The 55,999-nt window shown below is 62.6% G+C and carries 55 protein-coding genes and 2 pseudogenes (1 of these 57 cut by a window edge); 24 read left to right on the top strand and 33 right to left on the bottom strand.

Translation table 11 applies throughout. From position 1 onward, the window contains the following. From AC50X7_RS12630 to AC50X7_RS12615, 4 genes are all read right to left on the bottom strand, one after another. Positions 1-657: the 5' portion of a glycosyltransferase gene (locus AC50X7_RS12630; RefSeq protein ID WP_494979313.1), read on the bottom strand. 48 nt of this gene lie to the left of the window's left edge; the window shows 657 of its 705 coding nt (coding positions 1-657); the start codon lies at positions 655-657; its stop codon lies beyond the left edge, outside the window. Positions 658-1,049: 392 nt separating this feature from the next. Further along, complete coding sequence (locus tag AC50X7_RS12625; protein WP_494979390.1) at positions 1,050-2,177, bottom strand: glycosyltransferase family 4 protein; 1,128 nt, start codon at positions 2,175-2,177, stop codon at positions 1,050-1,052. 17 nt (positions 2,178-2,194) lie between these two features. Continuing rightward, positions 2,195-3,076, bottom strand: coding sequence for a glycosyltransferase family 4 protein (locus AC50X7_RS12620; RefSeq protein ID WP_494979312.1), 882 nt, complete (start codon positions 3,074-3,076; stop codon positions 2,195-2,197). Positions 3,077-3,227: 151 nt separating this feature from the next. Continuing rightward, positions 3,228-4,655, bottom strand: coding sequence for an oligosaccharide flippase family protein (locus tag AC50X7_RS12615; protein WP_494979311.1), 1,428 nt, complete (start codon positions 4,653-4,655; stop codon positions 3,228-3,230). A gap of 491 nt (positions 4,656-5,146) precedes the next feature. Here AC50X7_RS12615 and AC50X7_RS12610 point away from each other — a divergent pair, with 491 nt between their 5' ends. The 6 genes from AC50X7_RS12610 (at position 5,147) to AC50X7_RS12585 (ending at position 12,579) form a co-directional block, all read left to right on the top strand. Further along, complete coding sequence (locus AC50X7_RS12610) at positions 5,147-6,259, top strand: glycosyltransferase (protein ID WP_494979310.1); 1,113 nt, start codon at positions 5,147-5,149, stop codon at positions 6,257-6,259. Positions 6,260-6,372: 113 nt separating this feature from the next. Next, the gene (locus tag AC50X7_RS12605) at positions 6,373-7,839 is read left to right on the top strand and encodes a sugar transferase (RefSeq protein WP_494979309.1); all 1,467 of its coding nucleotides are present in this window, start codon (positions 6,373-6,375) and stop codon (positions 7,837-7,839) included. A 66-nt stretch (positions 7,840-7,905) separates the two neighbouring features. Next, on the top strand, positions 7,906-9,219 hold the full coding sequence (locus AC50X7_RS12600; protein WP_494979308.1) for a UDP-glucose dehydrogenase family protein: 1,314 nt from the start codon (positions 7,906-7,908) through the stop codon (positions 9,217-9,219). A gap of 167 nt (positions 9,220-9,386) precedes the next feature. Beyond that, positions 9,387-11,084, top strand: a complete 1,698-nt coding sequence (locus AC50X7_RS12595) for a DUF4012 domain-containing protein (RefSeq protein ID WP_494979307.1) — start codon at positions 9,387-9,389, stop codon at positions 11,082-11,084. Positions 11,085-11,265: 181 nt separating this feature from the next. Further along, a complete protein-coding gene (locus AC50X7_RS12590; protein ID WP_494979306.1) occupies positions 11,266-11,862 on the top strand; it encodes an LPXTG cell wall anchor domain-containing protein in 597 nt (198 codons plus the stop codon). Positions 11,863-12,327: 465 nt separating this feature from the next. Beyond that, a complete protein-coding gene (locus AC50X7_RS12585; RefSeq protein ID WP_494979305.1) occupies positions 12,328-12,579 on the top strand; it encodes a VanZ family protein in 252 nt (83 codons plus the stop codon). A 19-nt stretch (positions 12,580-12,598) separates the two neighbouring features. On the opposite strand, the gene galU is transcribed toward AC50X7_RS12585, so the two are convergent. The 5 genes and pseudogenes from galU to rfbB form a co-directional block, all read right to left on the bottom strand. Then, positions 12,599-13,489, bottom strand: a complete 891-nt coding sequence (galU, locus tag AC50X7_RS12580; protein ID WP_494979304.1) for a UTP--glucose-1-phosphate uridylyltransferase GalU — start codon at positions 13,487-13,489, stop codon at positions 12,599-12,601. Between the two features lie 9 nt (positions 13,490-13,498). Continuing rightward, a pseudogene (locus AC50X7_RS12575) lies at positions 13,499-14,306 on the bottom strand (enoyl-CoA hydratase/isomerase family protein). 91 nt (positions 14,307-14,397) lie between these two features. After that, positions 14,398-14,982: pseudogene (locus AC50X7_RS12570) on the bottom strand (1,2-phenylacetyl-CoA epoxidase subunit PaaE); the annotation flags it as partial. A gap of 118 nt (positions 14,983-15,100) precedes the next feature. Further along, on the bottom strand, positions 15,101-16,528 hold the full coding sequence (locus AC50X7_RS12565) for a sugar nucleotide-binding protein (protein ID WP_494979303.1): 1,428 nt from the start codon (positions 16,526-16,528) through the stop codon (positions 15,101-15,103). Between the two features lie 3 nt (positions 16,529-16,531). Beyond that, positions 16,532-17,530 carry a dTDP-glucose 4,6-dehydratase gene (gene rfbB / locus AC50X7_RS12560; protein ID WP_494979302.1) on the bottom strand — a complete coding sequence of 333 codons (999 nt, stop codon included), beginning with the start codon at positions 17,528-17,530 and terminating at the stop codon, positions 16,532-16,534. 63 nt (positions 17,531-17,593) lie between these two features. Between rfbB and rfbA the strand changes: the two genes are divergently transcribed. Next, positions 17,594-18,499, top strand: a complete 906-nt coding sequence (gene rfbA, locus AC50X7_RS12555; protein ID WP_494979301.1) for a glucose-1-phosphate thymidylyltransferase RfbA — start codon at positions 17,594-17,596, stop codon at positions 18,497-18,499. Between the two features lie 405 nt (positions 18,500-18,904). Here the strand turns inward: rfbA and AC50X7_RS12550 are convergent, their stop codons facing one another. Genes AC50X7_RS12550 through paaA form a run of 6 tightly spaced genes read right to left on the bottom strand, consistent with a single transcriptional unit; the run spans position 18,905 to position 23,928 of the window. Next, positions 18,905-19,684, bottom strand: coding sequence for an enoyl-CoA hydratase/isomerase family protein (locus AC50X7_RS12550; protein ID WP_494979300.1), 780 nt, complete (start codon positions 19,682-19,684; stop codon positions 18,905-18,907). Positions 19,685-19,710: 26 nt separating this feature from the next. Further along, positions 19,711-20,952 carry a 1,2-phenylacetyl-CoA epoxidase subunit PaaE gene (paaE, locus tag AC50X7_RS12545; protein ID WP_494979299.1) on the bottom strand — a complete coding sequence of 414 codons (1,242 nt, stop codon included), beginning with the start codon at positions 20,950-20,952 and terminating at the stop codon, positions 19,711-19,713. Between the two features lie 9 nt (positions 20,953-20,961). Next, complete coding sequence (paaD, locus tag AC50X7_RS12540; RefSeq protein WP_494979389.1) at positions 20,962-21,492, bottom strand: 1,2-phenylacetyl-CoA epoxidase subunit PaaD; 531 nt, start codon at positions 21,490-21,492, stop codon at positions 20,962-20,964. A 5-nt stretch (positions 21,493-21,497) separates the two neighbouring features. Beyond that, positions 21,498-22,424, bottom strand: a complete 927-nt coding sequence (gene paaC, locus AC50X7_RS12535; RefSeq protein ID WP_494979298.1) for a 1,2-phenylacetyl-CoA epoxidase subunit PaaC — start codon at positions 22,422-22,424, stop codon at positions 21,498-21,500. Next, positions 22,421-22,882, bottom strand: coding sequence for a 1,2-phenylacetyl-CoA epoxidase subunit PaaB (gene paaB / locus AC50X7_RS12530; protein ID WP_494979297.1), 462 nt, complete (start codon positions 22,880-22,882; stop codon positions 22,421-22,423). Before paaB ends, paaC begins: the two co-directional genes overlap by 4 nt. Further along, positions 22,879-23,928 (bottom strand): 1,2-phenylacetyl-CoA epoxidase subunit PaaA, encoded by a 1,050-nt coding sequence (gene paaA / locus AC50X7_RS12525; protein ID WP_494979296.1) that lies wholly within the window; start codon positions 23,926-23,928, stop codon positions 22,879-22,881. Before paaA ends, paaB begins: the two co-directional genes overlap by 4 nt. Positions 23,929-24,285: 357 nt before the next feature. On the opposite strand from paaA, the gene AC50X7_RS12520 reads away from it, so the two are divergent. After that, positions 24,286-25,260, top strand: a complete 975-nt coding sequence (locus AC50X7_RS12520; protein ID WP_494979295.1) for a hypothetical protein — start codon at positions 24,286-24,288, stop codon at positions 25,258-25,260. Between the two features lie 158 nt (positions 25,261-25,418). Here AC50X7_RS12520 and AC50X7_RS12515 read toward each other — a convergent pair whose 3' ends face one another. Both AC50X7_RS12515 and AC50X7_RS12510 read right to left on the bottom strand, forming a co-directional pair. Further along, positions 25,419-26,435 carry a serine hydrolase gene (locus AC50X7_RS12515; protein WP_494979294.1) on the bottom strand — a complete coding sequence of 339 codons (1,017 nt, stop codon included), beginning with the start codon at positions 26,433-26,435 and terminating at the stop codon, positions 25,419-25,421. Positions 26,436-26,450: 15 nt separating this feature from the next. Next, on the bottom strand, positions 26,451-27,770 hold the full coding sequence (locus AC50X7_RS12510) for a BTAD domain-containing putative transcriptional regulator (RefSeq protein ID WP_494979293.1): 1,320 nt from the start codon (positions 27,768-27,770) through the stop codon (positions 26,451-26,453). A gap of 376 nt (positions 27,771-28,146) precedes the next feature. Between AC50X7_RS12510 and AC50X7_RS12505 the strand changes: the two genes are divergently transcribed. The 7 genes from AC50X7_RS12505 to AC50X7_RS12475 all read left to right on the top strand — a co-directional run bounded on the left by AC50X7_RS12505 (position 28,147) and on the right by AC50X7_RS12475 (position 32,463). Then, entirely contained in the window at positions 28,147-28,527 is a 381-nt protein-coding gene (locus AC50X7_RS12505) for a DUF7793 family protein (protein ID WP_494979292.1), read from the top strand. A gap of 152 nt (positions 28,528-28,679) precedes the next feature. Beyond that, on the top strand, positions 28,680-28,880 hold the full coding sequence (locus tag AC50X7_RS12500; protein ID WP_494979291.1) for a DUF2795 domain-containing protein: 201 nt from the start codon (positions 28,680-28,682) through the stop codon (positions 28,878-28,880). A 28-nt stretch (positions 28,881-28,908) separates the two neighbouring features. After that, positions 28,909-29,049, top strand: coding sequence for a hypothetical protein (locus AC50X7_RS12495; RefSeq protein WP_494979290.1), 141 nt, complete (start codon positions 28,909-28,911; stop codon positions 29,047-29,049). A 60-nt stretch (positions 29,050-29,109) separates the two neighbouring features. Beyond that, positions 29,110-30,393, top strand: a complete 1,284-nt coding sequence (locus tag AC50X7_RS12490; RefSeq protein WP_494979289.1) for a serine/threonine-protein kinase — start codon at positions 29,110-29,112, stop codon at positions 30,391-30,393. After that, positions 30,390-30,896: a hypothetical protein gene (locus AC50X7_RS12485; protein ID WP_494979288.1), complete on the top strand. Its 507-nt coding sequence runs from the start codon at positions 30,390-30,392 to the stop codon at positions 30,894-30,896. Before AC50X7_RS12490 ends, AC50X7_RS12485 begins: the two co-directional genes overlap by 4 nt. A 19-nt stretch (positions 30,897-30,915) precedes the next feature. Then, positions 30,916-31,290: a DUF7793 family protein gene (locus tag AC50X7_RS12480; RefSeq protein WP_494979287.1), complete on the top strand. Its 375-nt coding sequence runs from the start codon at positions 30,916-30,918 to the stop codon at positions 31,288-31,290. Positions 31,291-31,452: 162 nt separating this feature from the next. Continuing rightward, the gene (locus tag AC50X7_RS12475; protein WP_494979286.1) at positions 31,453-32,463 is read left to right on the top strand and encodes a DUF808 domain-containing protein; all 1,011 of its coding nucleotides are present in this window, start codon (positions 31,453-31,455) and stop codon (positions 32,461-32,463) included. 10 nt (positions 32,464-32,473) lie between these two features. On the opposite strand, the gene AC50X7_RS12470 is transcribed toward AC50X7_RS12475, so the two are convergent. From AC50X7_RS12470 to AC50X7_RS12450, 5 genes are all read right to left on the bottom strand, one after another. Then, positions 32,474-32,641 carry a hypothetical protein gene (locus tag AC50X7_RS12470; protein WP_494979285.1) on the bottom strand — a complete coding sequence of 56 codons (168 nt, stop codon included), beginning with the start codon at positions 32,639-32,641 and terminating at the stop codon, positions 32,474-32,476. Beyond that, entirely contained in the window at positions 32,638-32,874 is a 237-nt protein-coding gene (locus tag AC50X7_RS12465) for a helix-turn-helix domain-containing protein (protein ID WP_307094109.1), read from the bottom strand. The genes AC50X7_RS12470 and AC50X7_RS12465 overlap by 4 nt, the downstream gene beginning before the upstream one ends. Continuing rightward, on the bottom strand, positions 32,874-33,371 hold the full coding sequence (locus AC50X7_RS12460; protein ID WP_494979284.1) for a DUF2975 domain-containing protein: 498 nt from the start codon (positions 33,369-33,371) through the stop codon (positions 32,874-32,876). The genes AC50X7_RS12465 and AC50X7_RS12460 overlap by 1 nt, the downstream gene beginning before the upstream one ends. Before the next feature lie 127 nt (positions 33,372-33,498). Then, a complete protein-coding gene (locus AC50X7_RS12455) occupies positions 33,499-33,987 on the bottom strand; it encodes an HAD domain-containing protein (protein WP_494979283.1) in 489 nt (162 codons plus the stop codon). Between the two features lie 350 nt (positions 33,988-34,337). After that, on the bottom strand, positions 34,338-34,511 hold the full coding sequence (locus tag AC50X7_RS12450) for a hypothetical protein (RefSeq protein WP_494979282.1): 174 nt from the start codon (positions 34,509-34,511) through the stop codon (positions 34,338-34,340). Positions 34,512-34,566: 55 nt separating this feature from the next. Between AC50X7_RS12450 and AC50X7_RS12445 the strand changes: the two genes are divergently transcribed. From AC50X7_RS12445 to AC50X7_RS12420, 6 genes are all read left to right on the top strand, one after another. Further along, positions 34,567-35,697, top strand: a complete 1,131-nt coding sequence (locus AC50X7_RS12445; RefSeq protein WP_494979281.1) for a vanadium-dependent haloperoxidase — start codon at positions 34,567-34,569, stop codon at positions 35,695-35,697. A gap of 305 nt (positions 35,698-36,002) precedes the next feature. Continuing rightward, the gene (locus tag AC50X7_RS12440; RefSeq protein ID WP_494979280.1) at positions 36,003-38,570 is read left to right on the top strand and encodes a DUF4118 domain-containing protein; all 2,568 of its coding nucleotides are present in this window, start codon (positions 36,003-36,005) and stop codon (positions 38,568-38,570) included. After that, positions 38,548-39,219: a response regulator gene (locus AC50X7_RS12435; protein WP_494979279.1), complete on the top strand. Its 672-nt coding sequence runs from the start codon at positions 38,548-38,550 to the stop codon at positions 39,217-39,219. The genes AC50X7_RS12440 and AC50X7_RS12435 overlap by 23 nt, the downstream gene beginning before the upstream one ends. Before the next feature lie 186 nt (positions 39,220-39,405). Beyond that, the gene (locus tag AC50X7_RS12430; protein WP_494979278.1) at positions 39,406-41,388 is read left to right on the top strand and encodes an APC family permease; all 1,983 of its coding nucleotides are present in this window, start codon (positions 39,406-39,408) and stop codon (positions 41,386-41,388) included. Between the two features lie 77 nt (positions 41,389-41,465). Continuing rightward, positions 41,466-42,851 (top strand): TrkH family potassium uptake protein, encoded by a 1,386-nt coding sequence (locus AC50X7_RS12425; RefSeq protein WP_494979388.1) that lies wholly within the window; start codon positions 41,466-41,468, stop codon positions 42,849-42,851. A gap of 1,151 nt (positions 42,852-44,002) precedes the next feature. Next, a complete protein-coding gene (locus AC50X7_RS12420) occupies positions 44,003-44,866 on the top strand; it encodes a M20/M25/M40 family metallo-hydrolase (protein WP_494979277.1) in 864 nt (287 codons plus the stop codon). Between the two features lie 128 nt (positions 44,867-44,994). Here AC50X7_RS12420 and AC50X7_RS12415 read toward each other — a convergent pair whose 3' ends face one another. Both AC50X7_RS12415 and AC50X7_RS12410 read right to left on the bottom strand, forming a co-directional pair. Beyond that, positions 44,995-45,786, bottom strand: coding sequence for a DUF2382 domain-containing protein (locus AC50X7_RS12415; protein ID WP_494979276.1), 792 nt, complete (start codon positions 45,784-45,786; stop codon positions 44,995-44,997). 214 nt (positions 45,787-46,000) lie between these two features. Beyond that, positions 46,001-46,801, bottom strand: a complete 801-nt coding sequence (locus tag AC50X7_RS12410; RefSeq protein ID WP_494979275.1) for a hypothetical protein — start codon at positions 46,799-46,801, stop codon at positions 46,001-46,003. Between the two features lie 262 nt (positions 46,802-47,063). On the opposite strand from AC50X7_RS12410, the gene AC50X7_RS12405 reads away from it, so the two are divergent. Both AC50X7_RS12405 and AC50X7_RS12400 read left to right on the top strand, forming a co-directional pair. Continuing rightward, positions 47,064-47,345, top strand: a complete 282-nt coding sequence (locus AC50X7_RS12405) for a hypothetical protein (protein ID WP_494979274.1) — start codon at positions 47,064-47,066, stop codon at positions 47,343-47,345. A 76-nt stretch (positions 47,346-47,421) separates the two neighbouring features. Further along, complete coding sequence (locus AC50X7_RS12400; protein ID WP_494979273.1) at positions 47,422-48,168, top strand: ABC transporter permease; 747 nt, start codon at positions 47,422-47,424, stop codon at positions 48,166-48,168. Between the two features lie 18 nt (positions 48,169-48,186). Here the strand turns inward: AC50X7_RS12400 and AC50X7_RS12395 are convergent, their stop codons facing one another. The 9 genes from AC50X7_RS12395 to AC50X7_RS12355 form a co-directional block, all read right to left on the bottom strand. Beyond that, entirely contained in the window at positions 48,187-49,203 is a 1,017-nt protein-coding gene (locus AC50X7_RS12395; protein WP_494979272.1) for an alpha/beta fold hydrolase, read from the bottom strand. Positions 49,204-49,256: 53 nt separating this feature from the next. After that, positions 49,257-49,622: a cupin domain-containing protein gene (locus AC50X7_RS12390; protein WP_494979271.1), complete on the bottom strand. Its 366-nt coding sequence runs from the start codon at positions 49,620-49,622 to the stop codon at positions 49,257-49,259. A 186-nt stretch (positions 49,623-49,808) separates the two neighbouring features. Beyond that, complete coding sequence (locus AC50X7_RS12385) at positions 49,809-50,090, bottom strand: alpha/beta fold hydrolase (protein WP_494979270.1); 282 nt, start codon at positions 50,088-50,090, stop codon at positions 49,809-49,811. A 23-nt stretch (positions 50,091-50,113) separates the two neighbouring features. Continuing rightward, a complete protein-coding gene (locus AC50X7_RS12380) occupies positions 50,114-50,389 on the bottom strand; it encodes an alpha/beta fold hydrolase (protein WP_494979269.1) in 276 nt (91 codons plus the stop codon). 356 nt (positions 50,390-50,745) lie between these two features. After that, positions 50,746-51,189 carry an arsenate-mycothiol transferase ArsC gene (locus AC50X7_RS12375; RefSeq protein ID WP_494979268.1) on the bottom strand — a complete coding sequence of 148 codons (444 nt, stop codon included), beginning with the start codon at positions 51,187-51,189 and terminating at the stop codon, positions 50,746-50,748. A 68-nt stretch (positions 51,190-51,257) separates the two neighbouring features. Beyond that, positions 51,258-52,643, bottom strand: a complete 1,386-nt coding sequence (locus AC50X7_RS12370) for an FAD-dependent oxidoreductase (protein WP_494979267.1) — start codon at positions 52,641-52,643, stop codon at positions 51,258-51,260. Between the two features lie 217 nt (positions 52,644-52,860). Then, positions 52,861-53,865 carry a thioredoxin-disulfide reductase gene (gene trxB, locus AC50X7_RS12365; RefSeq protein WP_494979266.1) on the bottom strand — a complete coding sequence of 335 codons (1,005 nt, stop codon included), beginning with the start codon at positions 53,863-53,865 and terminating at the stop codon, positions 52,861-52,863. 28 nt (positions 53,866-53,893) lie between these two features. Beyond that, complete coding sequence (locus tag AC50X7_RS12360; protein WP_494979265.1) at positions 53,894-54,316, bottom strand: arsenate reductase ArsC; 423 nt, start codon at positions 54,314-54,316, stop codon at positions 53,894-53,896. A 141-nt stretch (positions 54,317-54,457) separates the two neighbouring features. Beyond that, positions 54,458-55,129 carry an arsenate reductase/protein-tyrosine-phosphatase family protein gene (locus AC50X7_RS12355; protein WP_494979264.1) on the bottom strand — a complete coding sequence of 224 codons (672 nt, stop codon included), beginning with the start codon at positions 55,127-55,129 and terminating at the stop codon, positions 54,458-54,460. 46 nt (positions 55,130-55,175) lie between these two features. Here AC50X7_RS12355 and AC50X7_RS12350 point away from each other — a divergent pair, with 46 nt between their 5' ends. Next, the gene (locus AC50X7_RS12350; protein WP_494979263.1) at positions 55,176-55,916 is read left to right on the top strand and encodes an aquaporin; all 741 of its coding nucleotides are present in this window, start codon (positions 55,176-55,178) and stop codon (positions 55,914-55,916) included. The last annotated feature ends 83 nt before the right edge of the window (positions 55,917-55,999 follow it).

Raw genomic sequence — 55,999 nt, 5'->3', positions numbered from 1 at the left:
GCCCGCGGGTGGTTCAACTACTTCCTCATATAACGCTGACACCTCATCGGCGATGCCGTCCCAGCCAAAGTGGTCCAAGTTGACCGACCTATGTTCCATACCGACAGCAGCGTACAGCGACTTTGTAATGGCTGCACTACTGAGCTCTTCAAACGTCGCCACCCACTCGGCGCCCAACTTCTCCGCAAGTTCTGTTATAGAACCTTTATTAGCAGCGAGAACGGGGCGATTGAGAGATAGTGCCAAGAGCGCACTGCCACTGTTAGTAATCCGCTTATAAGGTAGGACGACTAGATCTGCAGCACCAACTATAGTTGCCATCTCCTCATCGCTCAGCAGCTTAAAATCGAGCCGGATACGAGGATCATCTGAGGACGCAGCACGGACCAGACTCTCCTCAGCAGGGTCGGCAACACCAGCCACAATTAAATTAACATTTAGAGAAGGTATCTCTCTAAATGCGTTTATGAGATCGATGACGCCCTTATAGGCCCTGATTTTTCCGCAAAAAACTACCGTAGGTGCGGACGACTCAATGCCAAGTGCTGATCGGGCCTCGGACTTTGACAGGGGGCTTTTGAAAATTTCCCTATAATGTCCGTGCGGTGTAACAACGTAGGGCTTACCTACAAGGCAAGGGTAGCTTTGCAGAGCCAATTCACGTGACGACTCGCTGAGGAAATGAATGCCACTCAAACACCGATAGAAAATAGGCCAAAACAAGCTTTCTACATATCGGTGCCTCGCTTCATGTGCCCGGAGGTTATGCGCAGTCCAAACAACTTTTGTCCTGGTCAGACGAGCCTTGAGCAGAAGCAGGAGCAACACCAAGAGTCGAAGCCAGACCGCGACACGGCTCTTGTGGCTGAATTGACCGTCGGGCCAGTGCCAGTGCCAGATGTCGGAACCCTTAAAAAAGGCCTTGGCTACCGAGAACTCACGTACCTTCCAGCCCTGCTTTTCGAGTGCCGCACTAAGTAGGAATTGAAATGGATTATGAGCAGCATTGGAACGTGCAGGCCACGCATCTACGCAGGCCCTTTGCCGCATCACCGCTGTACGACTTTCTTCGAGAGTATCTCAGTGTATATGGCGTCATATTGAGACCAAATACTGTCCCAACTAAATCGAGTCGCTAGCCTGCGAGCATTCGCTCCCAACTTCAAAAGCAGACTTCGATCGGCTGCCAGGTCCATTAGGCACTTCGTGACCCCTTCAGGATTGTCACTGTTAGTGACAAGAAGCCCATCAATACCATCGGTAAAGACCTCGGCTGCCATTGCCACGTCAGATGTTACTACAGCTAGACCAGCAGCTGCGGCCTCGAGAATAGCGAGGCTTGCCGCCTCATACTTTGTGGGGAAGACAAATACATCTGATGCTCGCAACAAATCCGAAACATCTGTGCGATGCCCCAAAAAGCTGACGCTACTTTCAATGCCAAGATCAGAAGCCAGCATGCGGTATTTCGTTGCATCTGCACCTCCTGCCACCAGGAGGTGAAACTGGTCAGCACCGGCTGCAGAAAGCGCCCTTAGTACGACCCCCAGACGCTTTCGCTCAAACTCATAGCCGACGAAAATCAAAAGTATTTTTTGACCCAAGTTAAGTTTAAGTTCTTTTTCTACGCCACGCCTGGCTTCGTTCTTCCCGTGAGGGCTGAATTTCTCGAGGTCTACGCCGTTGTACACGACGCGCACCTTTTCGTCGGCCAGCCCGTGTTCAACTATGATCTCGCTGCGTATCGATTGGGACACGGCCACGATCATTGGCGCGTGCGTGTACGCCAAGCGAGACATTCCTAGACCCACAACGTGTGGCGGATAAATGTGACTAGCCAACCTATGCGGTAGGTTCGCCGCTCGCCGTTGGCTCCCTATGTAGCTCGTGAAGCAACTATGCGCCGTGTAAACATCGGCGCCGATAAACTGAGGGTCGTGCGCGTGAATTAGCTGCACCGACGACCTTACAACGCGAGGTCGTGCGGCCACCGCAAAAGTGGGTACTTGGGCCCAGCGAGGACGAACCGCCATGGGCACCTTAATCTTGTTTAGCTTTGGGTCCCAGTCGAGAAATTCGTTCGAAGCGACCGAGACCTCGTAACGCGACGTAGCGCGAGAAGCCAGCTGAGCCATGACATTCGAAACCCCGCCCTGTTGGTTGTAATAGCGCCCCACGACAGCTATTTTTGGTTTCAATCTTTTGCTTCCTCTGTTTTAACGCCCACCCTCAAGGGGTACCCTGCTGGCAAAGCACTTTTTATATACGATGCCCAACTGTTCCCGAAAGCATGCAAGCTATTGTTGGTGTGAACATAATTAGCGGCTCGTTCCACGCTCTGGGGCGTCAGCGCCAAGTTTGTGAGAGAGCGTGAAAATCCTGCTGAATCGCCTACCTGGGTGACCAAAGGTGAGTACTCCGGAACATCTCTGACCAAGTCCGGAACCCAACCCGCGTTGCTCGTGATAACCGGAGTTCCAACTGCAATAGCCTCCAGTAAGGCGAGGGAACACGCCTCATACTGAGTCGGCATCAGGACAACGTCAGCAGCAGCAATAGCGCCGGCAAGTTCTGCCGGGCTGAGTTTTCCTAACCACTTCATGCCCTCATAGGGTCGCCCTGCGGCCAGGTATAGCGTATATCCGTTTTCAGTAGCCGCCCTCAAAGCAATATCCGGGCGCTTTCTCCACTCCGGTCTTCCGATGAAAAGAGCTACTCGCTGGTTGGCAGGAATACCAAGACCTTTTCTTGAAGCGAGCTGATCAGAACGATTGAAAACAGCTGTGTCTACGCCGTTCGTGATCACATCGCTTTTCATTCGATACCACCGCAAGATTTCTCTAGCACAGCTCCGCGACACTGAGACGCGCCGCGCCCCGACTCCGGCCATTATCTCGCGAAACGCAGCCTCAACAATAAATTTAGCACGCCATCGGATGGACGCCTCAGCATGACTCCTCATGATCTGAGGGACATGGCAGCCGTGATAGACATGAATTCTAGGGATCGTTGCACGAACAGAAATTAGAGCATTTGTTACAACAAGGTCAAAGTCAGCACTGCGGAAATCGGCCACCGATATGACCTTCGCATCGATGCCATGTATTGCAACACTGTCCCTTAGGCTATGACAGAAGCGCTCTACGCCCTGAGAATTGTCAGACGGATCAGGACTTACTATGGCGACCCTCAACCTGTCAGTCATACAGCAGACTCCAAATTCGAATTCATTCTTGCACCTCTGATCGATGGAAAAGCGTCTTTACATCGTCGCGGCCAACCACGCCAAAAGCCAGGGTTACGCCGCCGGCAGTGACGCCGCCGACGATGAGCGACCACCAAAGCCCACAGGGCAGCAAAAACACTATTACTGCGCCCGTTATTGCTGCGGCAGCACCAATTCGTAGGAGCAAAGACCCTGGAATCGAGAGCCTGGTCGCTCTGTAAACCAACGAGCTCAGGGCGGTAACCATCAGCAGCTCCGTGCCCACAGTGACCCATGCCGCTCCTATAGCACCGAATATCGGGATTATGAAGAGTGAAGCCCCTAGACTTATCACCGCGACCGAGCAGGCGATCAAGGAATACTTACCGACTTCCCCTCTAGCGGTCACTACTCCGGTTAGTAGCCAGCCCATGCAGACGGCTGGAAATGCTAGCATTAGAATTGAAAGTAATGTAGAAGACGCTTCGTATCGGTCGCCATACAGAAACTCTATTATCGGTTTCGCCAGCAGCCCCACCATGAGCGCGGTAAGCACGGCCGCAGCCAATAGCAACTTGAGTGCCAAACGCCATATGACTTCCACTCGATGCTGATTGTTCAGGGTAAAGCTCCGAGTCATCAATGGTAATAGTGTCGCACTTAGTGTGGCCGGTATCGCTTGTAATACATCAAGGAAGCGGAAAGCAGCTGAAAAGTTTCCGGCCGGCTCAGACCCGGCACTCATGAACAAAATTATGCCGGTCAAGCGGTAGTAGGCAGTGACTGCCAAGGATCCTATTCCTAAAGGAAGCGCTCGTCTGAGTAGGGGGAAAATCTCCGTGACGCCAGCTCTCCAACTGAAACGGAGGCCGCGACCGCACAATAACCAAGTTGTGCCGCCTTGGACTAAAGCGCAAAAAAGGAAGCCAACGGCAAATAACAGAACTGAGGCCTGGACAGCAGCTAGTGCTGCGACGACAGCTAGCCAAAGAAAATTTTGAAGAACGAGCAGCGAGTTAACGGCGAGAAACTGAAGCTTCGCCTGGCTGAGCGCTTGCATGGCCGTTAACGAACCCAAAGGTAGGGCTGCAAGCACTAACACAGCCGCCCAGACAGCAGCGGACGACTCCATGATGAGTGCAGACGCAGCGATACCGCCCAAGGCCAGCAGCAATCCCATAATAAATCTTGACGCGAGAAGCCCACTGACTATGTTGGCTCTATCTTCGGGAGCGGCAGCAAGTCTCCTGATGGACGTGTTCATTATGCCCATGTCGCTCAAAATTATTGCCATAGCGTTGACAGAGAAAATCACCGAGAGAATACCGAAATCCGAGACTGAAAGCGTCCGAGCCTGAAGGGCAGCAACAAGCGCTCCGCTGGCCATCCCTGCAACCCGGATGACGAGTTGCAGTAGTGACCCTATAGTGACGGCACGCCGTTTCGGCAAAATATCTTCCTTTCGCTGACCTCCCCTTCAAAAAGAGGACGCGGAGAGTGGCGGCTGATTGCGGGTGGGCGCAAAGGAACACCTTCGCAGCGCAGACTTGGTGCTGGTGGCCGAAGGACTAAGACAATGCATTCCGACTTTCGACTAACGGCACCAGACGTGTCCTACGAAAAGTCGGTACCTTGTAGCCCTATCACTAAGCCTTAGTCCGAGCACGACACTCCCTCCCCCTGAGGCTCCACCCGTCGCTTCACCGAGTTCGTACGACGAGTCCGGCACTCGGCTATCTTATCGTCAAGCATTTCTAGATGGGCCCGACGAGTGCCTCTAACAGGTGTGGGGGCCGTCACCCTTGTAACTTGCAAGAGAAGTGGCGAGTAGCGACTAGGCTTTGGCCTGTCGTCGGCTCGACGGCGATAACTCTTTTCCACCGATTGGCAACGCTGTGGTGGACCTCGCTGCCTACCGATGGGAGATACCGCGTGCGCGGAGTGCTTATCCACGAGTGGATTGATACGACCGGCGGTTCCGAAAAGGTCCTCGACGCCATGGCTGAAGCCTTTCCCGAGGCTGACATCCATTGCCTGTGGAACGACGCTCCAAACCGTTATCCAAGACATAGGGTCCGGGAAACCTGGTTGAGCAAGACTCCCCTTCGCAGAAACAAGATCGCTGCGTTACCCATGATGCCTTGGACCTGGCGAAGCTTGAGTGCAAAAACATCCTATGACTGGATGCTCGTTAGTTCTCATCTCTTTGCACATCACGCCTCCTTTCGAAGAAACCGCTCCAAGCCGCGTAAGTACGTCTACGTGCATACACCTGCCCGTTATATTTGGGTTCCTGAACTGGACCTGCGCGGCATGCACCCTCTTGCTCAACTTGTATCGCCCTTGTTCCGGCTCCTGGACCGGCACCGTGCACAAGAGCCCGGAACAAATCTTGCTGCTAATAGCGATTATGTAAGGTTACGGATGCTCTCGGCATGGGGTCGTGAGTCCAGAGTAATTTATCCTCCTGTTGATGTTTCTCGTATTCAGTCGGTGGAGCATTGGCAGGGCCAACTGAACGCGGAAGAAACGGCTGTGCTTGAGTCAGTTCCACGGCCATTTGTATTGGGTGCCTCCCGCTTCGTGCCTTACAAGCGACTTGACTTAGTCATTCAAGCGGCGGTTGAAGCCGGGGTTCCGGCAGTGATCGCGGGGGCCGGCCCAGAGGAACATGCCCTGCGGGCTTTAGCAGACCGCCTTGGTGGGGACATAAAATTTGTGGTGTCCCCCAGCACCGACCTCCTCTACGCTCTCTATCAGGCGTCTTCTGTTTATATATTTCCGCCTATTGAGGACTTTGGCATCATGCCCGTGGAGGCTATGGCTGCTGGCACCCCTGTCATCGCCTATTGCGTAGGAGGGGCAGCGGAAACAGTAAGAGATGGCGTCACAGGGTACCTCGTGAGCGAACTCACACCCGAGGCGATTGCATCAGCCATTCGGAAAATTCATCTTATCGATCGGCAAGAAGTGCGGGTTCACGCTCGAGGGTTTTCCAAGGAACGATTCGTGCGTGAAATTCGGACATGGGTTAATTCCGACGACACCCAGTAGGAGGTCGGCAGCAATCAAACCTCGAGTCGCCTGTTGCACCCCCTCTCCGAGGTCTCGGCCACTCGCCAAGGGAGCTGAGCAACCGGGGAACCGGGTCGCCCGGTATCCTGTACTTGCACATTCGCGTTGGGGGCACAGATCAGTTGAAAAGAACATCTACATGGCGAACAAAGTATGCAAGGCGTCTTAGGGTAGTAGACGGTTTTGTCGTCATATGGGCCATAGCGGGTGCTTTCGGGATCCGCTTTGGTTTCTCAGACATAGCCGCCACACAAAGCCGCGATGTCGACTATCTCCTTCTAGCCACAGCCTTAGTGCTGGCGTGGTGGCTGATGCTTGAGTTCTGGGGATCTCGGGAGCCGAAAATATTGGGCTCGGGCTCTGAGGAGTATAAGCGGGTCATGGCCACGTCCGCTTGGCTGTTCGGCTTCGTTGCAATCATCTCGTTTTCGACAAGAACAGACATTGCGAGAGGCTTTGTTGGCTTAGCATTTCCAGCAGGAGTCGCAGGGCTACTTGCGGGCCGTTGGTTGCTGAGGCAGCACATAACGCTCGAACGGAAGCATGGCAAGAGCAGTTCACGCGTCCTCATAATCGGAGGACCGTACTCGGTCGATCATTTGATTAGGTCCTTGAAAAGTGAGCCTGGTGCGGGTTACCTTCCGGTCGCCGCGTATCTCCCTGGTGCGGCATCCGGAGCGTCTATGCCTGAGCTGGGAGTACCAATCACGGGTCGGGATCCAGATGTCAACACAGTCCTGGCTGTGATAGATGAGACGCAGGTAGACGCTGTCGCTGTGTCAGCAGGCGTCAACCTACATCCACGGGATTTACGGCGGCTCGGGTGGGAACTAGCTGCCCGAGATATCGGTATGATCTTGGCGCCGGCACTCACTGACGTGGCCGGACCGCGGATTCACACCCAACCTGTTGCGGGGTTGCCCTTGATCCATGTATCAACGCCCAAGTTAACAGGCGGAAAGAAGGTCGCAAAGCGAGCCTTCGACATCGGAATCGCAGGAAGCTTGCTCTTGCTCCTATCGCCAGTGTTTGTAGTTCTTGCACTTTTAGTCCGATGCACTGATCCTGGGCCGATTTTTTACAAGCAAGAGAGGGTCGGGCTCCGCGGTTCGACCTTCCACATGCTCAAATTTCGGTCTATGAAAGTCAACGCGGATGCCGACCTTCACAAGCTGCTTCGCGCCCAGGGTGCTGGCGAAACTCCCCTGTTTAAGGTGGAGAACGACCCTCGCATCACTCCACTCGGGAGGATGTTACGTAAATACTCCCTGGACGAGTTGCCGCAACTCCTCAACGTCCTTGGTGGCAGCATGAGTTTGGTTGGCCCCCGTCCCCAGCGTGAAGGAGAAGTCGCGCTTTACGATGACTCGGCGCATCGCCGACTGTATGTCAGTCCCGGCATGAGCGGACTGTGGCAAGTAAGTGGGCGTTCAAACTTGAGTTGGGAAGAGAGTATCCGACTAGATCTTTACTATGTTGAAAATTGGTCTCTCATGGGAGACGTGGTGATTCTCTTCAAAACATTTAGGGCAGTATTTGCAAGTACCGGCGCGGTGTGACCAGGAACCTGTTCATTTTTACGATCTAACCGTTCATCACATCCTGGCATTGGGAAGGCGACATAAATGCGCATAACAGTAATTGGCTGCGGGTATCTCGGGGCAGTCCATGCAGCATGCATGGCTAAGCTCGGACACGAGGTAGTCGGCATAGATGTAGACGAACGAAAGGTCGCAGCTCTAAGCGCTGCCAAGGCGCCTTTCTTCGAGCCAGGATTAGAAGACTTGCTCAAAGAAGTCCAAGAAACAGGCAGGCTTTCCTTCACGACAGATACGTCGGCGGCCGCCGGGAGTGAGATTCACTTCATTTGCGTTGGGACACCGCAAACGAAGGGCGAAAACAGTGCAGATCTGACCTTTGTGAATGCAGCACTAGACGATCTTCTACCACATCTGTCACCGAGCGACATCGTAGTTGGGAAGTCTACAGTTCCAGTGGGAACGGCGTCTCGCCTTGCAGGCCTCGTTGAAAAGCAGCAGCCCCTAGCGCACTTGGTATGGAACCCTGAATTCCTCCGCGAAGGCCACGCTATTTCAGACACATTGCATCCTGATCGGCTTGTGTACGGAGTTGCCGACGGTTCAGAGGATAACCCCTCGGTGCGCGTTCTGGATGAGGTTTATGCCGAATCACTCTCCGCCGGAATCCCACGCCTCGTGACGGATCACCCAACAGCCGAGCTCGTTAAGACCGCTGCCAATTCATTCCTGGCCACCAAAATCTCGTTCATTAATGCGATGGCCGAGCTCTGCGAAGCGTCAGGTGCCGACGTTACACAGTTGGCGGATGCTATCGGAATGGATGACCGGATCGGAAGGAAGTTCCTCAATGCTGGCATCGGATTCGGCGGCGGATGCCTTCCTAAAGACATCCGTGCCTTTATGGCTCGCGCCGGGGAACTCGGCGCAGACCAAGCACTGACGTTCCTCCGCGAAGTCGACTCCATCAATATGAGGCGCCGCTCACGCGTGGTGGAACTTACGCGCGAGCTATGCGGGGGGTCACTTCTCGGGAAACGAGTATCTGTTCTAGGTGCTTCCTTCAAACCGGAAAGCGATGATGTGCGAGACTCCCCCGCTCTAAGCATCGCTGCTCAGCTGCAGCTTCAAGGCGCAATCGTGACAGTGACAGATCCAAAAGCGCTGCCAAACGCGGCCTTACGGTTTCCCGAGCTTCAGTATGAGGCAGACCAAGAAGCAGCGGTCAGTGGGGCAGATGTTCTGCTGCTTTTGACTGAATGGCAGCAGTACCGTGACATTGACCCCTTCGTCTACGCGAGTCTCGTGGCAACTCCCCGCGTACTGGACGGGAGGAACGTCCTAGATGCAATGAAATGGCGAGCCGCAGGTTGGAGCTACAAAGGGATGGGCCGGCCTTGACAAACAGATTCGATCGGCCGAAGCAAGCACAGTCCGACGACGAATCAACAAATCGCCTCCCCATCAGGAGTCAACCTCTGCGTAATGGCAAGCTCTTAGTCGGAATCACCGCTGTGCTGGTCCTAACAGCCTTGTCTTTTCTGTGGCTTACAGTAAAGGCGACAACCATGAAAACTGAATTGTCCTCTGCCGCAGCCATCATTCCTGTCCTACAGAAAAGCATCAGCCAGAGCGATCTGGACGCTGCTGCGGCTTCAGTGGAGGAGCTCAAAACCCACACGAATGCAGCAAGACAAGCTGCTGGAGACCCGCTGTGGATCTTAGCATCAGCTGTCCCAGGTCTCGGTGTTAACTTGAGCGCGGTATCAGAAGTGGCACGTACGGCCGATGACGTAGCCAATTTGGGGCTTGCACCTCTTGTTCAGGTTTACAGCTCGTTGAATTGGGACAACCTCCTCCCTGCCCAATCGGGCAGCAACCTGGAGCCACTAAAAAAAGCAGCACCGACTGTGTCCTCTGCAGCTCATGCCGTCAACGAATCTGCAGCGAGACTTGACGGAGTTGATACGAGCCTCCTGCTTCCGGAAGTGGCCGAACCCATAGAGCAGGCACGTGTGCAACTTCTTGAAGTCACCGACGCGCTGGATACAGCTGCCCATGCCGCGCAGCTTTTGCCACCAATGATGGGAGCCGACGGTCCCCGCAGCTACTTACTCATGATTCAGAACAACGCGGAGTCGCGGGCGTCGGGTGGCATTCCAGGAGCTTTGGCCGTCCTTGAATTGAACCAAGGACGGCTCTCCCTCAATGCTCAAGGAAGCGCTGGCGATGTGGGCACGATGTCTCCCGCTCTACCTCTCGATCCGACGCAGCAGCAGATCTACTCGCAGCGCTTGGGCAAGTACATGCAGGATGTAAACCTGACCCCCGACTTCCCGACGGCGGCAATGACGGCTCAGGCAATGTGGGAGCGGAAAACGGGACAGCGTGTTGACGGTGTGATTTCCATTGACCCAGTTGCTTTGGGCTATATCCTGGATGCTACCGGCCCTGTGGAAATCACGGATTTTGAGCTCGTTGGTCTAGCTTCCCAGGGACTGCCGACTGAACTGACCGGTCAGAACATCGTTCAAACTTTGTTATCGACCGTATATTCGCAAATCGAGCAGCCTGCCCTCCAAGATGCATACTTTGCCGGTGTCGCGCAGGAGGTCTTTTCAGCACTATCGGACGGCAAAGGAGACGGGAAAGGCCTGCTTAGGGGGCTTACGCGCGGAACGGCGGAAGGCCGCGTCCTGGTCTGGTCTGGACTCCCGGCGGAGCAGTCCGTCTTAGGCAGATACGCGTTGAGCGGATCCATTGCTGGGCCGAGCGTCCCGGCAGCTCAATTCGGTGTTTATTTCAACGACGGCACCGGCGCGAAGATGGACTACTACGTCAAGCGCACAGTTCAACTCATCAAAGAATGTCCCAGGGACGGCTACGAGCAGACGACCGTGCGGATCATAAGCACGAATACAGCTCCGGCTGATGCAGCCGATTCGTTGCCACCCTACGTCACCGGTGATGGAAACTTCGGCGTTCCCCCTGGAACCGTACAAACGAATGTCGTTGCCTATGGTCCCGTTCAGGCTAACGTCGAGACCGCAAAGCTGGACGGGCAGAGGACGCAATTCGCTCCCTATCTCCACAGCAATAGACCGGTGGGCGTGATCGCCATCCGGTTAGCTCCTGGTGAAAGCCGAAGCGTGGACTTTACCTTCGGGAAAATTGTTCAGCACGCAGAACCTAACGTGGTTGTCACACCAACGGTCCAGCCTGTCAAAGAAGTGATCTTGCCCACAGAAAATGCGTCATGCGGCTAGTTCTTGGAGATGTCGGGTTAACACTATGTAAACCGACTGGATTGACGTTGCTCACGGTAAGGTGCAGATGGTAGCTTGTTTTTGGGATACATATCCGTAGTTCTGCACATAGGTCTCGTGCGGAGGGGAATAGTCCCCAAAATCGGGTACAACAAACTTAATCGTCTCCGGGGGGACAAGCATGAAGAAAACACTCGCAGCACTCGCACTTGCAGGATCAATCGCACTCGTCGGTTCTGCGCCGGCAATGGCTCAGGGCCTCTACCCAGCTCTTCCGCCGGCAGCTGGCGTGGATGACGGAACCGTCGCACCGGGTGAAACCTTTGTATTCACGGGCCAAGGCTTCCTGGCCGGTGAACCTGTGACCATCACCATCACGATTGCGCCTGCAGGTGGGGCCAACGCTGGCGGTACTGCAGTATCCGCTAAGATTCCTGTCTTCCAGGCGCCCCAAACCCTCAGTGCAACCGCTGATGCCCAGGGCAAGATCTCTGTTCCGCTGACAATCAACGAAGCAGGCACCTACTCGATCACGGCTACCGGCAATACCTCCGGTGTGACCGTTGGCCCCGTTACGGTCACCGTCGCTGCTTCCCTGGCGAACACCGGCGGCAACGCTGTTGGCGCTCCGCTGGCTAACACCGGTGCCGGCCTGGCAAACACCGGCGCTGATTCTGGCCTGGTTCTCTGGACCCTGGTTGGAGCAGGCGCCCTGGCTGCCGGTGCCACTTCAGTGGTTGTTGTTCGCCGCCGCGCCAAGGCTGAGGTCGCTGCTTAGCGGCAACGCTCCATAAGCACCAAAGAAGGTGGGTGTTCTCCGGGAACGGAGGACACCCACCTTCGTCTTTAAAGATTTCGACAGGCTCAACCACCGCACTGTGGTATCAATATGAACTATGGAGAGACATTGGTTCAGAAGACCAAGAGAATTAGATTCTTCCATGCCGCGGCCCAACCCACAGGTTCTCTCCTACGTTCTTCTCGGGCTCCTGACGGTCGCACCCAGGTCACAACAGCAATAGCTCCTTTTCGGACTGGCTGAGCGCAGCTTGAGGCACCTGCGCAACCACAAGCTCTGGCAGCTCATCCTCGCGGCCATGGTGGTCCCGCTTGCTTTCATTGCATTCTGGCCGAGCCCTGTGGACCAGCCCCTACAGGGACAGCTAGCACGGATCCTACAATTCCTACAAAACACGGAATTCCAGCTTGGTTCAATTACGAATTCGCGGAGGCTTCGGCCAATGTGGCACTTTTCATTCCGCTCGGATTCGTAGGCGCCCTTGCTTTTCCCAATAAACGGTGGCGGCAAATCGGCGCATTTGGACTGCTGATTTCCTGCGGCATCGAACTGGGTCAGCTCCTGTTTCTTCACAATCGCTTTGCAAGTCCTCTCGACCTTCTGACAAACGCGGCAGGTGCTATCGTAGGCAGTCTGCTGTCAGCTCTTCTGGTTAGAAGACTAGAGGCCCGCCGCCTTTCGGCAGCGGACCTCTAGAAAGTCGCTAAAGCGTCCCTCAGTTGACGAAGGCCTTCATCCAGATCTTCAGATCCTCGCCGAACTCCACTCGCTCGGACGCCAGAGTGATGACCGCTTTGAGGTAGCTCAGCTTGTCGCCGGTGTCGAAACGGCGGCCCTTGAAAACCACGCCGTACACTCCTGAGCCTTCACCCTCCCCGGCGGCCAGAGTCTGCAGCGCATCCGTCAGCTGGATCTCGTTGCCGCGGCCCGGCTCGGTGTTCTCCAGCACACCGAAGACGGACGGGTGCAGTACGTACCGGCCGATTACGGCCAGGTTGGACGGGGCGTCAGCCACGGTAGGCTTCTCCACGAGGCTGTTAACCCGGACGTAGTCCTCGCCGTCCACCGCGGTGATATCCGCGCAACCGTACGCGCTGATCTGGGACGGGTCTACCTCGATCAAAGCGATGACGGAACCACCGGTCTTCTGCTGCACCTCGATCATGGTGGTCAGCAGCGACTCGGCCTCATCAATAAGGTCGTCACCCAGGAGCACCGCGAAGGGCTCCTCCCCCACATGCTGCTTTGCGCAGAGCACCGCGTGGCCCAAACCCTTGGCTTCGCCCTGCCGGACATAGTGGATGGGGCCCAACTCGGACGCGTACTGGATCGACTCCAGCCGGTCCTTATCGCCCTTCAGTTCCAGCACGCGCTCCAAACCCGGAGCACGGTCAAAGTGGTCCTCCAGGGCACGCTTGCTGCGGCCCGTAATCATCAGGACGTCGTCGAGGCCCGACTTGATGGCCTCTTCCACGACGTACTGGATGGCCGGGCGGTCAACCACCGGCAACATTTCCTTCGGCATTGCCTTGGTGGCGGGCAGGAAGCGAGTTCCCAGTCCGGCAGCAGGAATGACGGCTTTGGTTACAGCTTTCCCCATAGTCATAGCTGAACCTTACAAATCACCGGCAGGCAAAGGCAATTTCCTGCCGGTGAAGCGGGGCTCCCGCTTCTCCTGGAACGCCCGGAGACCCTCGGCGCAACCGTCCGTTGTGCAAAGCCGTGCCCGCTTAGCGTTCTCTTCCGTCATGGCCTCCCACAGCCCCAGGCGCTGTCCCGGATGTGAGCCACCAACTCTTTGCTGGCAGTAAAGGCGCCGTGGCGCCCTTAGCCACTTTGGCCACGATCCCCCGGGTGTTCTCCAGCAGCTCGTCCGGCGGCATGGCCCGGCTGAACAACCCCTGCGCCACGGCCTCGGTACCGCTGGTCAGCTCCGCAGTGTAAATCAGGTCCAGCGTCCGGTGCATCCCCAGCCGCTCCGTGAAGTACCAGTGCCCGCCCGAATCCAGCGTGGCACCCAGCTTGGCGAACGGCGACCCGAACTTCGCGTTCTCCGCCACGTACACCACGTCCGTGGCCAGCAGCAGCCCCAGCCCCACCCCCAGGCAGGCACCGTGGGCCGCCGCGAACGTCGGCGCCGGGAACACGCTCATCTTCTTCAGCAGCGGCTCCACCAGCCCGCCCAGGTACGCCGCGGCATCATCGTTCTCCGGCGTAACGTTCTGGATGTCCCGTCCCGCGCAGAAGGCGCGGCCCTCTCCCCTCAGCAGCAGCGCCCGCACCTCACCGCGGGAGGCGGCGGCAGCAGCGTCGTCGTACGCCTGGCACAAGTCCGCCAGCGCCTGCTCATCCAGCGAGTTCAGCTTGTACGGCCAATCCAGCACCACCTCGGCGACGCCGTTGCTAATGGAGAGGGAAATCATTCGGGCTCCTTTCGTTAGACGTCGAAGTCGACGATGACTTCCTCGCTGGTGGAGTGGCTCTGGCAGGTCAGCACGTACCCCTTGTCCGGCACTCGTCCACATCGTCCGCGTGGATGGCCGTGCCCAGCAGCTGCTGGAGCTTCTCGGCGTCGATCCTGCCACTGAGCAGCGGCGCGATCCGCTGCTCACGCGACAGCACGTGATGGATGGCCAGCCGCTGCGGGTACTTATCCTTCAAGTCCGCCAGCTCCTCCAGGAACATCACGTCCATGGCGGCCTTGTTGGCGTAGATCAGGTCGAACCGCGACTCCGGGTTGGCAGCCAGCAGCGTGCGGGCGATCGCGATAACCGGGGTAATGCCGCTGCCGGCGGCGATGGCCACAAAGCTCGCCTCCCCGTGGGCGGCGACGTCCCCCGCCAGCTCCTCCGGGTTGTTCATGGAGTTCATCCGGTTCTGCTCCACCGCGGTGCCGTCCCGGCCGTGCCGAGACACAAACGCGCCCATGGGGCTCATCACGTCCAGGGTGTCCCCCGCCTTCAGCTCGGCATTGGCCCACGTGGAGAACAACCCGCCCAGGTCCTTCTTCACCGCCACCCGGATCTCGCTGCTGCCGTCCGCGAAGCTGCGCGGCTCGGCGCAGATGGAATAGCTGCGCCGCATCTCGTGCAGTCCGCCTTGGCCGCCAAAGCAGTGGAAAAGGAGGACTACCTACGTGACCTGATAAGCCGAATTAGGGGGAGAGCCACAAGGACGGAGGTCTGCACCACCGAATGACCGCATTGGGGATCGGCCGTCAGGGGTTGGGCGTTTGGCTATTCGAAAGGTAGGACTTGAGTGCTTCGTACGCGCCTCGAGGCCTGAAGCCTGAAGCTTTGACTTTATTTAGCTCGAGCAAGCTGTTCGTTGGCCGGGGGGCAGCCGCCTTGCCCTTGAAGTATTCCTCCGAGCTGACACCGGTAACGGCGGACCGGGACTTGCCTACGAGCTCGTAGACGTCCGTTGCGACGTCCGCCCACGACTTCGGCTCGCCGTCATTGCTCAGGTTGTAAACGCCAAACTCTGCGCCGGTTTCCAGCAGGTGCCGGATGCCGGCAGCGATGTCCTCCGTGAAGGTGAGCCGACCGATCTGGTCGTCCACGACGGATGGTTCAATGCCGCGCTCCGCAAGCGAAGCCATGGTCCGGACAAAGTTGTTGCCCTCACCGATGACCCAGCTGGTGCGCACGATGTAATGTCGGCGCACAACGCTGACGACGGCGTCACCCGCCGCCTTGGTCTGCCCGTAGACGCCCAGGGGTGCAACCGGTTCGGACTCGCCGTACGTCATGCGGGTTCCGTCGAAAACGTAATCCGAAGAAACGTGGACAAGCGTCAGGTCATGCTCAACAGCAGCCCGAGCCAGCCGGGCCACGGCGGTGACGTTGACCGCCCAGGCGGCGGCCCGGCCCCCGGGTCCCTCCGCCGCGTCCACGGCGGTGTATGCTGCCGCGTTGATCACTGTGGAGTAGTTTTTCCAGTTCCGGGCGGCGAAGGCATCGTCGCTGGCCAGGTCGAACTCGTTCCGGCCGGCAAACTCGACGGATGAGTCGCCGGCGTACAGTTTCCGCAAGGCTTTGCCAAGCTGGCCGTCGGCGCCGACCACCAAGATCTTCTTGGCTGGCATCGGCACGACGTCGGCGAGGCGGGGGTGCGCCTTGTCCTTGTCAGAGAGCTCGGCCTGCTTAAGCGGGATCGGCCAGTCGATCGCCGCGGTCTCGTCCGCCAGGTTCAGGAAGGTGTACTGGCCCTGCGCGTCGGCGGACCAGTGGTCGTTGACCAGGTAGGTGTAGGCCGTGTTGTCCTCCAGGGTCTGGAACGCATTGCCTACTCCCCGGGGGATAAAGACAGCCTGGCTGGCGTCCATCTCCGCGGTGAAGACCGCCCCGAACGAGGGTCCCTCGCGCAGGTCCACCCAGGCACCGAAGATGCGGCCCGTGGCGACAGAGATGAATTTGTCCCACGGTTCGGCGTGGATTCCACGAGTGGTTCCGGCCTTCTCGTTGAACGAAATGTTGTTCTGTATCGGGCGAAAGTCCGGCAGGCCTAGGGCAACCATCTTTTCGCGCTGCCAGTTTTCCTTGAACCAACCCCGGTTGTCGCCGTGGACCGGCAAATCATAGAGGACGACGCCGGGAATGGGTGTTTCGTGAGCGGTGAGCTTTTTCGAGAACTCGATCGACATCTTTTACTGGCCCTGTTCTTTGTACTTGGCTTCCGTGGCAGCTTTCTGCGGGCGCCACCACTGCTCGTTGTCCCGGTACCACGCGATGGTGTCCTCAATGCCTGCGTCGAAGTTGGAGAACCGGGGCTCCCAGCCAAGCTCCTCGCGGAGCTTCGTGGAGTCGATGGCGTAGCGCATGTCGTGGCCGGGGCGGTCCACCACGTGGTCGTAGGCGTCTGGGGCCTGGCCCATGTGCTTGAGGATCAACTCCACAACGTCCTTGTTGTTCTTCTCGCCGTCCGCGCCGATAAGGTACGTCTCGCCGACGATGCCCTTATCAATAATTGCCAGGACGGCAGAGGAGTGGTCATTGGCGTGTATCCAGTCCCTGACGTTCTCTCCCTTGCCATACAGCTTCGGGCGGATCCCGTCGATCACGTTGGTGATCTGGCGCGGAATGAACTTCTCCACGTGCTGGTACGGGCCGTAGTTGTTCGAGCAGTTGCTAATGGTTGCCTGCAGGCCAAAGGACCGCACCCAGGCGCGGACCAGCAGGTCCGAGCCGGCCTTGGTGGATGAGTACGGGCTGGACGGGTTGTACGGCGTTTCCTCGGTGAAGCGCTCCGGATCATCCAGCTCCAGGTCACCATAAACCTCATCGGTGGAGATGTGGTGAAAGCGCTTGTTGTGCTTCCGGGCCGCCTCTATCAGGGTGTAGGTTCCGATGATGTTCGTGTCCAAGAACGGGCGCGGGTCATGCAAGGAGTTGTCATTGTGGGACTCGGCCGCATAGTGCACCACGACGTCGGACTCGGCCACCAGCCCGTCCACCAAACCCGCGTCAGCGATGTCGCCTCTTACAAACGTGAAACGGTCCTCGGGAAGGCCCCGCAGCGATTCCAAGTTGCCGGCATAGGTCAACTTGTCCAGCACCGTGACATGATCACCAGTGTTCTCCAGAACGTAGTGGACAAAGTTCGAGCCAATGAAGCCTGCACCGCCGGTAACAAGAAGATTCTGCATGAAGCCCATCGTTCCATGCAGACATGATTTGGCTGAATTTGTAACGACCGGGAAGATACTCCTATGCGCGGAATAATCCTCGCCGGGGGAACCGGTTCACGTCTTCATCCAATTACTCTCGGTGTGAGCAAACAACTGGTGCCCGTGTATGACAAGCCCATGATCTACTATCCGCTGTCCACTCTGATGTTGGCGGGCATCCGGGACATCCTGATCATCACCACCCCTCACGACGCCGAACAGTTCCAGCGGCTCCTCGGCGACGGCAGCCGGTTCGGCGTAAACATCACATACACACAGCAACCCTCCCCTGACGGTCTTGCCCAAGCCTTCGTTCTTGGAGCAGAGCACATTGGTGACGGACCCGTAGCCCTGGTACTTGGTGACAACATCTTCTACGGCCAGGGCATGGGTACGCAGCTTCGCCGCTTCGAAAACATCGACGGTGGAGCAGTATTTGGCTATCGGGTGGCAGACCCCTCGGCCTACGGGGTTGTTGAATTCGACGAAGATGGCAAGGCCATCTCCTTGGAGGAAAAGCCCGCAAAGCCACGAAGTCACTACGCCGTACCGGGATTGTATTTCTACGACAACGACGTGGTGAACATCGCCCGCGAACTGAAGCCATCGCCCAGGGGTGAGCTTGAAATCACTGACGTGAACCGGGTGTACCTCGAACGCGGCAAATTGCAAGTGGAAATTCTCCCGCGCGGAACGGCGTGGCTCGACACCGGGACTTTCAACGACCTCAACGATGCCTCAGAATTTGTCCGGACCGTCCAGCGCCGCCAGGGCCTCTCGATTGGTTGCCCTGAGGAGATCGCTTGGCGGCTGGGCTTCCTGAGCGATGAGGAACTGCGAGAACGCGCCGAGCCACTCGCCAAGAGCGGTTATGGGCGCTATCTCCTGGAACTCCTCGCCGAGGGTTTGGAAGCTCCTGCTGGCCGTTTGGAGCTCGTTCAGCGCTAGTGGCGCTAGGGGCCGGACTCGGCCGAGAACGTAGTTCCGCCTTCATCCGTCACCATCTGGTCCGATTCGCTCAGGCCTGCTGACGCGGAACAGTCACCGCACCGGCCAACGAATTGGTGCGGGCAGGTCGAGAGGGAAATGCCGTCCCCGGTGGATAATCTGACTCGCATGGTATCCCGCCGTTCCTGAATCCTCCCGGCTCGCCGAGAGACTGATTAGGGTGCCGGCGAATGCTGGGGCGGGAGCCTTCGCTGCGAAAACCCTCACCTCGCCGGCAATTCCCAGTAAACAACCAACCGACGCGGGAAACACGAGTAAGCGTTACCCGTTCCTTCAGGCCGACCGTACCTACCTAGCCCAGGGATGCGGTACCTCCCTAAGCCCCCCAGCGGAGTTCCGAAGGGCTCAGCCGGTGAACTTAGGCTCGCGCTTTTCTTGGAAAGCCCGGAAACCCTCGGCATAGTCGTCGGTCTTGCAGAGCCTCGCCTGTTCGGAGTTCTCCTCCGTCATCGCATCCCACAGCCCCAGGCGCTGGTCGCGGATGTGCGCCACCAGCTCCTTGCTGGCGGTGAAGGCACCCGTGGCACCCCGGGCCACCCGGCCCACAATCGCGCGCGTTGAATCCAGCAGCTCGTCAGCCGGCATGGCCCGACTGAACAGTCCCCGCGCCACAGCCTCAGTGCCGCTCATCAGCTCCGCCGTGTAGATCAGGTCCAGGGTCCGGTGCATCCCCAGCCGCTCCGTGAAGTACCAGTGCCCGCCCGAATCGAGTGTGGCCCCGAGCTTGGCAAACGGCGAGCCGAACTTCGCGTTCTCCGCCACGTACACCACGTCCGTGGCCAGCAGCAGCCCCAGCCCCACTCCAAGGCAGGCACCGTGGGCGGCCGCGAACGTCGGAGCCGGGAACGCGCTCATCTTCTTCAGCAGCGGCTCCACCAGCCCGCCCAGGTAGGCGGCGGCGTCGTCGTTCTCCGGCGTGACGTTCTGGATGTCCCGGCCCGCGCAGAAGGCGCGGCCCTCTCCCCTGAGCAGCAGCGCCCGCACCTCACCGCGCGAGGCGGCGGCAGCAGCGTCGTCGTACGCCTGGGACAAGTCCTCCAGCGCCTGCTCATCCAGCGAGTTCAGCTTGTACGGGGCGTCCAGCACGACCTCGGCAACGCCGTTGTTGATGGAGAGGGAAATCATTCGGGCTCCTTCGGTGAAATCAAGACTTAGACGTCGAAGTCGACGGTGACTTCCTTGCTGGTGGGGTGGCTCTGGCAGGTCAGCACGTACCCCTTGTCCAGCTCATCCTGCTCCAGCGCATAGTTCTCGTCCATGGTCACGCTGCCGGTGACCACCTTGGCCCGGCACGTGCCGCACACTCCCCCGGCGCACGCAAACGGCACATCCGGGCGGACCCGCAGCGCGGCGTTGAGGATGGACTCGCGGGCATGGGTGGGGCTGGCCACCTCGCCCTGCAGGCCGTCCAGCTTGAACGTGATCTTGTACGTCTCCTTGGACTCGTCCACCACCACGGGCCGGCCCGCGTGCCCCTCCGGCTTGTCCGGCTTGCCGGACGTGAACAGCTCGAACCGGATGTTCTCCGGCTTCACGCCGCGCTCGGCAAGGGTGTCCCGGCACAGCTGCACCAGCTCGAACGGCCCGCACAGGAACCACTCGTCCACATCGTCCGCGTGGATGGCCGTGCCCAGCAGCTGCTGGAGCTTCTCGGCGTCGATCCTTCCACTGAGCAGCGGCGCGATCCGCTGCTCGCGGGACAGCACATGGTGGATGGCCAGCCGCTGCGGGTACTTGTCCTTCAGGTCCGCGAGCTCCTCCAGGAACATCACGTCCATGGCGGCCTTGTTGGCGTAGATCAGGTCGAACCGCGACTCCGGGTTGGCCGCCAGCAGTGTCCGCGCGATCGCGATCACGGGGGTGATGCCGCTGCCGGCGGCGATGGCCACAAAGCTCGCTTCCCCGTGGGCGGCGACGTCCCCCGCCAGCTCTTCCGGGTTGTTCATGGAGTTCATCCGGTTCTGCTCCACCGCGGTGCCGTCCCGGCCGTGCCTGGACACAAACGCGCCCATGGGGCTCATCACGTCCAGGGTGTCCCCGGCCTTCAACTCGGCGTTGGCCCAGGTGGAGAACAGCCCGCCCAGGTCCTTCTTCACCGCCACCCTGATCTCGCTGCTGCCATCCGCGAAGCTGCGCGGCTCAGCGCAGATGGAGTAGCTGCGGCGCACCTCGTGCAGCTCCCCGGTCTCGTCCGGGAGCTTGGTGCGCAGGGCCACGTACTGGCCTGGCAGGTAGTCGAACTGGCCGGCGAGCTCGGTGGGGACGTGGAAGCCCACCTCGATGGCGTCCTCGGTGAGGCGGCGCACCTCCTTCACGGCGAGGGTGTGGAAGGACGGACGACGGCGGCCGGTGGCCTGCGCCGTTTCGGCGGCGGTCTGGCGGACAACAGGCATGGGGCTTCCTTACAGCACTTTGAAGTAGTCGAACGGTTCCTTGCAGTCCTGGCACACGTACAGCGCCTTGCAGGAGGTGGAGCCGAAGCGGGTGAGCTCCTTGGTGTTCAGGCTGGCACACTGCGGGCACTTGACGGCCATGCTCAGCCTGATGGGGCCGGCGTGCCGTGCCGCATTGGCCATGCCCGACGGCGGGGCGATGCCGTACTCCTGCAGCTTCGCCTTTCCGGCGTCCGTCATCCAGTCGGTGGTCCAGGCCGGGGCGAGGACCAGGTCCACCTCGACGTCTGCGTAGCCCTCTTTTGCGAACGCTGCCTTGAGGTCGTCGCGGATGGCGTCCATGGCCGGGCAGCCCGAGTAGGTGGGGGTGATGGTGACGATCACTTGCTCGTTGCTTGTCACCTGCACGTTCCTCAGGATGCCGAGGTCCTCGATCGTGAGCACGGGGATCTCGGGGTCACACACGGTGGCGGCGATGTCCCAGGCCTTCTGCTCCGGCGTCGTCCTCTTCGTTTCGAAGTCGCTCACGTAGATGGCCATGGCAGTCACCAGCTCGCTCCGGGATGCTCGCGGGCCAGCACCTGCATCTCGGCGAGGAGGTAGCCCAAGTGCTCCGAGTGCCTGCCGTGCCTGCCGCCGCCGGGGGCCGCCGGTACGTCCGGCACCTCCAGCTCGGCTTCTGTAAGGACCTCACCGGTGAGCCGGTCAAAGTCCTCGCGCAGGCTGGAAGGCGCGACGGCGGCACCCGCCTCGGCGAGCCTTTGCGTCGGCTCATCGTCCTGGAACAGTTCGTTGACGTACGGCCACATCAGGCGCAGGCCGTGAATCATCCTGCGGCGCGACTCCTCGGTTCCGCCGGCCAGGCGGAGGATCCACTGGGCGCTGTGGTCCCGGTGGTAGTCCACTTCCTTCACGGCTTTGGCGGCGATGGCGGCCAAGGTGGCGTCGGTTGAGTCGGTGAGTCGGCGGTAGAGCTCGAACTGGTAGTAGCTCACGATGAACTGGCGAGCGATGGTTACCGCGAAGTCACCGTTGGGCTGCTCGAACAGCTGGACACTGCGGAACTCGTGCTCGCGGCGGAAGTACGCGAGGTCATCCTCTGTTTTGTCCCAGGCTCCTCCGGCGTAGCTGAGGAAACTTCTTGCATGGCCGAGCTGGTCAAGGGCGATGTTCCCCAGGGCAACGTCCTCCTCCAGCTCCGGCGCGCGGGAAATCCAGTGGCCCAGGCGCTGGGCGAGGATCAGGGCGTCGTCGCCGAGCCTCAGGGCGTACTCTGCAATGTCTTCTGTTGGTTTGGCGACGCCGGTGCGGACCTCGAGTGCGATGTCCTCCGGGCGCAGGGCGTTGCCGGGCGTGATCCGGGTGGCGCTCGCGTTGGAGTCGCCGCCAGCTGTTGGAGCTGCCACGCCGGTGGAGATGTCGCCGTGGCCGTGCGTCTCTGTTGCTTGCGTGTTCGTTCCGGGGGTGCTCACAGGTGCTTGACCCCTTCGCTCTTGGTGTAATACGTGGCGTGCCGGTAGTCCTTGCCCTGCGGCGACTCGAAGAACGAGCCCTTGGAGTCGGGATCGCTGGCGGCGATGGCATCGGCCGGGACAACCCAGATGGACACGCCTTCGTTGCGGCGGGTGTAGAGGTCGCGGGCGTTGCGCAGGGCCATGGCGGCATCCGGCGCGTGCAGCGAGCCGGCGTGGACATGGCTCAGTCCGCGGCTGGACCGAACAAATACTTCCCAAAGGCCCCAGGCGTTTCGGCCCGTGGTTTCGGCAGCATGTTCCAGTTCGGTGGCCGATACCGGTACCGGTGCTGTAGGGGCCGGAGCCGCTGCCGCGGTGTCGACCGTGGTGTCCGGGCCGGCGGGAACCTTCGCCGCGTTGGTGTTGATGTCTGCGGCCGAACTGGCGGGGACTTCCGGGTTGCCATGGGGGCTCATGCTGCGTATTCCTTCGTCTTCATCGACTCTCTAACCTGCTGCTTTACTGCGTAAGCGGCAGCTGCCTCGCGGACCCAAGCGCCGTCGTCGTGCGCTTCCCTCCGGCGCTCAAGGCGCTGGGAGTTGCAGGGACCGCGGCCGGCGAGGACTTCCTGGAACTCGTGCCAGTCCAGCGGGCCGTGCTCCCACTTTTTGGTGTCCTCGTTGAAGCGGATCTGGTCATCCGGGAGGGTGAGGCCCAGGACCCGGACCTGCTCCACCATCATGCCCACGAAGCGGCTGCGGAGTTCGTCGTTGCTGAAGCGCTTGATGTTCCAGGCCATGGACTGCTTTGAGTTGGGCGAATCGTCGTCCGGCGGGCCAAACATCATCAGGGACGGGGCGTACCAGCGGTTCACGGCGTCCTGGGCCATCTGCTTTTGAGCGGGGGTGCCGTTGGAGAGTTCGAGGAGGATCTCGAAGCCCTGGCGCTGATGGAACGACTCTTCCTTGCAGATGCGGACCATGGCGCGGCCGTAGGGGCCGTAGGAGGCACGGCACAGCGGGACCTGGTTGCAGATGGCCGCGCCGTCCACCAGCCAGCCGATGGCACCCATGTCCGCCCAGGTGAGCGCCGGGTAGTTGAAGATGCTCGAGTACCTTGCTTTGCCAGCGATGAGGTCTTCCATCATCTTGTCGCGGCTCTGGCCCAGGGTTTCCGCGGCGCTGTACAGGTAGAGACCGTGGCCGGCCTCGTCCTGGACCTTGGCCATGAGGATGGCCTTGCGCTTCAGGCTGGGAGCGCGGGAGATCCAGTTGGCCTCCGGCTGCATGCCGATGATTTCGGAGTGGGCATGCTGGGAGATCTGGCGCAGCAGCGTCTTGCGGTAGGGCGCCGGCATCCAGTCTTTGGGCTCAATGCGTGAGTCCTCGGCCATGACGCGGTCGAAGCTGGCCTGACCGTCCGCTTCCTGGGCTTCCTGGGCTGCGAGCCGGGTTTGCTCCTGCGGATCCTGCTCACGCGGGGTTGGCTCAGCCGGCACTGACTGCAAGTTCTGCGCTGCCATGGTTGCTCCTATGCAAAGACCTTCGGGACGTGCGGAATTATTTACCGACCGTTCGTTCAGGATATGCGGAAGCGTTCGGGACCGTCAAGCGCCCACCCCCTCCCCTGCGACGCCCCATCCCTTCCGGCAGCCTTTTCCGCAACGCCCCATCACCTCCCGCACGAGGTGAGCGCCGCCGTCGTACTTTCTTATTGACGCGCGAATTCCATTTCGACGCGCACCTACCCCTCCGCAGCCCATATTCCAGGTGCGCCAGGGAATCTGCGGGTCGGAACGGAACACACGCGTCACCAGCACTTCTCCACATAGCGGTACACGCCCCTCCCGTCGGTGATCCGAGGCTGCCAGATTCAATACATGCCAGACCTTCCGCCGCTCCTCTTGTCCCGCGACCGCAACCTGCACGGGCTGACCCCAAATGAGCTCGCCAAGCGGGTGACGGCCGGCGCCCTGGTCCGCATCCGGCACGGCGTCTACACAGACGGGGTGGCCTGGCGGGCACTGAATCCCTGGGAGCAGTACCGGCTCCGCGTCCAGGCAGCCGCGGAAACGTTCGAGAAGCCCACGGTCTTCGCGCGGCGCTCGGCCGCAAGCGTGTGGGGTATACCAACGATTGGACTGCACCATCCGGTGGAGGCGCTCACATTGAAGAACGACGGCGGCCGGTCACGTGCCGGAGTCAGCCGCCACTTCGCCGCGCCAGCGGGTCTTAGCTTGGTCCGGCGGGAGGGCATCCTCGTCACCGACCGCATCCGAACTGTCCTGGACCTTGCGGCTTTCATTCCCTTCACCCAAGCTGTAGCACCGCTGGACCACGTGCTTCGGCCGGACAGGGCCCGGCGGCTGCCTGCCGTCACCAAGGCTGAACTGGAGGCCGGCATCGGTTCAATCTATGGCGCTGCTGCCGGGCGGAGGATCCGGGCGGCCATAGCGTTTGCGGATCCCGCCTCCGGCTCGGCCGGGGAGTCCTTGAGCCGGGCCCTGATTCATCTGGCCGGCTTCGAAGCCCCGGTCCTCCAACACCAGATTTCCGACGCCGCCGGCTTGGTGGGCTACATGGACTTCTATTGGAAGCGGTCCAAAGTTGTTGGTGAATTTGATGGCGAGGAGAAGTACGTCAAGCCCGAGTACCTGAAGGGCAGGACCGCGTCGCAAGCCGTCGTGATGGAAAAGAAGCGCGAAAACCGAATCCGCGCCATGGGAATCAATGTGGTGCGGTGGGATTGGGCGGACCTCATGGAGGCCGGGACGCTGGAACGCATGTTGGCTGCGGCGGGTGTGCCCCGCCGTCGTACGCGTTCTGCGGTCACCGACGCGCAAACTCCGCCCTGACACGCATATTCCCTGACGCACCCGGCATGTGGGCGTCGGAGCGGAATGTGCGCAGCGCAGGTTCCTGAAGTTCAGTGGGCGCGAGGGCCCAATCAACGGGACCTCGGCGCTACTCCAGCGCGGCATCGCAAGGCGGGCCCTTGCAAGGAGGGATTAGCTTAGAACAGGCCGGACACAACGGCGTGGGTGAGTTGATGGATGACCGCAGCGCGTGCGGGTATGTCGGCCATACCCGTGCCCAGGGTGTACACCACAAAAACGTACGCGTGGCCGTTCCGGACCAGGATGCTCGCGTCGTGCAGGTTCCCGTTCAGCAGCCCGTACTTATGGAACACAGTGATGCCCGGCGGGACAGCGGCGGGAATCAGCGTTTCGTAGTTGGTGTGCTGCATGTAGGAGAGCAACTGGGCGGTGTGTTCCCCGCTGATCAGCTCTCCGTTGTAGAGGAGGCCCAGTGTCCTGGCCGTTTCTGCCGGGGAAAGGGTGTTGAAGGTCCTGTCGTAGGCGATCCCGATTGATGCTGCGTAATCATGGATCCGCTGGTATCCAATGGCTCCAATGATCAGCGCCCAGGACTCGTTGTTGCTTTGCTGGATCATTAGCTGGATCTGGAACGCGGCGGTCCCGCCGCCGAGTGGGGCTGCCAGGGATAGCTGGCCGGTTTCGGCAAAGTGGTAGTACGCGGCCGCAGCCAGTACCTTCCCCGTGCTGGCTGCCACGAATTTTTCCCGGACCCCATACTGGTAAACGGCGCCGTCTGCGGTATCGATCAGGGCCACCCCCAGCTGATACGCGCTGTTGGCCCCGATAATGCCGTTGATCTCGCCCTCGAGTTTGGCGGCATCTGTTTGGAGGCCCGGCACGGCGGAAACCGCTGGCGCAGGAACCGTTGGCGCGGGCGGCGAAACTGGCACGGCTGCCTTTGCCGTCGCCACCGGGGCCCGCGATGGACGTGTTTCATTCCGGGCGGCCGGCGACGGAAGTGTTTTATTCTGGGCAGCCGGCGTAGCCGGGGCGGCCAGAGCGGTGGGGAATTGCGGGGGCGATGGTGCGAAAGTGGTTGTTCCCAGGACCGCGACGGCCAGCGCGGCAAGGAAGCGCGCCCGCCGGGAGGTGTGCCAGCCCAGCCTGAGGTGCCGGATCGCTGCGGGGTCCGCACCGCGGAAAAGGTTCATCTCGGCGTCACCGGGTCACGCGGCGGTGGCGCCCCACCTCGCCACCAGGGACGAGTTCACGATCATGTTGCCCACGTGGGCGTGCCTCAGGGTGTCCAGCACGATTCCGAGGGAGCCGTCCTTGGGGAGGAAACCGCAAATCCCGATGCGGGCGGCCTCACATAGCGCCTCCTGCGACGGATTCCCGGTCAGCATAACAATCCGGGTTTCCGGCGCTTCGGAGAGGATGCGCTCGGCAGCGTCGAGTCCGGAGCCGTCCGGAAGATAGAGGTCCAAAATCACGACGTCGGGCCGCAGCTCGCGGAACGTGGTCACGGCGGATGCCACAGACTTTGCCACTCCTACGCTGTGCAGGTCCGGCTCGCGGTCCAGTGCCCCGGCCAGCAGGTCGGAAAACGTTGTGTGGTCATCAACGATCAGGATTTGCAGGCGATCCGTGTCCTGCTTGCTGGCTGCGTTGGCAGTGCTTCCCGTGACCACGGAAAGGTTGTTACGGACGGCTGCGGGTGCAGCTGTGGCCGCTGTGCTCATCAGGAGCCTGGCCTGCGCCTTTTTCAAGGCCGGACCCGGGGTGCAGCCCAATTCCTCATCGAGGATCCTGCGGCAGCGGTCGAACGCCCGCAGGGCTTCCGTGTTCTCGCCGTTCCGCTCAAGCCCAACGATCAGGGCCGTCCATGCGCGTTCGTTGAGCGGATCTTCCTTTACCGCTGCACCGCCCAGGGCAATCGCCATGCCCGTTTCACCCACGGCGAGCGCGGCTTCAGCAGCCGCGACGCGGGCGAGGGCCAGCCGCGCTGCATGGGTAGCCCGCTCCTCCTCTGCCCAAGCCGGCAACAGCTCGTCACCCAGCAGCGGTCCGGAAGCCAGGTCAAGTGCCTCGGTCAGCAGGGTCAACGCCTCGCGGGGCCCGGCCTGGCCTGCCAGCCTGGTAAGCGTATCGAACCGGTCCAGATCCAGGTCCACCAGCGAGCGGTCTATCGCGTAACCGCCGGTGACCGTCCGCAAGGGACCTGTCCGCCCGGCACCTGGCTGAAGCCTGCGCCGCAGGACACTGACATAGCTTTCAAGGGTAGGCAGTGCAACCACCGGGGGATTGCCATGCCACAGCAAATCCATAAGCCGGGTCTTCGATACTGGTGCACCGAAATTCATCAGCAGAATTTCGAGTACCTGGCGGGGCTTGGGCCCGCCAAGGTCGCCTGCGCTCAGCTCGATGTCACCGCGGCGAATGGTCAACGGGCCGAAAACCGAGATCTGGAGCGCCGGCGCCTGCGGCGGTGCGTCAACAGCGAGGCCTGCACGGACAGTGTCGTTAGCCAGTTCCAAAGTAATCACGAAAGCTTCCCCCAAGTAGTTCGTTCCTGCGATAGATCCCATTGAAGCGACGGGGAATCAGGCGAACCACAGTGGTGGGTACTCGCTTCTTCACTGGCCAGTTTCCGCCGAGTACTTGGTTTCTTAGCCGGTACGCGGATTGTCATTCGACACAGGGCCGGCAGCCCTGCGGGGGAAAAGCAGGTGGCCGGGCGCGTTTTCGCTGGTGAAACGGCCGCAGATCGAGAATAGGATTCAGACGTTGGGAAAACCCAGGTAGCACGCTTGCAGCGCGTGGACCACGCCTTGTACCGGCTGCGCAGGCCCGAGTGAAAGAATGCTCGCATCCGGCCCATTCTTGTGGATATCACCGGCATGACCGGATTGAGGAGACGCCATGGAAGATGAAGGGCATGAAGGAGTCACCGGAACCGTCGAGCTTTCCGGGGAGATCCTGTGCTTGAAGTGGACGCCGGGTGCCGTAGTCAGGGAAAGCGACGCTATAGCACTGATGCAACGCGCGGCTGCCCTCAGTGCAGGGCGGACCCTCCCCCTGCTGGTCGAACTAACCGGCATGAAGTGGATTGACCGGCGCGCCCAGGAAACCTTCGCTTCCCGCTGGCCGCTGGCCCGGGCGGCGATTGTGGGCGCCTCTCCCGTAGACGAAGCCATAGCCAGCTTCTACATCGCACGTCACAATCCTCACCACCCGACGCGGTTTTTTACTTCCAAGGACGAGGCGATGGCCTGGCTGATCGACGATCCTGCGCTCCCCTAGCAGCACGCTTTTCGCTCAGCCGGACCGATCCAGGGCAGGAAACAGCACCTTCTTTTCTGCAACGTACCGGCCTAGGATGAACATCTCCGCGGCCTCTCCTCCCGGGCAAGAGTGCAGAAATGAGAGCCGAAAGCAGAAAGGAAACTGGCACGATGGCCGATACCCCGAACCCCATCCAGATTCAAAAGTTCCTCGGCGGGGTGGACTATCCCGCAAGCCGTGAAGCCTTGTTGTCCAACGCAAAGGACTCCGGTGCTGACAGCAACGTCATCCAGGCCCTTGAAGCCATTCCGGACCAGGAGTATGACAGCCCAACCGCCGTCAGCTCAGCGGTTTCCGACAGTAACTCCTAGCAGGTCTGACCCGAAACAGGTACCCGCAATGGGACTACTCATCACACTGCTTGTCATTTGGCTTGTTCTATCGATCCTGGGCTTCATCATCGAGGGCCTGCTGTGGCTGGCCTTCATCGGCCTGGTGCTGTTCGCCGCAACCGTGGCATGGGGTTGGGTAAAGCAATGAGCCCGTACCTGACCGGTTGACCCGGGATGGCTAGAGTGGTGCTGACGGAAGGCAGCAACCATGACCGAAGAGACGGAGACCGGCCTGGCCGGAACCATCCTGCGTGAGCGCTACAGGGTCGGCGAGGTGCTCGGCCACGGCGGCATGGGAAGCGTCTACCGCGGAACGGACCTGGTCCTGGACCGGGAGGTGGCGCTGAAGATCTTCCGCGACGACATCACCGGCGCCGACGAACTGGCCAGGCAGCAGGCAGAGGCCCGCATGCTGGCGCAGCTGAACCACCACGGCCTGGTCACGCTCTTCGACACCGGAACACTGCTGCGCGGCCAGCGGGAAGTGCCTTTCCTGGTGATGGAGCTTGTTGCGGGAACCGATCTTCGCCGGCATCTTACAGCCGGACCGCTGACCGGTGCTGAAGGGGCACGGCTGGGAGCCGAACTGGCGGAGGCGCTGCAGTACATCCATCACCGCGGCGTGGTGCACCGCGACGTGAAGCCGGCCAACATTCTCCTCACCCGCTACGCGGCTGATTCACCTCTGCGGCCCAAGCTTGCTGACTTCGGCATCGCGCGAATGCTCGACGGCGCACGGGTCACCGCAACCAACATGGTCCCCGGGACAGCGGCCTACTTGAGCCCGGAACAGGCCAGCGGAGACAAGGTAGGGCCACCGTCGGACATTTACTCCCTGGGCCTGGTGCTGCTCGAGGCCCTCACCGGGACGGTGGCATTCCCAGGGCCCGCGCTGGAGGCCGCCGTCGCACGGCTCTCCCGCGGTCCCCACCTTCCTGACACGTTGGGTCCGCAGTGGCAGTCGCTGCTTGCCGCCATGACAGCCCGGAACCCGCAGGACCGGCCCGACGCGGCGGGCGTCGCAGCCACGTTGGGCACCGCCGTCGGCTGGTCCCTGCTTGCGGACGAAACGCCGGAGACGGAGACTGCGCCGGTGGCATCCCACCCTGCCACCCGGATTCTGGACGCGGGTTCCGTCGAGGTACCCCGCTCCGGCGGCCCGGCGCAGCAGGGCGCCCGGCTCCCTGCGCTGCCGGAGGGTCAGGCAACCAACGCCACGTCCTGGCAGCCCGCGCCGCAGATGCCGTCACGCTCGCCGGCCTCCATACAGCCGGCGCCGGCACGGCAGCGTCCGTGGGAGAAACTGGGCCGGCTCGGGAACCGCCGGCTGCGGATCATGGCCGGGGTGGCCGCCGTCGTGATTATCCTCCTGGCCGTGCTGCTGACCACGGTGCAGCGGCCGGCACCCGCCCCGGTGGTAACGCCCGGGCCGGCCATCCCCGGGCAGCTGGGCGAACACTTCAAGGAACTGGAAGAAAGCGTCACGCCATGAACCGCACTCCCTTGCAAAGACTGCTGACCGGTGCGGTGGCCGCCGGCCTTGGCATTTCGCTTCTGACGTCCTGCTCCGGCCAGCCCGACCTGGACGGCGGCGTGGCCGCACAACTGCAAACCCGGGTGGCGGAGGCAAAACAGCTGGCCGCGCAGCAGGACTTTGCCGGGGCGCAGGCCGAGCTTGACCAGCTAAGCCAGGAGGTGGCAACGGCTGCCGGGCAGGGCCGGATGTCGCAGCAGCGCCAAAGCAGGATCGAGGCCGCCATCGGCACCATCAGGAGTGAACTGGAAGCAACCCTGGCCCCGGCACCCCCAGCCCCAGCCCCGGCCCCCGCCCCGGCCCCGGCGACTGATCCGCAGGTGGCCGAAGACCAGAGGGAGCAGGCGGAAGACGCGGCAAAGGACGCCGAGGAACAGCGCGAGGACGCCCAGAAGGAAGCGGAAAAGCAGCGCGAAGAGGCGCAGAAAGAGGCTGAAAAGAAGCGGAACAAGAGTGGTTGAGCGGCGCCAAATGGAGACCATGCTCATCAACGGTGGCAAGGGCACATTGGAGCTCCGCCCGGATGGCATCCTCCATCTGCGCTGGAGACCCAAGGCCAGCCTGGGCGAAGCGGACATCAGGGCCGCCGTCGCGAAGGTCAACGACGCCTGCCGCAGCAAAGCCAGGCCCCTCCTGGTGGAGATGAGCAACCTGGATACCGTCAGCCACGAGGCGCGATCCGTCTTCTCGGAACCCAGTGGGGCTTCGCGGATCGCCCTGCTCGGGTCCAATGCCGTGGACCGCGTCATTGCCACCTTCCGCGGCCCGCACAGCCATCCGTGCCCCACCCGCTTCTTCACAAGCAAAACCGAGGCCGTGGACTGGCTTCTGGAAGGCCCCACTCCCCTGCCCTGAACCCGGTGGGGGCCGCGAAAGTCATCTTCCGTACACCCTGCAGACAGCGCCAAACCCGTCAACGGAGTGCCCGCCCGCATATACTCAAAATATGCCGATCACACGCCTCGACCGAGGCTTCCACGCCCAGCCGTCCGCCCTGGAGCAGTACGGGAGCGACCTGTGAGCGGCGGTCTCGTCGCCCTGCTGGACGACGTCGCAGCCCTCGCCCGGATAGCTGCCGCCTCGGTGGACGACGTTGCTGCCGGAGCCGCCAAGGCGGGAGCCAAGGCGGCCGGCGTGGTGATCGACGACGCTGCCGTGACCCCGCAGTACGTATCGGGCGCGGACCCGTCGCGCGAACTGCCGATGATCAAGAAGATCTTCTGGGGCTCGCTCCGGAACAAACTGTTGATCATCCTGCCGGCGCTATTGCTCGTCAGCGCCTTTATCCCCTGGGCCATCCCGTTCATCCTCATGCTGGGCGGCACCTACCTCTGCTACGAGGGCGCGGAGAAGGTCTGGCACAAGCTCCGCGGCCACCACACCGCTGAAGAAGATTCCCCGGCGGTGGAGCGGGGTCCGGCGGCGGAGTCCAAGGTCATCAAGGGCGCCATCACCACCGATTTCATCCTGTCCTGCGAAATCATGGTCATCTCGATGAACGAGGTGGCCGCCGAGTCCCTGTGGGCCCGGGCGCTCATCCTGGTCGTCGTGGCCCTCGTGATCACGGTGCTCGTGTACGGTGCCGTCGGACTCATCGTCAAGATGGACGACATCGGCCTGCACCTGGCCGCTAAAGATTCCGCGGGCGCCAAGCGCTTCGGCGAACTGCTGGTCAAGGGGATGCCCGCCGTGCTGGCCGCCATAACCTTCATCGGGACCATCGCCATGCTGTGGGTTGGCGGGCACATCATGCTGCAGGGAACACACGACCTCGGCTGGCACGCGCCGTATGACTTCGTCCATGTCCTCGAGCACCCCTTCGCCGGGATCGCGGTAGTGGGTGGCTTCCTGGCCTGGCTTGTGAACACCCTGTGCTCGGCTGTCATCGGGCTCGCCTGGGGCCTCGTCGTCATGGCCGTTGTGCACCCGCTGCTGAAAGCGCTGCCGTTCGGCAAAAAGAAGGGCGGGCACAAAGAGGGTGACGTCCGCGCCGCAGCCGCCGGCGATCGGCCATCCTCAAAAGGCTGAGTCCCGGCTGTCAGCGTTTGTGCCGTTCACGGCGCAGACTGGACCGGATGCCGAGCGCGGCCGCGGCGGCCACAAGCACCGCCCCGATGCCCTGCAACCCCGGGGAATCGTCGGCACCGCCGAGCACGAAGATGGCTACTCCCAGCGTCACGACGAGGAGTGAAACCAGCCACTTCACGGCTTGCCCGTCAAGTCGCCGGCATCGCCGTCGTCCACCCATTCGAGTAGATCCCCGGCCTGGCATTCCAAGACCCGGCACATGGCATCCAGGGTGCTGAAGCGGACGGCTTTGGCCCGGCCGTTCTTCAGCACCGCCACGTTGGCCGGGGTAATCCCCACCCGCTCGGCGAATTCTCCAACACTCATCTTGCGCTTGGCCAGCTGTACGTCGATGCGCACCACGATCGCCATCAAATCACCCCTTCCATGTCGGTCCTCAGCGACGTCGCCTGCCGCAGCAGATCCCGCATCACCACGATCAGCAGAACCAGCACCGCACCGATCAGCGTGATGCCGATCAGTACCGCAGGAGTACCGGGGTCGCGCAACTCGGGGGTGAAGTAGATGTACGCGACAAGGGAACCGGCCATGACCGCCAGCAGCAGCCACGCGACGACGAATGCCCACACGATCGCGTCCACCCACCGCAGCGAGTCCACGGTGAAGATCCGGTCACGCTGGACCAGGGTCAACAGCCGCCAAATGCACACGATCACCACCTGCAGGCACAGGGCTTCGAATTCCCAGAACAGCAACATCGGCCATCGCCAAGGGTCCATCCGTGGCCCCTCCTCTGTTGTGAAGAGAAACTCACCCGGGAACGACATGACCTGGGCGACCAGCAGCCCAAGGAACACCATTACCAGCAGGACCCTAAGCGGGAGTACCAATCGACTAACAATAGACATAGACCCATATTCTTGGTGTTTCTATCGAAAGTCAATATGCGCCACATCGCGCTGAGTCACACAGCGTGCAGCACTTTGAACAGCGAAACCTCGTCCTCCGCCCGGGAAGATCAGCGTCGGGGTCTGCTTACCGGCCCCCTGGGTCATCTATGAAGACCTGAACCGCCACGACATGGGCCTCGGTCAGACCCTCCTTAGGGTCCGGCTTTTCCAGCAGGACGGGTTGGTTGTGGTGGTGGGCCCACTCGTGCACGTCGGGCCCGAGTGCATCATCGACCCACACCACGGAGTCCCAGTCTGCTTCGCCCGCGTCCTCCATCGAGCCCAGCCACCTGGTTACCGACCCCAGCTTGGGCGTGGGATCATCGCCGTCGTCGGGCTGCGGAGTTATCGTCACGCGAAGTGGTTCCACGTCGAGTTCCAGCTGCGCTTCAAGACGGTCTATAAAGTCCGGAGGCGACGTTGAGACCCAGGCGATCCTCCCTTTGGTTGCGAGCCGCCGCACCAGGGCAACCTTGGCATCTGAAAGCTGAGGGTCCGGAGCATCGGGGCTGGTGCCTGGTTGGAGCTTCGGGTTCAGTACGCCGTTGACGTCGAGAAGGATAATCGGCTTCATGGACGCGACCATAGCCTGTTCATCGGCAGGGCGGTAGGGGTCCGGTTGAACAGGGCGCCGCGCGAGAGTAGGCACGGTCCCGCACCCCGTTCACCCGATAGTTCCTGAGAGTGTGGCCCAGGCCTGACCCGCGACCCCCCAGGCAGCCGGACAAGGTTCCTCTGGACAACGCGCCGGCGGAGGCTCACCCTTAGAGTAACCGCACCGACTGCGCATCGCGCCGACCTCGGGCGGTCGCGTGCCGCCGGTGTCGGGCACCTATGAGATGTCGGCTCCGTCGGGTTCGCTTGAACATGGCTCCGTGATGACTGGAGGACCGACGACATGACGAACAGCAACGCTTACGATCATCACAGGCCACCATCGCGGACTTCGAGGAACGGTGCGCGCAGACGGTGGGCGCTCTGCTTGATCCCGGTACTGACCGCCGCACTCGTTGTACCGGGAGTGTCGAGCGCCGGCGCCTCGAACGCTCGGAACGCGGCGCCGTCGAACACGGACGTCCTCATCGAGTGGAGCACCATCGCCCAAGGCCACGTGATCCCACTGCGTCCCACAGCTCACGGCCAGCTCCGCGGCATGGCGATGGTTCAAGGCGCGGTGTACGACGCAGTGAACGCCATCGACCGCGGGTACCAGCCGTATCTGCTCGACGGCGACTCGGTCGGCGTCGGGCCGGAGGCATCGTTCGATGCGGCGATCTCGACCGCGGCACACCACGTGCTCGTCACTCTGGTCCCGTCGGACCAAGTAGCTGGCCTCGACGCTGCGTACAAAGCAACGCTCGCGGGCGTCACCGACGGCCCAAACAAGGACGAAGGCGTCGCCGCCGGTGAGGCCGCCGCGGCGGCGATGATCCTCGCGCGCACCGGTGACGGGTTCATGGCCCCGTTCGAGTTCGACATCGGACCCGACCCCGGCGATTGGCGGCCCGTCGCGCCCGATGCGCTCGACCCGGACGCCTGGGTGGCCAATCTCCAACCGTTCATCATCGAGAGTCCCGACCAATTCCGCTCGGAGGGTCCCAACCCGCTGAGGAGCGCCGAGTACACAGCGGACTTCAACGAGGTCAAGGAGATCGGTGCGCTCGCGAGTACCACTCGAACCGACGACCAGACCACTGCGGCCATCTTCTGGCAAGCCACACCGGTGGCACTCTGGAACGGCGTGTTCCGCAGCCTCGCCGTGGAGCACGGACTCGACCTGGCCGACGCGGCCCGGCTCTTCGCGATGACGAACCTCACCGCCGCTGATGGTGCGGTCGCGTGCTGGAACGACAAGTACTACTGGAACTTCTGGCGTCCGATGGCGGCGATTCGCGAAGCTGACACCGACGACAATCCGGAGACGGAGGCCGATCGGACTTGGAAATCGCTCTTCGATCCATCGACAGCGACCGTCCCGCCGCTCGGCACACCGCCGTTCCCGGACCACCCGGCGGGTCACGGGTGCGTCAGCGGTGCCACTCTCTATGCGGCGCAGGAGTTCTTCGGCACGGACGAGGTCGCCTTCGACGTGAACTCCGGTCGCTTCCCGGGCGAGCCACGGCACTTCGACGGATTCTCAGCGGCGATACAGGAGATCGTTGATGCTCGTGTCTGGGGCGGCATCCACTTCCGCACCGCCGCCGTACAGGGCGCCGAGATCGGCAACGGGGTGGCGCTGTGGCTCAGCGGTCACTACTTCCAGCCGGCGCCATGTCAGTCGTAGGGTCCTGCGACTGACCCGATCATGTCCCCCACTGATTTGGTTCATTTGCGGTAGGGATCGGTCGGGGAAATCTGAATCTGACGTCGGTAACTGAACCTCAAGGACCGATCAAAACTAGGACACTTTGCTGCAAAGACGAGCAGGACACAACATTTGGTGAGGTAGATTTCCTTCAGGCGTTGCACCGTCCCCCCAAGGGTGTCAGCGCCAGGAGCCTCCGCGTTGTGAAACCGCGCGGAGGCTCCGCTCAGCCTGTTACCCGGCACCGGAGCAGAGTGGCGCGCCACCGGGGGAAGAATAGAGCCATGGCACGAGGTAATCTGCGCATCCTGTTGGGGGCTGCGCCCGGGGCGGGCAAGACGTTTGCGATGCTCGAAGAAGGCAGACGGCTGGCCGGTGAGGGCCTCGACGTCGTAGTCGGCGCGGTCTCCCTGCGCGGGCGGGCCGATACTGCGGAGCTGCTGGACAGCCTGGAACTGTGCCCGAAGCGTCGTCCGGACGGCCCCAACGAGCAGGCCGACGTGGATGTGCCAGCACTGATCGCCCGGCACCCCGGCCTCGTTCTGGTTGATGACTACGCTGCCGTGGGCGAGCGTGGCGGCCGGTGGAAGCAAATCGAGGAGCTGCTGCAGGCAGGCATGGACGTCATCTCCACCCTGGACATCCGGAACGTGGAGTCACTGTCGGACGCCGTTCGGCGGGTCACCGGCGTCGAGGAAGCAAATACTGTCCCGGACTCTGTTGTTCGGCGCGCGGACCAGATCGAGTTGATTGACGCCTCCCCTGAGTTGCTGCGCCAGCGGCTGGCGGACGGGAAGATCTACGGCACCCGGGAGGAGGCCGACGCCGCCCTGGCCGGTGATTTCCGCACCGGCACGCTTGCCGCCCTGCGGGAGCTTGCATTGTTGTGGCTGGCCGAGCGGGTCGACGCCGGCTTGCTGGACTACCGGGACCCGGCGAGGATCCGGGACGGCTGGCCTGCCAGGGAGAAAATCGTCGTCGGAGTGGACGGCAGGGCGCAGGACCACGCTCTGATCCGCCGTGCTGCCAGAATGCTGACCGCTGCCGCAGGCGGCGAGCTCCATGTGGTCCACGTCCGCGCCAGCACGGACGGACGCGGCCCGGAGTCAGGCAAGGACCTGGAACTGCTCCGCAGGCTCACCGCTGAGCTGGGCGGGGTCTTCCACTCCGTTGGCGGGCAGGACGTGGGTCCCACGCTGGTGGATTTCGCCAGGAGCATCAACGCCACGCAGATCATCATCGGCTCGCCCACCCGCCGGCCGCTGTTCAACCGTCGCCGGACGGTGGCAGCCGCCGTCATGCGGGACGCAGGCAGCATCGACGTCCACCTCATCAACCACTTCTCCGGCTCTCCCGGCCGCCAGGGCAGAACACCGCCCAGGCTTGGCCGCCGTCGGGAGATCCCGGCGTTTGTCCTGGCAGTGGCCCTGCCCCCGTTCCTGCAGTTCCTCCTGGACCTCCTCCCCCACGACCAGCTCTCCACTGACATGCTGGTGCACCTGACGGGAATCGTTGGTGTGGCGCTGCTCGGCGGGCTGTGGCCCGCAGTCGCCGCCGCCGTCGTCGCTGGGTTGATCGTGAATTACTACAGCGTCCGGCCGGTGGGGTCGTTGTCCGTAATCGACCCGGAAAACGTCCTGGCATTGCTGATCTTCGTCCTGGTGGCCGTGGCGGTGTCGCTGGTGGTGGACCGGTCCGCCAAGCTCAGCAAGGAAGCACACATCGCCGGCGCCGAGGCCGCCGTCCTGGGCGAACTGAGCCGGCGGGCCGTGGCCGAAGGAAACAGTATTCCGGCGTTCCTGGACCAGGTGCGGGAGCACTTCCAGGCGACGGGAGCAGGACTGTGGACGAGGTATGAGTCCGGACCCGGCAGGACAGTCAGTTGGGAACTTCAGGAGTTTTCCGGCGAGCGCCGCCCGGTGGGCGTTGCCACCGAGGCAGACACGGTGGAGCAGCTCGACGGGGACCGGATGCTCACGCTGAGCGGGAAGGAACTCTCCCAGGACGAACGGCGGCTGCTGGCGGCCTTCGGTTCGCACCTGCTGGCCATGGTCCAGCGCGAAGAGCTCTCCGCGAGCCAGCGGGAAAACCTGCGCCTGGCCGAAGGCAACACCGTGCGGACCTCTATCCTGCGGGCCGTGTCCCACGACCTGCGCACTCCCCTGGCCGGGATCAAGCTCGCGTCCAGCAGCCTGCGGGACAGGTCCATCGCCTTCGGGCCGGCGGAGCAGGAAGAGCTGCTGGCCACCATAGAGCACGGCGCCGACAGGCTGGACCGACTGGTCAGCAACCTCCTGGACATGTCTCGAATAACGGCCGACGCCGTCGCGCCGCTTTTGCGCCCGGTCTACTGGACCGACGTGGTTGGCGAAGCCCTGCGCGGCACCGCGTCCGAGCGGCTCCGGGTGCTGCTCCCGGACAACATGCCGCCGGTCGATGCCGACCCCGGGATGCTGGAACGGGTCATCGCCAACCTCGTGGAGAACGCGCTGAAGTACGCCCCCGAGTCCGACGTCGTAATTGCCGGCGCCGTGGGCGGCGCCGGCAGTGCAAGAATTGGTGACGTTCCCGCCAGTGAGCTCAGCATTGTTGATCACGGCTCCGGCATACCGCCGGAGAAGGTCTTGGCGATGTTCCGGCCCTTCCAACGCGCCGATGACACCACACCCGGGACGGGGATCGGACTTGGCCTTGCCGTGGCGAAGGGGTTCACCGAAGCCATGGGCGGGGTACTCCTGGCTGAGCCCACTCCCGGCGGGGGCCTGACCATGGTGGTCCGGCTGCCGCTCTCCACGGGCGTAGCGCCGGAACCTGATGTGAGAGGACGCCATGGCAGCAGTGCTGATCGTTGATGACGAGGTCCAGATCCTCCGTGCGTTGCAGATCAACCTGAACGCCAGGGGCTACTCCACGGTCACCGCCTTCACCGGTCAGAACGCACTGGAGCAGGCAGCGGAGCACCCCGTGGACGTCATCATCCTGGACCTGGGCCTTCCGGACCTGGACGGCGTCGAAGTGATCCGCCGGCTCCGGCGCTGGAACACAGTCCCCATCGTGGTCCTGTCCGCCCGGCACGGTTCCGACGACAAGATCCAGGCACTGGACGCAGGCGCGGACGACTACGTGACCAAGCCCTTTGGCATGGACGAACTCATGGCCAGGCTCCGCGCAGCCCTGCGCCGCGGATCCCCCGGGGACGCTCCCGTCATTGAAACCACCGGCTTCACCGTCAACCTCGCCACCAAGCAGGTGACCCGCCGGGGCGTGGCGGTCCGCCTGACCCCCACCGAATGGAACATCCTGGAACTGCTGGCCAGGAACACCGGCGCCCTGGTCACCCACGAAGAGATCCTCACCCAGGTATGGGGACCGGCCTACACCACCGAGACCGCGTACCTGCGCGTCTACCTGGCACAGCTGCGGCGGAAGCTTGAAACCGATCCGGCCAATCCCCGGCATCTGCTGACCGAAACAGGCCTCGGTTACCGCTTCCAGGAGTAGGTGCCCAGACCCCTCAGCGGGGCCCATGCGGCGCTCGCAGGAGGGCATTAAGAAAGCATTAAGATCCCCGGAATTGCCGCTTTGACGGGCTCGGGCCGGTGCTACGCTCCGGTGGTTATCAGCACAGCGCCGCGCCTGAAACGGGGCCGGTTTGTGCCGCCGCAGGCAGTACAGAAAGACACGTCCTTGACGGCTTCCGCCCACTTCTCCCTTCCTGCCACCGTTCCCAACCCTGAACGGGAAGCTGCACCCGGCAGCCCGCTGGTCAGGTGGCTGCTGGAACACCGCGTGCACCAGCCCGTTGGCCCGGAGGCAAGCGAAAGCCACGCCACGCAGCAGAGCTGGTGGAAGGTCATGTGCCTTACCGGGGTGGACTACTTCTCCACCCTGTCCTACCTGCCCGGCATCGCCGCCCTGGCGGCCGGCGCACTCTCCCCGCTCGCCACGCTGCTGATCGTGGCGCTGACACTGCTCGGGATGCTGCCCATGTACCGGCGGGTGGCCAAGGAAAGCCCGCACGGCCAGGGCTCCGTGGCGATGCTCGAGCGGCTCCTGCCCTTCTGGCGCGGCAAGGTCTTTGTGCTGATCCTGCTCGGCTTCGTCGCCACCTCCTGGATCATCACCATCACCCTCTCCGCGGCGGATGCGGCGGTTCACCTGCTTGAGAACCCCTACCTGCCGTCCTTCCTGGAGGGGCAGGCCGTCGCGATCACCGTGGTCCTGCTCCTGATCCTGGGCGGGGTGTTCCTGCTGGGCTTCTCCGAGGCCGTCGCCGTCGCGATCCCCCTCGTGGCGGTCTTCCTGCTGATGAACGCCATCATCATCGGAACCGGGATGGTCGACGTTTTCACCACCCCCGGCGCGTTGACGGGCTGGACCGATGCCTTGACATCCTCGGGCGGCGGCTTCAGCGGGATCATCGGGCCCGCCCTGATCGCCTTCCCCCTGCTGGTCCTGGGCCTGTCCGGCTTCGAAACCGGCGTCAGCATGATGCCCCTGGTCGCCTCCAAAGGCAGCACCCCCGGGGAAAAGCTGGCCAGCCGGATCAAAAACACCCGCAAACTGCTAACGACGGCGGCACTCATCATGAGCGTCTACCTGCTTGGCAGCAGCTTCGTCACCACCGTCCTGATCCCCGCCGAGGAGTTCGAAACCGGCGGCGAAGCCAACGGCCGCGCCCTGGCGTACCTGGCCCACGAACACCTCGGCAACGGCTTCGGCTCCGTCTACGACATCAGCAGCATCCTGATCCTCTGGTTCGCCGGTGCCTCCGCCATGGCCGGCCTGATCAACATCGTCCCCCGCTACCTCCCCTCCTACGGCATGGCCCCGGACTGGTCCCGCGCCGTCCGCCCGGTGGTGCTCGTCTACACGGCCATCAGCGTCCTGATCACCATCGGCTTCAACGCCGACGTCAACGCCCAGGCCGGCGCCTACGCCACCGGGATCCTGGCGATGATGGTCTCCGGCGCCATCGCCGTCACCATTTCCGCCCTCCGCAAGAGGCAGCGCAGAGCGTCCATCGGCTTCACGGTGCTGACGGTGGTGATGCTCTACGCGCTGGCCGCGAACGTGATCGAAAAGCCGGACGGCATCACCATCTCTGCGTTCTTCATCCTGGGCATCGTGGCCGTCTCCCTCGTCTCCCGTGTCAGCCGCACCACCGAGCTGCGGGTAGACAGAATAGAGTTCGACGACGACGCGCGCCGCTTCATCAGCGACACCCTGGCGTACGACGGCCGGATCAACCTCATCGCCAACCGGCCCCAGGCCCGCGACGGCGCGGAATACGCGGACAAGGAAGCGGTCCAGCGGCAGAACAACCCTGTCCCCGGCACCGCGGACGTCATCTTCCTCGAAATCGACGTCAGCGATCCCTCCGAGTTCAGCGACACCCTGGCGGTCCACGGCGTGGAAGTTGACGGCCACCGGGTCCTGCGGGCCCAGAGCCCGGCCGCTCCCAATGCCATCGCCGCGATCCTCCTGGCCCTGCGCGACGCCACCGGAGTCCGGCCGCACGCGTACTTTGAATGGTCCGAAGGCAACCCCCTGGCCCACCTGATGCGGTACCTGCTCCTGGGCCGCGGCGATACCGCCCCGGTGGTCCGGGAAATCATTCGCGAGAACGAACCGGACCCGGACCGGCGCCCCGGCATCCACGTGGGATGAGCATCCACAAGGAGGTCCCGCCGTCGGAATTCGCCACCCGGGTGCCCGACGCTGCCAGCATCGCCGCTGTCCAAAAGATGCTGCGGGACGCCCGGGCCGGAGGCGGGAAGGACGGCCGGAAGGAGAACATCCTCCGCCGGCTGCTGTCCCACCCGGTCAGGGCCGTCCCGGCGGCCTTCCTGCTGGTCATCCTCATCGGTGCCGCCCTGCTGATGCTTCCCGCAGCCCGGACCGACGGCGGCACCGAAGGGTTTATGCCGGCCCTGTTCACGTCTGTCTCGGCCGTGTGCGTTACCGGCCTGATCACCGTGGACACGGCGACGTTCTGGACCCCGTTGGGCCAGGTCATCATCCTCGGGCTCATCCAGGTGGGCGGGTTCGGCATCATGACCCTGGCAACCCTGCTGGCGCTGCTGGTCCGGAAGAACATCGGGCTGCGCGGCCAGCTCGTGGCCCAGTCGGAGACCCACACCCTGAACCTCGGCGACGTCCGGGCCGTGCTGGTCCGGGTGGCAAAGATCATGCTCACGTTCGAAGCAGTGACGGCCCTGGTCCTGACCGCCCGGTTCTGGATCGCCTACGACCAGAACCCGGCCACGGCCCTCTGGCACGGAATCTTCCATGCCATCTCCGCCTTCAACAACGCAGGCTTCTCCGTCTACAGCAGCAACCTCATCGGGTTCGCCGAGGACCCGTGGATCATCACCCCCATCTGCCTGGCGATCATCGCCGGCGGACTTGGGTTCCCGGTGATCATCCAGCTCACCCGTGGCGAGCTGGAGCCAAAGAACTGGACCATCCACCTGCGCCTGACCATTTACGGAACGCTCTTCCTCCTGGTGGCAGGGATGGTGCTGTTCGCGGCCTTCGAGTGGAACAGGAATGAAACCCTCGGCCAGCTCTCGGTCACCGGCAAGATTCTGCGTTCCTTCGCGGGCAGCGTGTTTCCCCGCACGGCCGGGTTCAACAGCATCGATTATGGCGTTGCGGCACCGGAGACGCTGATGGTCACCAACATCCTGATGTTCATCGGCGGCGGCAGCGCCGGCACCGCGGGCGGCATCAAAATTACGACGTTCCTGGTGCTGGGCTTCGCCATCTGGAACGAAGTCCGCGGCCGCGACCAGGTGACCATCGCGCACCGGTCCATCAGCTCCTCATCCCAGCGGCAGGCCCTGTCCGTGGCGCTGCTGGGGATTGCCGCCGTCGTCTCCGGCACCATGCTGCTGCTCATGTTCACCGACTACAGCCTGGAGAAAGTCCTCTTCGAATCCATCTCCGCCTTCGCCACCGTGGGGATGAGCACCGGCATCACCTACAACCTTCCGCCGGCCGCGGAGTGGGTGCTCATGGCGCTGATGTTCACCGGGCGCATCGGCACCGTGGCGGTAGCGTCCGCCCTGGCGCTCTCGGCCCGGCCGCGCCTCTACCGCCTGCCGGAGGAACGGCCAATTATCGGGTGAAACGTGCTTGCCCGCAGGTTGTACTCCTTGCAATTGCTCAGGCGGTGTACTTGCTTGGTCCTTCCGCGGCGCGTACTTCAGAATTGCCGTGGAGGTCCTGGCCTGGTCACACGTGAAGCGGTGTCCAGTGGCCGGCTCGAGCCAAGGTGCAGGGTCATCCAGGTGGCCATTCATTTCCAGGACTGGCAAGGGTGCCCTGGGCGGCCCGCCGTTCCCAGTGACAAAAAGGCCGGGGTGTTGGCACGGGTCATAGTAGACGCGGGGTTTGCGTTCCCGTATGAGGTCCAGGGACCTGCCGTCCTGGTGCCCTGGCCAGTGCAGGCTGAGGTTCTCCGGAGCCAGATCACGGACGCGGCCGTTGCCGCCGGTGAAGTTCTCAATGGTATCGGCCTCTGTGCCGGGGCCGGACCTTTCGTACCGGAGCCATGTCCCAGCGGACCGTACGTAGATCACGCCGGGCTTATCGGCAGGGACATACACGTCTACGTCTGCCGAGAGCTGTCCGTACAGACCATGCCCGTCCTCCCCAAACGGCCGGGTGCAGGTGGTGGCGTCATCCATCTTGTCGACGATTCTGAACCGGGTGACTACAGGTTTCCGGTGGCGATGTTGAGCATGCGGCGCAGCGGCTCTGCGGCGCCCCACAGGATCTGGTCCCCCACGGTGAAGGCGGTAATGTACTGCCAGCCGTCTACATCTTGCGGATCCGTGCGTCGCGAACGCCTTGGATTTCCCCAGCGGTAAATCCCGGCTTCTTGCCGCGGCCAGCTCCGCGGCGGCAATAACGGCAATTCCTATCTGAAATTCCGAATTTAGGGCACTTGCCTTCGGAAAACAAGCCTGGTGTGTACTTACTTTCTGCCGGGCTACTACTTGCTTCCCCGGAGGACCCACGCTATTGCCATCATGTCCTACCCGTCTTTCGAAAAGCTCTGTCCTGCTGCCAGGTCAGGCATTAGTTTTCCGTTATGAAGGCGCTTCACGCCACGGGCAAGCCCACTCACAAGGCAGGCATAGCCTTCCTCGCTTTGACCCTGTTCCTGTCAGCTTGCACGTCGCCGGCACAAACGGTTCCAAAGCCGGAGCCACTCATAGTCGCGCTACCCGGGCAGGCCAGTGAAGTGCGCGAAGCTTTCGCGAAAAGGAGCCTCATGGGACACCTTGAGGCCCTGCAGAAGGTAGCCGATCAGGCGGGAGGTAACAGGGCCGCCGGCACGTCCGGGTACGAAGCATCAGCCCGATATGTCGAGGACCAGTTACGTGCCGCCGGCTACAAACCGGTCCGGCAGGTCTTCAGGTATTGGGACAACGACCTCGAGGAGAACAGGGAAACCTTTAACATCCTGGCCGACACAGCTGGAAGTGCGGACCACACCATAGTGGTGGGCGCGCATTTGGACTCGGTGCCCGACGGCCCGGGGATAAACGACAATGCAAGCGGCGTGGCCACCCTCATTGAAACGGCACGGTGGATGGCCGAGACCGCCGTCGAACCGAAAAATAGGGTGCGCTTCGCGTTCTGGGGGGCAGAGGAAGTCGATCTGACAGGTTCCCAGCATTACGTGGATGAGCTCAGCGCAAGTGAAATCTCCCAAACCGCCGTGAATATCAACATTGATATGGCGGCATCACCCAACGGGGTGCGGTTTGTCCACGACGGCGACGGCTCCAGCTTTGGCGATGCCGGCCCAGCGGGCTCCTCGGGACTCGAAAGCATTCTCCTGGACTACTTTGCCAAGAACTCGCTCCCGGCCGAGGCGACCGAATTCATCGGCGACTCCGACTACGACGCCTTCTTCCAGGCGGGCATCGCCACCGGCGGGCTTTTTGCCGGAGACGTCGGCACAAAAACCTCCGAACAGGTACAAAAATTCGGCGGGACCGCGAACGAAGACCACGACCGGTGCTACCACAGAAGCTGTGACACTATCCAGAACGTCAACCAGGAGCTGCTGAAAGACATGGCCGGGGCCATCGCTTACGCCACCCGTGCTTTCGCCATGGCCCAGATGTAACCGGGGAAAAAAGCCCAACGGCAGACGCCATGGCTGGCCGACACCACCCCCGTTAAACCGCACGACCCGCCCTCCCGGAAGGAGGACGGGCCGTCCGTGGGACTCAGTGAGGATCCCGGTGGTGAGCCTTAGCGGCGGCTGATGCCGTTGTCGTCGAGCTCGATGTTTTCCTTGCGGACTTCCTCGGTCACCGTGTGATCGGTGGTCACGGTCTCCTTGTCCAGGCGCACGCGCTCAACGGGGACGGCTTCCTTCTCCACGACGGGGCGCTCCTCGTGGAGGATGACCTCGTGCTCTTCCTCGCTGATCGCGGGGCCGTCCAGGGCAGCGCCGCGGTTGGCGTCCGTGATCGGTTCGCGCTCGATGCGGACCTCTTCACGCTGCACCGGGACCGTGGTGGTGACGTTCTCGGTGACAACGTACTTGCGCAGCCGTGCCCGGCCGGCCTCTTCCTTGCGGGTGCCAACGTGCAGCTGTTCCTCGGAGCGGGTCATGGCGTCATCGGTGGTGGGACCTGAGGTGTCGTGCCCAACAGTTTCGCGGCCCACGGTGTCATCTGCCGTACCAGCGGCGAACCCGTTGCCGCCGGTGAAGCCATTACCGCCGTTGAGGCCGTAGTAGGTGTAAAGCTGGTCTTCCTCGGCGGGCTCCAGGTGGCCATCCGGGGCGACGCGGGGTGCGTCCTTGACCTTGTCCTTGGTGTGGGCGACGACGATGTCGTTGCCGTCCTGCGACGCAGCGTCCAGCGGCGCGAAGGACTCGTGGGATCCGAAGAGCCCGGTCTTCACCGTGACCCAAGTGGGCTCGGAGGTCTGGTCATCCACGTAAATCTGTCCGATGGATCCGATCTTGCTTCCGTCGGAACCTACGACGTGTCCGCCGGCAGTGGTCAGTGCAGAAAGGTTCTCAGTGCTGATCATGTGTTTCTCCTTCTTGTTACTGGTTTAGTGCTGCTTGAGGGACAAAATTAGAAGCGGTTCCGCGGCGGCCGGGTCTGGCCGGCACGGAGTTGCTTGGCTTTGCGGGCTTTCATGACCCGGCTGATGATGCCGGGGAGCAGGGCGAAGAGCAGTTTTTTCATGACGCTGGTCCTTTGGTTGATGGTCCGCTGTCCTGACTGTCAGCTTTGACCGCTTACGGCTGGCGCTCTGCGCCGCGGACATCGCTGAACGGATCGTCGAGGTCCCTCAGCGGAACTCCCCCGGCTTCAGTGCCTGAATAGGCGGGACGGGCAGGTTCGCCGTAGATAGTTTCACCGTAGGCTGCGGGCGCCGTCTGGTGGTTCTGGTAGACCGACTCTTCGCCCCACGGCGGAGCGGTTGCTGTTGCTGCAGCCGGCGCCTGCGCAGGCTTGGGCGGGATGGCTGCCTGCGGGGCCGGGGCTGGCTGCAGGCCACGTGCGAGGCGACCCACGAGCATGCCTGCGCTGGCAGCCAACAGCAGGAACGTACCCGGCTTGCGGCGGGCGAAGGACTGCATGTCCTCCAGCAGCGCCTTGGGATCCTTGTTCTCCACCCAGGAAGCGACCGACGAGGTGCGGTCGGCAGCCTGCCGGATCAGGTCACTGGCGATGCCCTGCTGCTCGGGGGCGTCAGCCATGGTCTGCAGCTGGCTGGAAATCGTCCGGATGCCTTCGGCGGCCTTCTGCTGTTGCGCGCCGGCCTGGCTGCCCAGGCCCGACTTCGCCTCATGCAGGAGGCCCTTGGCGCTTGACCTTGCCTCGGACGCGACGTTTCCGGCCTCAAGCTTGGCGGTCTGCGCCACATTCTGGGCCGCACCGACTGCCTGCCCGGCGATCTTCGACGTCTCCCCCTTGGCTGCATCCTTCTTGGTGACGTACGTTTCCGGCTCTGCCGAAGGATCGGTCGGTGCTGCGTTCCCGTACTGGTCGAGAGGGCTTCGGGCAGAAGCCTCAGGCCACTGGTTTTCCGTCATCATCACTCGCTTCCACTGGTTCTGCAGCTGGACTTTGAAACCCAGCCTGTTGAATTAGTAAGTAAGGTTACTAACTAGATACTAAGCACACTTGCTATCTATCGCGCAAGACGGGTCCGCGGCGAGTCCCTCCTTAGGCCCGCTACAAGGCTGAAGTTTTCTAAATATTGACCCATCCAGTGCGCGGGCGGCTCCGAACCACTGCAGCAGGACCGAACGGCGACACATTCGCAAGGCCCAACCGACCAGAAGGAGCCCGCTCATGAGCGTTCCGAACTACACGCGTTTCCTCTCTGAATGCTTCATTCAAGACTCGGAAAGGCAGCCCGCTCTTCGCGAAGACGAGATCTACGGGGTCTACATCAGCTGGTGCATGCTCAATGCCGAGCAGCCTGGCACCACCACGTCCCTCTGGGCAGCCATGCACCAAGGGGGACATACGAAACACCACCATGACACCGGCCGCCACGAATGGCCAGGGCTGACCATGAAAGGCCCGGCGGCGGTGGACTACATCCTCTCAAGCCAGCCCAGCCTGCTCTAAGCCCGTCGCAGATCAGCCGCAGCAACGCCGTGCGGTGACGCGAAGTGCGGGCCAACTCGGCGGCTAGGCTGAGCTGATGGCCTTCCTCGCTGCCCTGGCACCCACCTTCGCGGCCGTGGCCATCCTGATGCTGATAACCGTCGCGGTGCTCCGGGGCTCGCGGACGCCGTCGTTCCTTGCGCCGGCCCTGGCCATCCTCCGCGGAGCTGCCCAGCTGGCCCTCATCAGCCTGGTTCTGGGCGGCATCATCTCTGACCCGCTGTGGGTGGCAGTGGCGCTGCTGGTGATGTTCACCGTCGCTGCAGTGACGGCAACGCTCCGGCTGACATGGTCCTGGGGGCGCTTCGCCGTGGTCTCGGCAACCATGGCCGCAGGCATTGTGGTGACCCTCGCCGTCGTCTTCGGCACTGGCGCCGTGGCTCACGAACCCCGCTACGTCCTTGCGGTGGGCGGGATCGTGATCGGTAACTGCATGACCATCGCGGTCCTCGCCGGGCACCGCTTCCATGAGGCCGTACGTGAGCAGTGGGACCAGGTGGAAGGCTGGCTCGCCCTCGGCGCCACAGCCCGGCGCGCCACCCTCACCCAGGCCCGCTACTCCGTGCATGCGGCCCTGATCCCGTCCACGGATCAGACCAAAACCACCGGCCTGGTGACCCTGCCGGGCGCTTTCGTGGGCGCGATCTTCGGCGGCGCCTCCCCGCTGGAGGCCGGGCGGTTCCAGGTGGTGGTGCTGGCGTCCATCATGACGGCGGGTGCGATCACCGCCGTCGCGCTTCTCCGTTCGCTGGGCGCGGTGCGCGTGCGGCCAGAGCCGCTGTGACTTTGCACGGGCCCCGGATCAGCCATCGTTGCCCCTGAGGAAGGTCTGGATTTCCTCGGCCATTCGCTTGGATTGGGTCCAGTGCAGGTAGTGGTTGCCCTCAAGCGTAACGATCTCATGGCGTTTGACGTTTTTCAGAAGGTTTTGGGCGGCCGCTGTTTTCGTTGCTGTTGAGTCTGGATTTTCATCGGCAATGAACGCCAGAACGGGCAGGTCATCGGGATAGGCGACGCCCCTGAGGACTGCGGCGTTGGTGGCTATTCGGGCTGTTTCATCAGCCACGGCGGAGTTGCCGTAGTTCCAGCTGGTCATGAGGCGCATGCGGTGCAGCTCGTCTTCGGTGTAGTCGTCGCTCGCTGGGTCGACAAAACTGGGGACGGCGGCGGATACTGCGCGCACTATCCCGGTGACGGCGAGGGCCCGTTGCCAGTTGAATCCTCTCTCCGGGTCCGGAACCGGGTCGTCTCCGGCTTTCGATATGGACGCGTCGATCCCGACGACGGCGGAAACTTCCGCCGGATACCGGTTCGCGTAGTCAAGCATGTAGAAACCCGCGATGGAATGCCCTGCCAGGACGTAGGGCTTTTTTACCTGCAGTTTGGTCAGTGCTTCGTGAAGTTCGTTGCTGATGTTCTCGTTGGTCCGCGGAGGGGCTTCCATGTCGCTGTAGCCGTAGCCGTAGCCTTCCACCACGATGGCGTCGAAGCCGTGAAGCTCGCGGACCAAAGGAGCGAAATCAAGGCCGGGCGCCGGGGTTCCCAAGCCGCTCAGAAGAACGATCGGCTGCCCGTTCTCCTGCCCGTTCCGGTACACGTTCAGTGCGCCGCTGCCTACGGGGATGCGTTCGCCGTAGGCAGCCACGCTCGATTTTTCTGCGGCCTCCAGGATTGCGTTGATCACCGTGGAGGCGAGTATCAGCCCCAGGACTACGACGGCGGCGATCCCGGCCCGGCGCAAGCCCCTCCGGGGCTTCTTCCGGGTGCCGGACTCCGTGGTTTCCGATGCGCCGGAAGTCCGTTGAGGTGATGGGTGCATGCTGGGCCTTTCCATCCCGCAGCCTATCTTGGGCGGCCCTCCAACTGCCGAAATCAGGCAGGCCTGGCGAAGACGGCCGCGCTCATGATTTCGTAGCCCACGAAAGTCTCGTCGCCTTCTACCCAGGCATCGTGGCCGGCCGGAATGGTGTAGGCATTGCCGGGGCTTATTGTGGTCTGCGTGCCGTCTTCCATCTGTACCGTCAGCGTCCCGGCGGAGCAGATCCCCACGTGATTGACCTGGCAACTGTCCGTATGGACCACGGTCTTAACCGTCTCGGACCACTTCCAGCCCGGCTCGAAAGTAAACCTGCCCAAGGTGGTGTCGCCGATGTTGACCACATCGACCTGGGTCTTCGGCGGACGGCGCTGTTCGTCGGGTTCGTCGAAGGACTTCGCTGTAAGGGCATTGATTGCCATTTCGTTCTCCTGACAGGGAGTGATGGGAACTGTGCGTCCGGAGCGCCCAGACAGCTCCGGAAGTGATGGTTGGCCGGCTACGGCTGAGCAGTTGCCGCCAACGCTGACACCCAGCGGTATCAGGGTGCCTTCGGGAGTGGGTCATGTCAATAACTTTTAGCCCCCCGTCCAGAACTGCCAATGCCGCTAGTCGACGAGAAGCGCCAGAATGCCGGCCGCGGTGCTGGAGGCAGCGCCGTGCTGAACGATATGCGGTTGTCCGGGTATCTCCAGATAGCGTCCGTCCGGAGCGGTGGCGGTCAACTTTTGGCACCAGAGCCCGCGGGCGACAGCATCACGTGAGCCGCGGATGATCAGTACCGGTTGGGCTACCAGGGCCAGGCTTGCCTCGATGTCGTAGGACATCATGACGGGAAGTTCGGTCAGGTACCAGCGCATCCCCGAACGGGCATAGTCGATGAGGACCATGGCGTTTCCGAGCGGACTTTCCCTTAGCGAGTCAAGCCCGAGCGCAATGGCTTGCTGACGGACGGTGCGTCGCTCGGATCCGGTCTGGGTGTCGCTCCGAAGCCCGGCAGGTCGATGGAATAGGTGTCGCCATGCCGGGCAAGGAGAATCTGAAGCCTGCGGAAGTAGCGGTGGGATACACCGATGCCGTGAAGGAGCACAAAGACCGGGCCGGAGCCGCCGCGGGGCCCTGCAAGGCAGTGTACGTGGGAGGTCAGGGACCCTGTGGTAACTACCCGCGGCGCCAATGGCTGGCGCATCCAGGACAACGGTCCTCCAGAGAATGCCGGTTCTGTTGTGTGTGGTTCGTGACTCGCGGTTGGCACCGGTATTCCTTGCTGTTGCAGTACGGCAGATGAAACTGGCACGGCACCCGTGGGGCGCCGTGCCAGAATCTATCAGTTTCCGGCACAGAGGCCGGAGGAATGCGTGTTAGGCGTTGTTGCTGTGAACGCGGTTGCCGGCCTTCGCCAGGCCGCGGGCAACCATCAAGTTAACGGTGAGGAAGGTACTGAAACCATGTCGACAACTTCTCTACGTCGTAGACTTTAGGCGTAGCCTAAATAATAAGCAAGCTTACCTATTTCCACTGACTGAACATCCTGCTTCAACGGCCTCATGGCCTAACCTCCCCGGTGAGCTCGGCGTGGAGCTTTTGGACGCGGGCTTTGATGTCGTCCCGGACCAGGCGCATGCGCTCCATTCCTTCGATGCCCCGCTCGGAGGGCTCGTCCGTCTCCCAAACCTCGAAGCGGGTCCCCTCGCGCGGTTCAAGCTTCGCTTCCGTGCCCAGGACGATGACGGCGTCGACCGTGTCCAGGACTTCGTCGGTGACCGGTTTGGGGTGTTCATCGGTGATGTCGACTCCGAGCTCGGCCAGGGACTCCACGGCCTGCGGGTTCAGGGACTTGCCGGGTTTGGTGCCTGCCGAGTAAACGGTGACGTCACCATTCGCGAGCTGGTTCATGAGGCCGGCGGCCAGCTGGGACTTCCCGCCGTTCTTGCTGCACACAAACAATACGGCCGGCGTCTTCTGCGAGCCAGGTGTTTCGTTGGTCATGAGTGCGATGTTTCCTTCGTGAGTGTGGCGGCCAGGGTCTCAGCCAAGACGGCTTTCCAATGGCGGTTTCAAACTATGGTCAGTTGCTGCGAGCGGCCGTGGGCCAGGCCGGTGGGAAAACCGACCAGCACCGGTTCGGGGGCGGCGCAGCGGCCGTCGCCGCCCGAGTCTGCTGTGCCCGCGGCAGGCACGTCGCAGCTGGTCCCGGCGTCGGTGGAGCAGACGCCCGTCTCAGGCAGCTCGAGCTGGACTGTGTCGGCGGCTTCACGGTCACCGGCCAGCGCGGCGACCACGGAGCGGACCTGCTCGTAGCCGGTGGCCAGCAGGAAGGTCGGTGCCCGGCCGTAGGACTTCATGCCCACGATGTAGAAGTCCTTGTCCGGATGGGCCAGCAATTTCGCCCCGTGCGGCGGCACGGTGCCGCACGAGTGGAACTCAGGATCAATCAGCGGGCCGAGCTCCACGGGAGCTTCGACGGCAGGGTCAAGGTTGAGCCTCAGTTCATGCAGGATGTCCAGGTCCGGACGGAAGCCTGTGCAGGGCACGACGACGTCGGCCTCCAGGGTGCAGCCGTCAACAGAAACCACGGTCACGCCTGAGTCCAGGGCTTTCAGGGAGCTGATGCCGAAGCCGGTGTGCAGTTCAATTTTTCCTGCCTCGACCAGCCGCCGGACGCGGCCGCCGAGCTGGCCCCGGGCGGGCAGCCCGTCGGCATCGCCGCCGCCGTAGACCTTCTCGGCGGAGTCGCCGCGGACGGCCCAGAGGATGCGGGTGTCCGGCTCTGCCTTCGTGAGGTCGGCGAGGCTGATCAGCGTGTTTGCGGCGGAGTGCCCGGCTCCGACGACGAGGACGCGGCGTCCGGCGAAGGCTTCCCGGTCGCGGGCGAGGACGTCGGGGAGCGGCGCGGATATCCGGTCCGCTGCGGCTTCTTCTCCGATGGCGGGTAGGCCGGAGGTGCCCAGCGGGTTGCGGCGGGACCATGTGCCGGAGGCGTCGATGACGGCGGCTACGGTGTGGTCGCAGGTCTCGCCGTCTGCGTGCTCCACCCGGACGGTGAACGGGGTGATGTCGCGGTTCCGGACGTGGGTCTTGTCCAGGCCCTGCCGGGTCACGGCCACCACGCGGGCGCCGGTCTGCAGCCGCGCGGCGATCTGCGGCAGCGCGGCCAGCGGTGCGAGGTAGTTGTCGATGAGTTCCCCGCCGTACGGAAGCGCGGTGGGCCGAGGCGACTCCCAGCCGGCAGCCTCAAGCAAACGCACGGCGGCGGCGTCGAGGTTAAACCGCCAGGGTGAGAACAGCCGGATATGGCGCCACTGCTCAATGGCCGCGCCCGCCGTCGTGCCTGCCTCGAAGACCAGCGGCTCCAGGCCGCGCTCGAGCAAATGGGCCGCGGCGGCCAGGCCCACGGGGCCGGCGCCAATCACTGCAACGGGAAGCCGCTTCGCTGAATCCATGCTGTCCTCTTGTCTCGGTTGTCGGTGATGTCGAGTGGCGCTGTAGGAGCCCAACTAGGTAGCAGTAGGTGTCGTTTTGGCTGCTCATAACGACACCTGCTGCTACCTAGTTGGGTGGGAGGGGCTGTGGTTAGCAGCAGTCCTCGTCGTCGCAGCAGCCTGAGTCGCCGCAGCATCCTGTGGTCATACAGCTCACCTCCTCCCCTGTCAAAGGGCGTTAGGCGTGAATTGGTTCCTCGGCCAGGGCGGTGGCGATGCTGTCGGCATCCTCTAAAGCGGCGAGGTAGCGTTCGGCGTCGAGGGCGGCGGCGCAGCCGGTGCCGGCGGCGGTGATGGCCTGGCGGTAGCGGTGGTCCACGGCGTCACCGCAGGCGAAGACGCCCGAAAGGTTGGTGACGGTGGTGGGTGAGTCCACCTTGATGTAGCCGTCCTCGTCCAGGTCCACCTGCCCGGTCAGCAGTTCGGTGCGCGGCACATGCCCGATCGCCACGAAGATCCCTGTGGCCGCGTGCTCCCGGGTTTCGCCCGTGCGGGTGTCCGTGAGCGTCACGCCGCTGACTTTCCCGTCGCCATGGATCTTAGTGACGGCCGAGTTCCAGGCGAAGCTGATCTTGGGGTTGTCCTTCGCCCGCTGCGCCATGATGCGGGAAGCCCGCAATTCACCCTTGCGGACAACGACGGTGACGGACTTCCCGAACCGCGTCAGGAACATCGCCTCCTCCATCGCCGAATCCCCGCCGCCCACCACGATGATGTCCTGCTCGCGGAAGAAGAACCCGTCACAGGTGGCACACCAGGAAACACCATGGCCGCTGAACTTCTTCTCCTCCGGCAGGCCGAGCTCCTTGTAAGCAGAACCGGTGGCCAGAATGACGGCCGGGGCCTCGTAGGTTTCGCCGCCGCCGGTAACCACCCGCTTAAGGTGGCCCCTCAGCCGGACCTCAGTGACGTCGTCGAACACTACCTTGGCGCCAAACTTCTCGGCCTGCTCCTGCAGCCCGTCCATCAGCTCCGGCCCCTGAACACCGCCGGGGAAGCCCGGAAAGTTCTCCACTTCAGTGGTGTTCATCAGCGCACCACCCGCGGTCACCGATCCGGCCAGCACCAGCGGTTCGAGGCCCGCGCGGGCCGCGTAAATGGCGGCGGTGTAACCGGCCGGGCCGGAGCCGATGATGATCAGCTGCTCAGCCTTGGCGCCTGCGGAGGTTTCGTTGTTGCTCATAGGTGTCTCTCCTGGTGTCCGGAACCGGCTACTTGGCGGCCGGAACGAGGGACTCGATCAGGCCCTCGATGCGGGTTTTGATCTGGTCACGAATAGGGCGGACCGATTCGACGCCCTTGCCTGCCGGGTCTTCCAGGACCCAGTCCTCGTAGCGCTTGCCCGGGAAGTAGGGGCATTCGTCGCCGCAGCCCATGGTGATCACCACGTCCGATTCCTTCACGGCCTCGGTGGTGAGGACCTTGGGGACCTCGGCGGACATGTCGATGCCCAGTTCAGCCATAGCCTCGACGGCGGCGGGGTTGATCTTGTCCGCGGGCTGGGATCCGGCGGAGCGAACCTCGATCTCACCCTTGCCGAGGGTGGTGAGGAAGGCGGCAGCCATCTGGGAACGGCCGGCGTTGTGGACGCAGACGAACAGGACAGAGGGCTTTTTAGCGGTCTCGGTGCTCATTATTTTGCTCCTGTAAGCAATTAGGGGACGGGTTGAGTCGTTGCGCCCGCACAGCCTGCAGTTAGATATTGAAGTTTATCGATGCAGGAAGTATCGGACGGTTCATTGATGATTGTCAATATGCGGTCCAAACCAGCACGGTCAGGCTGCGCGCATCCGCGGCGCAAGGTCGCTGATGCGGCTGGAGATATCGTTGAAGGCGTTCTCAAAAGCCTCCTCAGTGTTGATCCGGAGCGGGTCCCGCACGGACCAATGAACTCCGTTCAGGCCGGTCAGTTCCTCGTGCGCGTTGTCGCAGACGGTGACAACGAAGTCCCCGCCATCCAGCCCCTCCAGCCTTCGCGGCGGAACCTCCGGAAGGTCCACGCCGTGGCGGCGGGCGACGTCGATCGCTCCCTGCGCGATCCGGTCCGCCGGGTGCGTGCCCGCCGAAGTCGAGGGGATTTCGCTGACCTGCCCCCAGAGAGCGGCGGCAAGCTGGGAACGGGCGCTGTTGCGGGTGCAGACAAACAGAACGCGGGTGGCGCCATACTCGTTGCCGGGCGCGAGGCCTTCCAGAGCGCCGGAAGCCAGGCGGATGTAGCTGCGGCGCTTGTCGGCTTCGGAGCGGTGGCGGGTTGCCAGGCCCGCCGCTTCCAGGGTCCGCAGGTGATGGGACAGCAGGTTCGAGGGCATGCCCAGTTCGGCCTGAAGCTCCGTCGGCGAAAAGTCCCCGAGGATGAGTAGATCAACAATCCGCAGGCGCGCCGGATCGGCGAGGGCCGCATGCTTGGCGACCCGCGACTGGAAAACATCCGCTGGCTCAGTTTTCATTGACTCAATTTTGACTGAGATAATTTTCTGCGTCAAGCTTGGTGCCATGACTACAAACCAGCCGCCGTTGTGGCGCCGTGCCGTCGCGGAACTTCTGGGCACCAGCCTGCTCGTCATGATTGTTGTGGGCTCCGGGATTATGGCCCAGCAGCTCTCCCCCAACGACGTCGGCAACCAGCTGCTGCAGAACAGCACCGCGACGGTGCTGGGCCTGACAGTCCTGATCCTCGTGTTCGGACCCGTCAGCGGCGCGCACTTCAATCCCGTGGTCTCACTCGTGGACTGGATCCTGGGGCGGCGCAGCGGCACGGGACTGACCCTGCCGGAGCTCGGGACGTACATGGCCGCGCAGACGGTGGGTGCGGTCAGCGGCAGTGTGGTGGCGAACGCCATGTTTGAGGTGGGCACCTCCATCTCCGGGAAGGACCGCGCCACCGGCGGGCATCTGCTCGGCGAAGTCGTTGCCACCGCCGGGCTCATCCTGCTGATTTTCAGTCTTGCCGCCACCAAGCGGGGCGTCCTGGCCGCACCGGCGGTGGGCGCCTATATCGGGGCGGCCTACTGGTTCACGTCCTCGACGTCCTTCGCCAACCCGGCCGTGACTGTCGGGCGAATCTTCAGCGACACCTTTGCCGGCATTGCGCCGGCCTCGGTGCCTCCGTTCATCATCGCCCAGCTCATCGGCGCGACAGTGGGCTTGGGTCTCGTGCTCCTTCTGTTCCCGTTCGCGGCCCGCGCCGCAAACGACGTCGTCCTCCCGCACGAGGCAGACAAGGCCGGCTCCTAGCCCGCTCGTGGGCCGGCAGTTGAAACTGCCATGATGGCCCTGTGACTATCGCGAAGACCATCCTGCTGTTCATCCTTGCCGCC

This window comes from Pseudarthrobacter sp. Hb11 (assembly GCF_059383655.1).
This window is presented reverse-complemented; position numbering and strand designations above follow the sequence as displayed.

Excerpts from the sequence above, each read along its gene's own strand:
- paaA (WP_494979296.1), bottom strand. The coding sequence starts at position 23,928 with ATGGCAGCGCAGAACTTGCAGTCAGTGCCGGCTGAGCCAACCCCGCGT.
- AC50X7_RS12375 (WP_494979268.1), bottom strand. The coding sequence starts at position 51,189 with ATGACCAACGAAACACCTGGCTCGCAGAAGACGCCGGCCGTATTGTTT.
- AC50X7_RS12565 (WP_494979303.1), bottom strand. The coding sequence starts at position 16,528 with ATGTCGATCGAGTTCTCGAAAAAGCTCACCGCTCACGAAACACCCATT.
- AC50X7_RS12380 (WP_494979269.1), bottom strand. The coding sequence starts at position 50,389 with ATGCGCCAGCCATTGGCGCCGCGGGTAGTTACCACAGGGTCCCTGACC.
- rfbB (WP_494979302.1), bottom strand. The coding sequence starts at position 17,530 with ATGCAGAATCTTCTTGTTACCGGCGGTGCAGGCTTCATTGGCTCGAAC.
- paaE (WP_494979299.1), bottom strand. The coding sequence starts at position 20,952 with ATGCCTGTTGTCCGCCAGACCGCCGCCGAAACGGCGCAGGCCACCGGC.
- AC50X7_RS12550 (WP_494979300.1), bottom strand. The coding sequence starts at position 19,684 with ATGATTTCCCTCTCCATCAACAACGGCGTTGCCGAGGTCGTGCTGGAC.
- AC50X7_RS12425 (WP_494979388.1), top strand. The coding sequence starts at position 41,466 with ATGCTGCGGGACGCCCGGGCCGGAGGCGGGAAGGACGGCCGGAAGGAG.
- AC50X7_RS12405 (WP_494979274.1), top strand. The coding sequence starts at position 47,064 with ATGAGCGTTCCGAACTACACGCGTTTCCTCTCTGAATGCTTCATTCAA.
- rfbA (WP_494979301.1), top strand. The coding sequence starts at position 17,594 with ATGCGCGGAATAATCCTCGCCGGGGGAACCGGTTCACGTCTTCATCCA.
- AC50X7_RS12480 (WP_494979287.1), top strand. The coding sequence starts at position 30,916 with ATGCTCATCAACGGTGGCAAGGGCACATTGGAGCTCCGCCCGGATGGC.
- AC50X7_RS12505 (WP_494979292.1), top strand. The coding sequence starts at position 28,147 with ATGGAAGATGAAGGGCATGAAGGAGTCACCGGAACCGTCGAGCTTTCC.
- AC50X7_RS12485 (WP_494979288.1), top strand. The coding sequence starts at position 30,390 with ATGAACCGCACTCCCTTGCAAAGACTGCTGACCGGTGCGGTGGCCGCC.
- AC50X7_RS12360 (WP_494979265.1), bottom strand. The coding sequence starts at position 54,316 with ATGAGCACCGAGACCGCTAAAAAGCCCTCTGTCCTGTTCGTCTGCGTC.
- AC50X7_RS12420 (WP_494979277.1), top strand. The coding sequence starts at position 44,003 with ATGGGACACCTTGAGGCCCTGCAGAAGGTAGCCGATCAGGCGGGAGGT.
- AC50X7_RS12520 (WP_494979295.1), top strand. The coding sequence starts at position 24,286 with ATGCCAGACCTTCCGCCGCTCCTCTTGTCCCGCGACCGCAACCTGCAC.
- paaD (WP_494979389.1), bottom strand. The coding sequence starts at position 21,492 with ATGGCCATCTACGTGAGCGACTTCGAAACGAAGAGGACGACGCCGGAG.
- AC50X7_RS12455 (WP_494979283.1), bottom strand. The coding sequence starts at position 33,987 with ATGAAGCCGATTATCCTTCTCGACGTCAACGGCGTACTGAACCCGAAG.
- AC50X7_RS12385 (WP_494979270.1), bottom strand. The coding sequence starts at position 50,090 with ATGGTCCTCATCGACTATGCCCGTTCGGGGATGCGCTGGTACCTGACC.
- AC50X7_RS12415 (WP_494979276.1), bottom strand. The coding sequence starts at position 45,786 with ATGATCAGCACTGAGAACCTTTCTGCACTGACCACTGCCGGCGGACAC.
- AC50X7_RS12595 (WP_494979307.1), top strand. The coding sequence starts at position 9,387 with ATGAAAACTGAATTGTCCTCTGCCGCAGCCATCATTCCTGTCCTACAG.
- AC50X7_RS12590 (WP_494979306.1), top strand. The coding sequence starts at position 11,266 with ATGAAGAAAACACTCGCAGCACTCGCACTTGCAGGATCAATCGCACTC.
- AC50X7_RS12400 (WP_494979273.1), top strand. The coding sequence starts at position 47,422 with ATGGCCTTCCTCGCTGCCCTGGCACCCACCTTCGCGGCCGTGGCCATC.
- AC50X7_RS12490 (WP_494979289.1), top strand. The coding sequence starts at position 29,110 with ATGACCGAAGAGACGGAGACCGGCCTGGCCGGAACCATCCTGCGTGAG.
- AC50X7_RS12395 (WP_494979272.1), bottom strand. The coding sequence starts at position 49,203 with ATGCACCCATCACCTCAACGGACTTCCGGCGCATCGGAAACCACGGAG.
- AC50X7_RS12460 (WP_494979284.1), bottom strand. The coding sequence starts at position 33,371 with ATGTCTATTGTTAGTCGATTGGTACTCCCGCTTAGGGTCCTGCTGGTA.
- AC50X7_RS12355 (WP_494979264.1), bottom strand. The coding sequence starts at position 55,129 with ATGAAAACTGAGCCAGCGGATGTTTTCCAGTCGCGGGTCGCCAAGCAT.
- AC50X7_RS12435 (WP_494979279.1), top strand. The coding sequence starts at position 38,548 with ATGGCAGCAGTGCTGATCGTTGATGACGAGGTCCAGATCCTCCGTGCG.
- AC50X7_RS12495 (WP_494979290.1), top strand. The coding sequence starts at position 28,909 with ATGGGACTACTCATCACACTGCTTGTCATTTGGCTTGTTCTATCGATC.
- AC50X7_RS12500 (WP_494979291.1), top strand. The coding sequence starts at position 28,680 with ATGGCCGATACCCCGAACCCCATCCAGATTCAAAAGTTCCTCGGCGGG.
- AC50X7_RS12370 (WP_494979267.1), bottom strand. The coding sequence starts at position 52,643 with ATGGATTCAGCGAAGCGGCTTCCCGTTGCAGTGATTGGCGCCGGCCCC.
- AC50X7_RS12600 (WP_494979308.1), top strand. The coding sequence starts at position 7,906 with ATGCGCATAACAGTAATTGGCTGCGGGTATCTCGGGGCAGTCCATGCA.
- AC50X7_RS12445 (WP_494979281.1), top strand. The coding sequence starts at position 34,567 with ATGGCGATGGTTCAAGGCGCGGTGTACGACGCAGTGAACGCCATCGAC.
- paaB (WP_494979297.1), bottom strand. The coding sequence starts at position 22,882 with ATGAGCCCCCATGGCAACCCGGAAGTCCCCGCCAGTTCGGCCGCAGAC.
- AC50X7_RS12515 (WP_494979294.1), bottom strand. The coding sequence starts at position 26,435 with ATGAACCTTTTCCGCGGTGCGGACCCCGCAGCGATCCGGCACCTCAGG.
- AC50X7_RS12465 (WP_307094109.1), bottom strand. The coding sequence starts at position 32,874 with ATGGCGATCGTGGTGCGCATCGACGTACAGCTGGCCAAGCGCAAGATG.
- trxB (WP_494979266.1), bottom strand. The coding sequence starts at position 53,865 with ATGAGCAACAACGAAACCTCCGCAGGCGCCAAGGCTGAGCAGCTGATC.
- AC50X7_RS12450 (WP_494979282.1), bottom strand. The coding sequence starts at position 34,511 with ATGGTGCTCCACTCGATGAGGACGTCCGTGTTCGACGGCGCCGCGTTC.
- AC50X7_RS12390 (WP_494979271.1), bottom strand. The coding sequence starts at position 49,622 with ATGGCAATCAATGCCCTTACAGCGAAGTCCTTCGACGAACCCGACGAA.
- AC50X7_RS12440 (WP_494979280.1), top strand. The coding sequence starts at position 36,003 with ATGGCACGAGGTAATCTGCGCATCCTGTTGGGGGCTGCGCCCGGGGCG.
- AC50X7_RS12410 (WP_494979275.1), bottom strand. The coding sequence starts at position 46,801 with ATGACGGAAAACCAGTGGCCTGAGGCTTCTGCCCGAAGCCCTCTCGAC.
- galU (WP_494979304.1), bottom strand. The coding sequence starts at position 13,489 with ATGACTATGGGGAAAGCTGTAACCAAAGCCGTCATTCCTGCTGCCGGA.
- AC50X7_RS12350 (WP_494979263.1), top strand. The coding sequence starts at position 55,176 with ATGACTACAAACCAGCCGCCGTTGTGGCGCCGTGCCGTCGCGGAACTT.